Below are 57,671 nucleotides of genomic sequence, written 5' to 3'. Positions count from 1 at the left end.
TCCGATCGTGTAGTGGGGAACAACATCAGCCGTACCGGCTGGAAATAGTAATTGTGGGAAACACGCAAAGGAGAAGATAAAGATACGAATATCTTTTCTACAGCCAAAATTATTAGCAATAATTTTTGAAAATAATCAACTACCTATCATCGGTAGGAACCGCCGCCCCCCTCACAACCTATCGATCTCCCGCGCCACCCGCTGCGCACTACGCAGGCACGACTCCATCCCCCGGCTCATGTTGTCTGCATAGGTGCCCGCAAAATAGATGCGCCCCTCCGGTTGCAACACCTGCGGCCAAAACTTCCGCATCTCGCCGATGGGGAACGGCTCCATCTCGCAGGCGGGAGAGTACTTGTCTTTCGTCCAATCCACCGTCAGCGCTTGCTCGATGGTATCTTTTTTACCCGGATACACCTGCCGGAAGGCCGCCAACACCTGCTGCGGCGACAATCCGCCCGGCCCGAACGCCTTCAGAATAACCCGGTGCGTCTCCACCGCATTCGTCTCGAGCCAGATCGAATCGATATAAGGATGATCGAACTCCATGTTGATACTCGGGATCCCGTCATCCAGCCAGAACTTCGACGCCGCTTCGAAAACATAAAAAGGATGCGAGGAAAATTTGAGGTGATCGACCACATACTGCCTGGCCGGGGAAAGCGCGGGGGTGATCGGAATATTCGCGAATAACGGGAGTGGAATACAAGTCACCAGCACATCCGCCTCCATCGTGGTTTCCGCAGCTGCCGCCTCCGTCCCCGCTGCCGCCGCAGCGCCCAACCTCGCCCCTGTGGCGCCTCCCGCTCGGTCCCCCATCCCCGCCCCCTTCCTGCCCCCATACGGCCGATAGTTCACCGTCACCCCACTCGAACTGTGCCTGATAGCCGTCACCGGGTGATTCAACCTGACGCGTGGCCCCAGACTCCGGGCAAAAGCCATCGGCAGCTGCTCATTGCCGTCCTTCAGGTGAAAGGTCTCGCCCTCCGAAAGCGGGATGCCGCGCGAATACATCATCGACAGCCGCCACAACGCATACAACGCATTGGTATGCTTGCCGCCAAGGAAACGCAGCGCAGCAGGCGAAGCCCCTTCCTTCTTATATACATCGGCGATAGGGATAGTATCGTATTCATCGTATCCAACCCCAAACGGCTGATAGGGATCGGCGAACTTCCCCACATACGGCGCCAGATACAACGCCCTCAGCTCATATAGCGGATGCTCCGCCAAAAATTCCACTTCCCTGTTGCTGAAGCCAAAACCCTTCAGCACGGTGGGGTCCCTCAACTGCTGTGCGGTATAAAACTTCCCGTCTATCACCTTCAGCTTGTGCGGGTCATAGGCGTGTTCCGACCCCTCCGCGTTGGGATAAGGAATCGCGGTAAGCTTAAATTCGTCTACATACTCGAAGAATCGCTCATACCCGGGCTTCGTGATATGGTCGGCCCCGAAGTCGGCATAGAGTCCGTCCGACAACCCATCGCGACCGGTATACACATGTCCGCCATAACGTCCCGAAGCCTCCAACACCACCACGTCGTGCCCCGCTTTCATCAACTCATACCCGCAGCACAGACCAGTAATACCCGCGCCCGCCACGATCACTTTTTTGGCGGAGGGCGCGGCCACCCCTATATGCGGCGCCAACGCCAACCCCGCACCCGCCGGCAGCACCGCCAACCCCACCCCCGCCGCCAGCGTCTGTTTCAAAAAATCTCTTCGCTCCATATTACTTACAATATACGCAAAACCGCCCGATCGATGTAGAACGTCCCAAACGGGATCATACACGCGACCAGCACCTTCCACGTCGTGGTTCTAAACTTCCACCCCTGCTCCACCCCCACCCGCAGCGCACCCAACACAAACAGCAAGAACAACATCCCGTGAATGGGGCCCAGCGTCTTCACCAGCGTAGGGTCGCGCCAGACATACTTCATCGGAACGGCTACAAACACAAGCACCAACAACGAAACTCCTTCGAGATAACCGAGCAGCCGCAGCCGCCCCAGCGGAGTGGTAAGATATTTTCGCATACATTAAAAAGTTCGGAAAAGGGGCCGCTGCGCCAAGGGGCTCCAGGGCCAGGGAATAAAAAGCAGGATGATCACCAGGGCCGCCACAAACCATCGCAACATCGTCATAAACTTCTCCCGATGGCTGGTCTTGCGTTTAGCCATAGCCGAACCGATGGTCACGACCGTCACTGCGATGATCATCCCGGTGATATGGATCAGCCGGAAACGATCGGCCACCGGGTTCTTTACAAAAAGCGTCATGCCAAGCACCAACTGTATATGCGCTATCGTCGCCGTCCAGTGCCGGAGGGTGTTATCGAAAGGGGTGAAACCGGCGGCCGCCCACATGCCCCGCGCCGATCGGGCAATGGACACCAGCAGTGCGGTCAGCACCATCCAGCGCCACCAGGAATGCAATAACAATAGGGTCATCATGCCGGCAAAGTTCCCCTGGCGCCGCCGCCCGCACTAGGACGGACTCCGCCCCTTTTAGGACTTTTCAATCATCTGGGCGTTCCCCTTCGGGTCGGGCCAGGAACGGCGGCAAGCCGTTCGGCCGAAGGCCAATCATTAGACTCGCTATAGTCCCAGTCGGGCTGCCGCTCCTGTCCCTAACGCAAACCCATTTTCTTCCGATACCCCACAGGCGTCATCCCTTCATACTTTTTGAACAACCGGCTAAAATAAGAAGCATCTTCGATCCCTACCGCTGCCGCCACCTCCCCCACCGGCAACGTCGTCTGCCCCAGCAAAACCTTTGCCTCGAGCAGGATGGCCTCATCGATGAATCGCGTCGGCGACTTCCCGGTAGCGGCCTTCACCACTTTATTCAAATGATTCGCCGTCACATGCAGCAGCGCGGCATAATCCGTCACTTGCTGCTTCGTGTTATGATATTCCTGTACCAGGCGGCGAAACTCCCCCGCGAGGGCAGCACTGGCCGTTGCCGGCGACTGTGGCTGGTACATCCGCGCCATCTCGCAAAGCAACGCAAGCAGATAGGACTGCAGCAGCGCCCCATTGGCGAGGCCGTTGCGGGAATAGTCGGCGTGCAGCCGTTTGAGCAACTGTCCCGCATAGCGCGTGCCCTCCTTATCCAGCTGCAGTCGCGGCTCGCTAAAAGGTTTCAGGAACCCGAACTCCTGGACGAACGGCGCCTTCCCAAACTTGCCCGGCAGGAAAGTATCATTAAAATGGAAGAGAAATCCCCTGTTGAACTTCGTCGTGTTATATTCTTCAAAAGAAAAGATCTGTCCCGCGGCAACGATCAGCATTTCATCTTTGTGGATGGTGTAGGTTTCGCTGCCCACTTTCATAAAAAGCTTCCCCGCCGTCAGATACATAATGGTGTGGTTCGTCGCCCGCGACGGCGGCACCGGCCGGTCGACATGGCGGTGCATCTCCTCCACCCGCACAATAAAGAACCGATCGGGGTCTCCCTTCAGCATCTCGCGAATCTCCGCCGCCGGCATGAACTTCGCCGTGAAGGTGCGGGTATCGTACAACTTTATCTTGCTGTTGCCTTTCATAATCAACCGCAAAATTAATGACATCAGGATTTATTTCCGCGTCAGCGATTTCTCTACCTTTGCTGTCTTGCCACTGTCTAGCCTCGCCTAAAATTGTGATCTATGACCCTCGAGAAAGTGACCCAGCTGCTACAGCAGGGCGAAGGCATTGAAATTGAATTCAAAACCTCAAGCCATGAGATCAATAATGTTCGTTTCTATTTTGTTCAACTTCATATCTCTGTTTGCTATTTGCCAAGAGCAAAATTATAGTTTAAGACCGCATGGTACATACCTAGTGGTCATTATGAACAAATCCGGAATATGTGTAGGTGCCGACTCTAGGTCTAGTAATATGGAGCATGGAGTTGGCACACCAGTATATGCATATATCGATAGCACGGAAAAGATATTTAGATATAAAAATATTTTTTTTCAGATTGGGGGTGCATCCGATTACACACACTATACTATTTTTGGTCTCTTTGATGAGTTTAAAAAGCACAATCAGAAAGCAGTGAACGTGCATACATATTGGCCAATCTTCTGCCAATACGCTAAAACAATCATGGGTGATAGTGAGTATAATACTTTTAAAAATGGGGTAGACTGTATTATATCCGGCTATGAAAATTCGAAGCCCTATGCCTATTTCTATAGCAGAGATCACAAGGATTCGATGACTAACGAAGGCTTTATATCAAGCAATCGTTTGGAAAATAAAAAGGTCAACCTTAAAAATTTCTTAGATACCGCTCATGTTGAATCCATGATAGCACTGATAAAGAGGATCATCAATATAGAGGCTAAATCTTATAAAAATGGTATATCGCCAATTGGCGGCCCATCATCGGTTGGTTATGTTACAAGGGAAGGGAAAATTTATGAAGATTTTCAAAAGAAACATTCACATAAGACAGTTTTAGAAGGGATGAAGGCAGCATTCAATGACGAAACTGACAGGGTTTATCGTTCACCCCAAGATTCAATAATTTTTAAAAACTCTATTAAGTACCACTATTTGCATTGATCATTTTTTTTGAATGGGGCAATACTATCAATCAGTTTCATAATTGCCTTACTGCAATCAGTGGTATTTGAAGGGTCAATGGGGTCCGGATTATAGTAGGTGGTCATCTTATCGATAGGATTTTTGAGGTTAGGGGATGGAGGTTTAGGTGCAAGAGTCGTAGCCGGTGATTTACGAAGGATTGAGTTGCCTTTATTCTTTGGGGCCTTGCATCCAATGATTGCTGCTGCCAACATCAAGACCATAACATATTTGCCGGCTGTATTCCAAGTTCTTTTGCCAGACAAATTCTACCTCGAAGGTCTCCATAGCATCAGCCTGAGAGACCGCCTGTTCCGCGAGGTAGTCTGCAATCTGCTCATCCATCGGGAATTCACCAACGCCTTCCCGGCCAAGCTGATCATTCAAAAAGACCAGGTCTATACCGAAAACTGGAGCCTCCCCCACGACTGGGGCCGTATCGATCCTGTCAACTTCGCCCCTTTCCCCAAAAATCCGGTTATCGCCCACTTTTTCAAAGAAATAGGTCGCGCCGACGAACTGGGCTCCGGCGTGCGTAATGTCTTCAGGTACAGCCCCGAGTAAACGCCGGGCGCCCTGCCACAACTTATTGAGGGTGATGTGTTTAAGACGGCCATACCGATAAAGCCCATCGAATCGGTTGGTGCAGGCGCCATAGGTAGTTGGGAATATGTTCGTAAGAGGTTGGGTGAAAAGTTCGGTGATGAGTTCGGGGAAAAGCTTAGTGAAACCAAATGGGAAATCCTGGAGATAATCTGGCAGGACAATTCCATTGGAAGATCAATAGCTAATCGGCCCGCCGTCATATACTACCTTCCCACCCACCAGCGTCATCGTCACCCGCACGGCCTTTATCTCGTCGGACGCGACTGCGGTTGGGTCTTTGTCCAGAACGACGAGGTCGGCCCACTGGCCGGCGACGATGCGCCCCTTTCGGTCTTCTTCGTGGGTCGTGTAGGCCCCGCCCACTGTGTAGGCCTTTATCGCTTCCTCCACACCGATGCGTTGCCCCTCCCCGATGATTACCCCGCTGCGCGCCCGGCGGTTGACGGCCCCATCCAGCCGGTGCATCGGATCATAGTGGCTGACGGGATAGTCGGAATGCATGGCCCAAACAATTCCCATATCCTCCGCGGTGCGGGTAGGCATGACACACTCTAATGTCCGGCCGGCGGCGGGGCTTCCGGAGGCGGCGGGGAGCGCGGGTCGATACACCAGCAACTGATCGCCCAGCTCGTTGGCATAGCTATGAAATACCGGGATAACACTGTCGCGGCGCACGCGCTCAAGAATGTCGCGTGTCGTAATGCTACAATGCTCGATGCGATGACGCATCCCCGGGCGCGGGTCGGACCGCTGCGCATGTTCGAAGGCCGTCAGCACCATCTCTATCTCCCGATCGCCATTGGAATGACAGGCCACCTGCAGGCCCGCATGGTGTATCCGGGCCACCAGGCTGTCGAGGGAGGCCTGGCTGCGCGCAGGCGGGATGCCATAATAATCTTTTTTGCCCGTGGCCGGGTTCATCGTATCGTAAGGCTCATGCAGCCAGCACGTCTTGCCGCTCAATGAATTACCGTGGAAGATCTTGACACCCTCGATCCGGAGATAGTCCGTGCTCAGCCGCGGGATCGCGCCCGACAACAGCTGGTCGAGATAGTCGACACCAATATAACAGTTGATCCGCAGAGGGAAGCCCTCCGCCCGCAGCTTCTGATAGATGGAAACTTTCGCGGGCGTCGTCCAGCAGTCGCCGATGCTCGTTACGCCGTGCGCCAGCAACTCGCCAAAATAACGCTGGTATCCCGCCAGCTCCTCCGCCTCCGTGGGCTTTGGTGTCGCTACTGCCCGCTCGGTATGCAGCAGCCGGTGCGCCGACTCTTTAATAATGCCATCGGGTTCGCCGTCCGGGTCACGTTCAAGGGCGCCCCCTGGCGGATCGGCGGTATGGCGATCGATCCCACTCAGCCGCAACAGGTAGGAGTTCACCGCACATAAATGTCCGCTTAAATGAGAGATCAGTATCGGATCATCGACCGAAGCCTTGTCCAGCCACTGGCGTGTAGGCTGTCCGCCGAGCATCACTTCATTGTAGCCGCGCCCCTGTATCAACATCCCCTTTGGCATGATGGCCGCCTTTCGCTTCAACAACGCAATGAGGCTCGCCATCGAACGCACCGTATCCAGCTTCACCACGGCATAAGGCTGGTCCCAGGTGTACACCGGTGCGGGATGCTGATGCACATCATTGAAACCCGGCACCACCGTCTGGCCATGGAGATCGATGACCCGCGTCGCCGGGCCCACCAACTTCCTCACCGCCGCATCATCGCCCACCGCCACTATGGACCCGCCCGCTATCGCCACGGCCTGCGCCCTTTCCCCAGCCACCCGCAACGTAATAATGTTGCCATTGGTCAGCACTAGGTCGGCCTGCTGCGCCTGAAGACCGCCCGCCGGCGCCGTCAGCGCCATCAACAAAAGAATCCATCGCATAGCGTACTATTTCCGGCATAGTTACACCGGAAATATTACCCCAATATTAGCCAATGATTAGAGAACCCATACGTGAGATTAGAACGCATACTTGAACCCCTTATCCGGATGCGGCGGCACCTTCACCGGCGGCACCGGCTCCGCCGCAATTTGCTTCTGCAAATACTCCACCGCTGCTTCCAATTGCGCATCCTTACCTTTATACGTCGCAAAAGGCAAATTGTCCACCGTGATATCCGGGTCGACCCCATGCCCCTCGATGAGCCATTTGCCCTCGGGACCAAACACCCCCAGCTCGGCCGCACTCGCAATACCGTTATCGACAAGGCGGTTGTCCATCGACAGCCAGATCTCGCCACCCCAGGTGCGCATCCCGATCACCTTCCCCAGCCCAAGCCGGCGGAACCCCTCCGTAACGGCCTCCCCATCGGAAGCAGTCACCTGGTCGCAGAGGATCACCATATGACCGCGAAAAGCGAACGGCATATTCCAGAAAGGCCCGCCGCTGCGGCCCTGCCAGTACATCCAGGCCTTGCGTAACAGCTTCTCCAACACCCAACTGTCGATATTCCCCCCGAAGTTGTGCCGGACATCGATGATCAGCCCCTTCCGGTTGAACACAGGATAGAACTGCTTCACAAAATCATCCATATCCCCGCCACCCATCGCCCGCAGGTGCACATATCCAATGTCGTTATGTCCCAGGCTATCTGTCCGGATGCGTCGCGACAACTCCCATTCGCCATAGCGCAGGTTGTAGTCGGCCCCCGCGCCGAAAGGCCGCACCACTTCTTCATAAGGCCGCCCCGACTTATCCAGCAGGTTCAGCTTCACCGGTATATTCACCTTGTCGGCCAGCAGCACGGAGATATCCGCTACCTCGCTCAACGGAGTATTGTTGACGGCCGTAATGATATCGCCCTCCCTGATATGCAGTTCGGGACGCAGCAGCGGCGACGTCACCTCGGGATAATCCGGATCGCTTCGGTAAATATGATCGATGACCACGCCACGCCCGTCTTTCTTCAGCACCGCTCCAAGGAAACCCGTCGCTATCTGGTCGGGAGAGGTTCGTTTGTCGCCTCCGAACACAAACGTATGCAGGGCCGACAGCTCCCCCACCATCTGCGAAAGCAGGTCGTCCAGCTCATACCTATCGGTGAGCCGCGGCACCAGCGGCTCATAACGTTGCCGGGCAGCCGCCCAATCCACTTTATGCAGATCGCGGTCGTAGAAATAGTCACGCATCATCCGCCAGGCATCGGCGAACATTTCCTTCCAGTCTTCCACCGGGTCGACAATAAAGCTCCAGTTATCCAGTACCACCTTGTCCTTCTCGACATCTATCTTCTGGCCACCCGCCTCGCCCACCGCCATCGTATGGTTGTGGAAATTCACCAGCAGTTTCTTTTTGTTGGCTGACAGCATAAACTCGCCCACACCCGCGGCGATCTCTACGGGTTCATATTTCTTGTCTTCTTTTATCTTCAACGCCAGCAGCTTCGCACCATCGGGATTGCCCGCCGGCCCATGATCCAGCCAGTACAGCCAGCCGTCCGCGGCCACCAGATCGCTGAGGTTGCCACTCTTCACCGGCAATGGATACAACATCGTCTGCAGCCTGTCCCAATCATACTCCCGAACCACCGGCTGAGTCTTCTTCGCCGCACCGCCGCCACCACTCCGCCCCGTCCCGCCGCCATGCGCCGTCCCTTCATCGCCCCGCAACGCCGGGTTGAACAGCGAATCCGTCAACCAGGAATCCGTCTTCAGAAAAGGAAATTTCGCCGCGGGATCCAGCGGCATCGCATAGAAATTATCGGTCTCCGTATAATAGGGCTCCGGCTGGCGCGCCCCCCAGGGCGCCCTGACCACGGTATGCAAATTCCGCTGGGAGATGAAGAACAACCAATTACTGTCCTTCGACCAGGCCGGGCTATAACTATTCAGTCTTTCCGTCGTCACCGGGCGCATGGTCATCGTCCGGGTATCGACAAGGCATATCTGGTCATTCTGATTCTCGAGGTTCCGGTTGAAATGCAGGAAACGTCCGTCGGGGCTCCAACCCGCATCGCCAACCCCGCCATAGGCGTCGCCGTATTCATACTTCACCGCACCCGAACCCGTTTCGATGATCCGTAACACATCGTTCCTGTCGTCATAAGCGATGTACTTCCCGTCAGGGGAGACGGCAAAACTCCTGATCATCGTCTTACTCCCTTTCGTCAGCTGCTTTGCGGGCTCGCTGCCGTCGGCATTCACACTCCAGATCTCATACTCCCCGCTTTCGTCGGAGAGCAGCGCGAGACTCCTGTCGTTGATGAAATGCACGATCTTGCACCGGATGCCGCTGCGGCGGTTGATCTCTACCCAGCGATCACTCTTGGCCGGGGAGACGAAGACCCTGCCGCGGCTGATCAACGCCACATAATTTCCGTTGGGTGAGAGGACGCTGTAGGTAATGGAGTTCACCGGGCTTTTTATCCACCGGGGTTTGCGCTGGTCGAAGTCGGATTGCAGCCGGACATCGAGCATCTTCTCTGCGCCTGCCGCGGCATCGTATAGCCACAGATCGGCGCCCTTCTGATAGACAATAGTACTGGCGTAGATGGAAGGCGACTGAAGGTCCCAGCCCTTGGAGAAGGTATGCTGCTTCAGGTCTTTGCCGCTGGGGTCCATCGACCAGAGATTCATCGTCCCGTCGCGATCGGAAACAAAATAGATCCGGTTGTTATACAACATCGGCCGCGTGCTGGTCCCGTCGAAGTCGCAGGTGAGGCAAGTGGCTTCACTCTTCCCGTCGAACCGCCATATCTGCTCTATCGTTCCTCCCTTGTAGCGTTTCGTCTGGCTGCCCTGGAAAGGCCATCTTGTAAAGTACAGTACCCCCGCAGCATCATAACAACCGTCGGAACCCTCCGCCAGCGGCAGGGGTTCGCGCGTCAGCGTTGCCGGATCAAGGCGGACCAGCTGCGGCGAAGGCAACTCGTTGTATCGCTGGGTGCGATAGACCACCTTCCCATCGGGCGTAAAACAGGTGGCCCGCGAGCCGTCAAAGTCATAGGTCAGCCGCCTGGGCACCCCGCCGTCGATATCCATACAATACAACTCGAAAACACCTTCGTACTGACCCGTAAAAAAGAGCGTCTTCCCATCCGGCGAGATCAGCGGATGATCCTCCAATCCCTCGTGCGACGTCAATCGTAGCGTCATCCCCGTGGAAATGTCGTACTTCCAGAGGTCGCCTTCGGCCGTAAAAACGACGGTATTCTTGTAGATCGCCGGCGTGCGATAATACCCCTTTTGCTGGGCGGACAAAAGCCAGGGGGATAAGAGCATAACTGCGGTAAATAGTCGGGGTAGCATGGCATTGGTTTAATGTACCCGGAATATAGTCGAAATCCCGGTAATCACCGCCACCATTGGTCAAATCACCACCACCACTGGTCAAAATCCCGCCACTTTCCGCCCCAGCAACAACGGGCTCAAAAACGTCGCCGCCACCAGGATATAGAAAAAATCACTGGAAAAATAGTCGAAGGTATCCGGCAATAGTACACTATACACCAGCGAGATCGCTACATACAAGCCGCAGTTGGCAACCGCGGCCTGCAATGTCCGCCGCTTCCACTTCACGAGCCTCATAAAAAGGTAGAAGGGCACAAAATAAATGGCATAGTAGAACATAAACCTCACCATATTTATCTGCAGGGCGTCCCTCACCGCATTGCCGAGATGCCAGCTATCCACCCGCCTTGGCGGGATCAATAGTTCCCCTTCGAAGCATACGATGCAAATGATGGTCTCTATCACCATTAATAAGATGGTGTACAATATATACCGGATCACCGATAGAACAACGCTATTTTTTCTTGTCATATAACTGGTCGATCATTAGCTGACCCAATTTCACCCTATCATTATAATTGGCGAAGTTGAAGGTCTTACCATCGTTGAAATAATCGTGCATCACCTTGCGGATAGCGGATGGTGCGAGCCGGGCCCCCATCGAACCGTTTATCGAGCTTATAATGCTATTCATATTCGCATTCGGGTTATCCTTGTGATACTGCCCGATAAAATCCTGCACCTTCGTCTGCTCGAACTGAACAAGCGCATAGTCGAGGGCTTTCCCGCTCAGGCCTTTCAGCGATACCTTCGCCCCGTTGGCATCTATAAAGGTCTTGTCCAGGTTGCCCGCCATCAGCTGCCGCGCGTTGTCCATATTATGCGCGAACAGATATTTGTTCCCCTGACTCAGGAATGACGCCGCTTCATCCGTCAAAAATCCGTAGTGGACAAATTCGGCAGCGCCAACTGCATTTATTTGTGTCACCGTTGCGGCGGCATCGAACCATTTGCTCTTTCCCGACAACTGCTTGTCCGCCCATTGATAGTATTCATTTCTCTGGCTGATGTTCTCGTATGCCCAGGCATTGCCATGCGACGTATTGAAGACCGCAGCCTTCGAGAAGCTTTGGGCATCGGTGTATCCACCATTGTCCGTTATGATGAAATACCACTGACTGGGTTTCAGCTTGGGCCAACCCGAGGTGCTGCCAAAAAATCCGAACATCACCGGCACCGGCTCCCTGCCATCCGGATCACTCGCCAGCACGGGATTATTACCCATGGCGGCATACGGTGACCATTGCGGATACTTACCAGCCGACGGGTCGACACTCTCCCAGATGCTCGTCCGGGGATTATAATACCGCGCACCGTAATAGTATAGCCCCGTCTCCTCATCCAGCTCCTTGCCATTGAAAAGATACGGTATCACATCCGTATTGCTGTGCTCGTCCACAAACGTCTCGCCAAAGGCAAAATACTCCAGGTGCTGGTATACCTCCCCGCTGCCATCGGTGACGTAACTGGTACTACCCAGATGGTCGGGATGGTAAAAATACAGAAAATCTCCACCCACGCTGCCTGTGCCGCTGCCGCCATTTTTATTACGCCCGTAGGCATAGTGATTGCCGTTATTATTCGGGTTGGCATTGGCCCAGGGAGTACCACCGCTGGTCCCGCTGCCGGCCACCCCTGACGCGCCCCGCGCATTCGGGCCGGTGACACCCGACCCCGCACTGTCATTCCCCTGCAACGCCTGCTCGTCATGGACGATCGCCTGGATCATCAGCTTTTCTTTCTTGCCGTAAGGAATACTATCGCCGGCGTCCGGGGCAACGACCTGCTGGTTCCAGCCATGTTCGAGCCGGGTAGCAATGCGTTGGGTTCCGATGAAGTAGTGATTGGAGTATTCCCCGCTCTTCACCACCACGTACGGGTTGACATATACCGTGAAATTGCCTATCCCGCCCGAACTGCCGCTCAGTGCACCATTGACGTATACGGCCTGGCCGTCGCCCTTACCCTTCAGGATCCTTTCCCCGGCAGCATCATAGACATAACTGTTGAGCTGACCATTCACCGACACACTCCTTAGCCGGTTCTCTTCATCCCAGATCATTTTCTGCCGCTGGCCCGTCTTGTCATCGGTCCACCCGGTCTGGTTGCCGTCGGCGTCATACGTGTACGTCTGGTTGCCGATATGCGTGGCGGTATGCACCTGCTTTGCGTCATAAGTATAGGACCAGTCATAAGTAGTCTTCTTTTGCGGGAGCCAGTTGTTCCCATTGGGGCTCTTATCGTTGGTCTGTGTCTTGCGCGTGATGCTGCCGACCGTATTGTACTCCATCGTCAGGCTGTAACGATCCGCCTCATGCGGGCCCTTGAAGGAGCCGGCAGCCGTCGTCAGCCGGTACAGATCGTCGTACGTATAGCTGTACTCAGCCGCCCCACCCATCAGGTTGCTGGCCGGGACCGGGGCATTATTGACAAGGCTAAGCACATTGTCCATCTTGTCATAGCCATAGGTATTGTCCATCATACGCCTTCCATTGCCCGTCGTCGCCACCAGGTTCTGCAACCTCCGGCGAAGCGGTTCATACGTATAATTGGTTTGAGTGCCATTTCCATATCCCATGAATACCCGGGATTCGAACTTATCATAACCCAGCTGTTGTACATAGTTGGTCACCTGTCCTTGCCGGTTACCGGCCATCGACAGCAGCAACCCGCCCAGGTTATAGGTATAGCTCACCACTTCACTGTCCGGGTAGATGATGGAGGTAAGCCGGTTCCAGGTGTCGTAGTTCCATTGCGTTACATAGGTTTGCTGGCCATGTCCCGGGATCACGATCGTCCGGTCATCCTTGACGGTCTCACCCAACGGTCCGTAGAAAAATTCCTGCGCCCCCGCACCGTCCTCCTGGACAACTACCTTGCCCGCGCGATTGAAAGCAGCCCCCGCCGCGCCATACGTATAGTGAACATTGTTCTCGGGATGATGCGGAAAAGAAATATCCGTTACCCTGTTGAAATCATACGTGTACGTAATGGCCGTACTGTCCTGCCGGAGATTGGCGGTAACCATCTTCGTCAGATTGCCCGCAAGGTCATACGTATACTGGGTGATGCCTTCATCCGGATGTGTCTGACCTATCCGCCGGCCCAACATATCGTATTGCGTAGAGCTGGTGGCGCCAATATCATCGGTAGCGGTCAACTGCTGGTTCATGGCGTCGTAGGTGAAGCTGGTCCACACATCGCCCTTAGAGGTATAGTTCTTATGCGCCGTGATCAGCCCGCGCACATTGGTAAATTGCTCGAGGATATTTCCGTTCGCATCCTGCGTCTTGGTGCTAAACTGGGGTTGTTGCAAGCGATCGCTGCCAAATCCATAGGTATACTGGGTCGATGATGCGTCCGGCATGGTTGAGGTCAGCACGCGGTTCATCACATCGAACGTCGTCAGCGTAGGGTTGATATTGTCGAAAGCCGCATCGAATACGCTATCACTACCCTTGTCTTCTATTGTTGGATAATAAGCAGCCTGCTGCCGCCCAAGGCCATCGAATAGCAGCCGGCCGGAAACGATCATTTGTTCTTTATCGGCATTTCCCTTATTCTGGAAAATAGCCGCATCTTTCTTGGTTTGCAGCATTCGGGCCAGACCATCCATGAATGTCACCGTCTCGAGGTCGTTACCCGGATGAGCAGGGTCATAATGCGCGGTATGCGCCCACGGTACGGCCGACCCCGGGTGGTAGTCGAAACGGATGGTATAAGGCACCCCGGCAGCCAATTCATACGGACCGGTTATCTGTGTCACCCGGCCAAGGTCGTCCAGCACATAGTGCATGCTGTTATTGTTCAGATCCACCGTACTCAACGGATGCCCAAACCGGTAGTCATACGTCGACTGCGAGCTATACCCATAGCTATTGCTTGCTTTGACGATATATTGATGAACCTGGTCGTCGAAAACATAATTCTCCTGGAGGCGCTGCCCTTTGGCATTGGGCGCCCCCGTGATCGTCATCAGGTTTCCGTACTGGTCGTAGCCTATGTCATTCACCGCGACAGTGCCGTCCTGCAGATACGCCCTGATCTCCGTCACATCACCCGTCTGGGTATCGATGGTACTCTCCCGTTTCCGGTAAGTAGTGCCCCCACCCCCGCCGGTTACGACGATAGATTTCGCGGAACCGACTATATATTTATCCGTGATATTGTAATAAGTAACAGCGGCACTGATATCATCACCCGATGGGGCGTCCCCAAAATCGGTATATTGGATGACGTTGCCCTTTGTATCATACCCATACGTGAAATAGGTCGTCTTGCCCGGATTGGGCTGGCCTTCGTAAAACAGATGATCTGTCCGGCTCAGCGCTACAAAGGCCGCTCCGGCGTCATTGGTCTTATAAGAGTCCGGGAGTACGGTGCCCGAAGTGATATCATGCAATTCGTAGGTATTGTCCGTCTCCGTATACTTCTTGCCGTCACCACTCTGCAACAGCTGGGAGAGGGCCATGCCCTTTGTATAGAAGTTGTCGTTGGCAAACGTTTCCGTCGCCATCGAATAAACAGCATTGTTGTGCGCGGCGTCGTGGCTGCTGGTCTGCACCGTCCGGAATCCAAAAAAATCGCGTTCATCGCGGTCGAAATGCCCGCCCGAATAGCCAAAGGTCGTCATCAGCGTATCCGGTCCATCGCCTTTGAACCCGTCGAATACCTTGACGGAAGCGAGCGTCCATACGCTGTTGGGCATATCGAAGGTATTGCCCACCCGCTGGTAGTCCAGGGCGAATACCGCACCCATCGGGCGGTTCACGGTACGAAGCAGGTTCGTGCGACCGATGGTCGACAAGGACACCGTCAGGTTATCATCCTTGGTCGAACTGACATAATCCGGATAGCCATCACCATTTATATCCTGCATCTTGATCAGCTCCCGGGCCATTCCGTCACCGATGTTGGCGCTCGGGTTCACCGTGAATTTGAGCCCGAAGAGGGTAAAACCTACCGTGAAGGCAAGATTGCCTGATTCCGACGTGCTGCTGTTGGTACTTATCGCCGCGGCGCCCGTCCAGGTGAGCACATCCGTGCTAAACCCATTGCCGGTGTTGAGCCGCACCTGCAGCGCCTGCGATCCGCCGATGCCCGGCGCCACCGTCACCAGGTCGGGCAGGCCATCGCCGTTCATATCCTGCAACGAGAGGTTCGAGGCATTGTCGCTGCGGGAGAGACTAACCCCAACCGAGATACTGTTCTGCGCCCAATTGAATCCCAGCCCCACGCCGCCGCTGAACGAATTGCTGCTGCCCTGCTGTATCTGGTCGAAACCCCAGTCCTCCCCTGGCGCGAATCCATAGCCAAGATTGAGGGAAACCAGATGAGTCGACTGATCGACGCGGTCGGGCAAGCCGTCACCATTCATGTCCACGTAGAGGAAACCGGCTTGATTGGAACCTACATTTACTCCTGCATTGCCTGTGACACTTATCTTGCCCGAACCCGCGTTGGTCGTAGCAGTGCCGGCGTCGACCTGCTGCTCGCCATCAGGGCTGCTACGGAAAATAGACATAGGGATATAGGCCGAGCCGGTGAGCGCCACTCCATTCACCGTTGCGTCCGTCTGCTGGATGGGGCCATTCGACACCGTGCGGTTCGACAAACCGCCGCGGGCATCGGTATATTGGATCAACTGTTCGCCCACTACGTCCGGGTAGTGGTCGCCATTCATGTCCATAAAATCTGTAAGACTCTTCGAGGTGCTGCTGGAATGGCTGCCGCTTGCCCCCGCGAAGCCGACATTGGCGCTAAGCGTATATGCGGTGGTCGTTACTTTGCTTACTTTGTCAACACCCGGTGAACCCGTTCCGCCGCCGCCGGTATTAATCGTCAGCAGACTCACATCCTTGGCTCCCATCCGGCTGCTGCTCATATTGGCGCCCTTGACGAATACTTCCCGATCGTAGCCGGCCCAGCGCTGCTGATTGCCATTCGCCACGAGGATGATAAACCGATCGGCCTTGGGATCATAGGCCTGTGAAGCCGTCAGTTGGTTGCCGTCCTGCTGCGAGAGCGCTGTAGGGTCCACATTCGCCTTCTGCGCGATCTGGTCACTCGGCTTCAGCAGGGTCTCGTCGATGGGCTGCGTCGCATAGCTGCGATTGCCATTCCATGCAAACTGTCCCCAGCCGCGGTAGAAGCTGCCGAAAATAATATCTTCTTCCTTGCCGTTTTTCGGCACGCCCGACCAAAGACCCGCGGGCGCCGAACCGTTCAGATCTCCGCTCAGCGTGGCCGTAGCCGACGTAATAGCCGCAGCCAGGCCATTATCCGCCACATGATAGTCAACATACAGCTGATCTCCATTATGCACCCCTATATTCAATGCATAGTTCCCCGATTGCACGATCCCATTCTGCACCGGCATCGCCACCTCGCCAAGCAGTTTGCCCGGCTCCTTCACTGAGAAGATGATCGTCCCTGTGCCACTACCGCCCGCGAGCAGCGTCGGGTCTATCGCGAGCTGTGGCGTCACGGTGATAGTATGCAACGCCGCATCGCCAAACACTACACTATACGGCAGGCTCGGCTGCAAGCCATTGGCAAGGATGGAATAGTTGGGCACCGCAGCCGACGAGATGGTTGTCTTCGTCAGGTCGATGGTTGGATCTGCGGCGCTGGTAAAGGTCATCACCGGCTGCCAGGATACATTCGCCCAGTCGACATTGGTGGGCGATGTCACCAGGAAACTATATTGACTGCTATTGGTTACTGCAATATTATCCAGCGAGATCGTCGTATTCACCGCCTGGTCCTTCGCATAGGTCTGCTGCCAGATGGTCGTCGTGGTCCCCGAACTTGTCTGTTGGATCATCAGCGTCACGTCATCGGTGGTCACCGGTTTGACGAAGGGACCGCCGATGTGCACCGTCCCGTTGATAGGCGGCGTCAGCGTCTGCGCACTGCTCAAAACAAAATCTTTGGCCGCATCGAAATGATACAGCGTCTTGCCATTGGCATCGGCCACGCTCAGGTCCTGGCCCACATAATCGATCACCGGCGCCCAGTTGACGGAATCATAGGAGCCATTCTCGATCGACCCTACCCGGAAATAGATTCGATCACCTTTCTGCACCGAAAGGCCGCTGAGCCCCGTGGGCTGATGGACGGAATAGTCGTCCGGCCCGATGTTCTGGGTCCAGATCTCGCTGCCCCTCAACTGCACGGCTACGCGCACCCCGTCCGCCGGCGTACTCGCCCGCTCCGGATCGTTGGAAGGCAACAGCTGCACCGGCGCCGTCACATTGATGGTCCCGCTATAAGGCGCCTGCCACATCCGCACAACGTCCTGCAGGGGATTATTGTCGATAGCCTGCTGGCGATCGTTCTCTGCCTCGGTGGGATCGATGAGATTCTGGCTGATCGTCACCCCGGCAAAAATGGGGCTGGGTGTCCCCACGCTGGTTGGGGTGAAGGTGATCTGGCCGGTTGTCGTGTCGATATGATTGAAATACACCTGCCCGTCCTTGACGATATCGGGCAGCTGGTCGCCATTGGCCTCGGTAAAATAAATGGTCGTCTTATTGTTCGTCCAGGTTGCGTTGGCCCCTGCCATCAACGCCGAGAACGCCACGGCTTCCAGACCCACTGTATAGCCGGTGGATTTATCCTTCTGAAAGACATTGATGCCATTGATGGCGATCTTATCCCCGAAGGTCGTCTTTCCCGTGGTGCCCGACTGGTTCGGCCGGTAATACAGGGTATTGCTGCCACCATCCAGGAACAGCTTATCAGGCAGGCCGTCGCCGTTGATATCGACCATCGCCAGCAGGCCATTACTCTGCGACTGTGAATAGCTGAACGAGCCGCCGACGGAGTTGAGCTTGTCGGTCGGGCTGCCAAAACCTACCGAGATGGTAACGCCCCCGGTGAAGTCGGTATTGGCCGTTCCGCTGAGGGCCGAGGCTTCATCGGTAAACCCGCTGAGATGCGTCAGCATTCCCCCATGAACGTTGTCCGCGTTCGTTACCCAAGGCTGGGCCGTAGCCAGCGGCGCCAGGGTTCCGCCGGAAGCCACATCCTTATAATAATCGAACGTGTGCTGGTTGAAGAAATTCCCACTGGCATCGAATTGACTTATGCCTGCCAGCAGGGTCTTATAAAATGCTCCTTGCGTATAATTAAGTTCATAATGCCGGATATCCGTCCCATCCAGCTGGACGTCGATGCGCCGCAGCAGATCGGCCGTCACTTCCTTGAAACCGTTGAGCCCCGTGATGCCCACATCCTTGCGGGTCGTATGCCCGTCTACATCGCGATCGCGGCCGAAGAGCACACTGTAGCGGCCCTCCGTCCCATTGTACCCCGTATAGGTGATCTTGCTCAGGTACAGCTGTATGCCCATCACCGTGCTGTTGCTGACGCCCGGGTCACTCACCTTGGTATAGAAATAATGAATAAAGTTGCCGTGCAGGTCGAGCTCCTCTCTTAATGCCCAGTGGGCGATATTGCCGTTGGCGTCGCTTAGCGTGCTGGCCGCATCCACGCCTGTGGAAGGATCGCCGCCATAAAAAAATCTTGTCCCTTCCTTGTCGGTCACCTCCCACCAATAAGTCTGCGGGCTGTTGCCATGGCGGATGATCTTATCGAAGGCAGCTTCTACCCGCGGGTAGAATTGTTTTTCAGCCGATCGGGCAACGAGGTCGCCGCGGTGCGCGACGGGACTCAACTGGCCGCCACTCAGCGTATAGGTCTCGGTCTCATTTTGCGCATCGAATCTCGGTGCGCCCCAACGCGTCTCGATGCCTACGCAAGGCACGGAAAGGTCCCAGCCCATGCCCAACCAGCCGTCCCCACCCGCACTGTTATAGCTTATCGCCAGCTGTGGCTGCAACCCATGCCGTCCCGCGGGGATCTCTATCGGATAGCCCAAAGAAGCATTTCCCATGGCATTCGCCCTGGGCGGAGCGATGAGGTTGACAGCCGCACTCGGATCGGCCGCCTTTATCCCTTTCATCGAATTCGAATTATAGGCATCCACCTGGGGCGACTCGGGAACCTTGATGATCCCGTTGATCATGTCGGTAAAATGCCCGGTGCGCGACCAAACAACACCCACCCCGGCCTTAGCTCCCGCACCTGCCCGTGCCGCCGCTCCCTCCCCAGCCGCCTCCCCGGTCGCCTCCCCGGCCACCGCTGCCGCCCGTGCCGCTACACTGTCCCGGGCCAGCGCCACCCAATGGCCCTTCTTCTCATCGAAATAATAGGTTCGGATATCCTTTGCCGTATACCCATCGGGGATCAACGTCGAATCATAGTCCAGGCTCAGCCGGGCGTCATGCGCAAAAAGATGTCCATGCGGCAGGAAACGGAATCCTCCGCCGCCAGCCGTGACGTTCACCATTCCCTGATCCAGCGCCGGCAGATCGACGGTCCGCAGCGCGGTAACACTCACCGTCGCGGCGGCCTGCAACGCGTTTTTGGGAATACTGATACTCGCGCCACCCACAGCCAGCACCGCTGCCTGGCCCGCGCCAACCCATCGATGCGTACTTACTACAGCGCCCGCGATATCATATTGATAATCCGCCTTCTCCTCCCCCGCGAACCGCACCACCCGCTGCTCCTTTCTTCCATCGGGATATTCCACTTCGATGGTCGACTGCCAACCCCCGGCCGAATCGGCCGGCAGCCAACCTCCCGCCGAACCGCCTGGCCTCAAACTCCCGCCCAAGCCGGCCGGCCGCTGCACTATCGCCTCGAAAGCCCCTTTCCATACCCGCGCAGCCTTCCCGTCGATGGTCACTTTCGCCATCTGCCTGCCTGCGCCCGTAACAAACCCTTCGACATATCCCTTGTCCGCATACCGCGGCAGCGACCCCTGCTGCATCGCCCCCCGCGACAGTCCCCCCCGCGACAATGCCCCCTGCGACAGCACTACCGCCTCCGCGGCGCCCGGCGCCGCCACTTCGATGGCGAGGTTCTTCACTTTATAACCATAAGCCGCACCCGCAGGCAGGCCGAATCGGATGACGTTGTCCCCCTGGCGTAGCCAGGAAGCACTGACCCGTTCGCGCTGATGCTCCCAGCCACTCCGCTTGCGCACAAAATAGCCGCCGGCAGCTAACTGGTCGTTGATGCTCCGGCTCACGGCCGTATAATCCTGAACGCCGTCAAGGTCATAGGACAGCCACACCCGTTCGTTGCCCTTCAACGGCGCAGCCAAATACACATGAAAAAGATTGTCCGCCGGGTTGTCCGCCTCACCGGTGACGCCGACGCCGATGACACCCGCCTGCTGCGGAGAAGAATGAATTCGCGTCGCCGGGTCATGCCGCCGGTTCTTGCCGCTATACGCCTTATCACCCGGTGCCTTGGCATATACATGGAGACAAATGGAAAGAATAAGAAAGAGGACTGTACCTTTTGTAAAAGTCGTTCTCATGGGATATGGATTGGGGTTAAAGGATAAGCAACTTGTGGGATTCGACGCCCTTCGGAGTTTTTACGTTTATCATATATACACCCGGCGTGGCGATATGCCCGGTGAACCGGTATTCGGTATTTTGGTGACCGGCCATCTCCTGCACTCTGTTGCCGTTGACATCATAGATGCCCGCGGAGACCTCGCCCGCCTTTGGCAGCGAAATGCTGATGGTGAAATTGCCGTCGACGGAAGGCGAAGGATAGACGGCGACATATTGCCCGGCGTTGCCCAAAACATCTACGCTGTCGTGGAAGACGCACCCGGCCGTACTCGTCACCACCACGGAATATTTTCCCGGTTCGCTCACCGCGATCACCGGTGTGGTAGCATGGAAGCCGTTGTCGCCCGTCCATTGATACGCCTCTGCGGCGCCTGCCGCAACATAGCGGGAAGCATCGAAGTACAGCTGCCCGCCTGCAGGCAAGACCTGGTCGCCCCCGAGGCCAATATTTAAGTATTGAGACTGTGGCACCACCATCGTAAGCGTGCGCAGCGACTGATGGCCCTGTACATCGGTGAGTAAGAGAGAATATTTACCCATGGAGAGGTTGGTGACGGAAGCGCCCGAGTCGACAAAGCTGCCGGAAGAGATCACCTGCCCGGCGGAATTCATCACCCGATAAAAATAAGGGCTCTGACCCCCAACCGCCGACAGCATCACTTTCCCCAGCATCGGGTTGGCGCAGGTCGGGCTATCGAGCACCCGCAGCTTCAAGAGCAGATCGCGTGCCTGGGCCAGCCCGAACAGATCTTTTCCCGAGCCATCGGGGTCCCATCGAACGCGACGATAATATACCAGCGTGTCACCGGAAGTCGAGTCCGGCAAATGATAGATAAGACTGTCGACGGGATATCCGGGGTATCCGCCCGGGTTCACCACCAGCCAGTAGCCGTTGGGGCTGGAAGGGAGGTTCTTTTTACTCACCCTGATCGTCGTTGCCATGGTATGGGCGCCGGCGCCGCTCACATTCATCAGCCAGCTGCGGTTCATCAGCTGAAGCTGACTATCGGGTGTCGCAGCAAGGGTCAGGGCCTTGTTGTTATCGCCCCACACCAGGTAGTTACCGTTTGCCAGGGTGTCGGCATTTGCCGCATTGGACGACTGCGGATCCCCATTGCTCACCACCAGCAGGCTGTCCGCATCGATGGCGCTGACGGCTTGTTTCTGGTGCAGCGAAAAGTAGTCCTCACGGCCCAGGCCCGTCACGCGCCAGGCGTAATTTTTATTCTTGTCCGCTTTCCAAAGCACCGTCTGCCCCGCACTCACATAATTGCCCTGGGTCAGCGGTATACCATATTTAATAGCTAAATAAGTTTCGTACTGCACCTGCGTCAGCACATCGAGGCTCCGGTCGAAGACCAGCAGTTCGGCCAGGGCGCCTTTGAAGGGAAGGACGCTGCTCGCCCCGCCGCCCGTGCCTCCCGCCCCGCCGCTCGACGTGACGCCCGAAACCCCCGCCTGACCCGCCGCACCAAACAACAGGCAGGCCGTCGGGCTGGGGAGGAGGCTGTCGTTGCGCATCCAGCTCTGTAGTACCGTGCTCATCACCGCTATTTTACCGGAGGTGATCACCGTGTCAGCAGTGCTATCGGGGCCGTTCACGCGATGCGTTGTCATCCACGTATTGCGCAAGAACGCACCAGATGTTCCCCACACCGCCGCTTCGCTTGTATCCGCCGGTACGAACACGGCGATATACGTCATCTCCGTAAGACTATCGAGATTGTAGGGGATGCGCACTGAATCATCGGCCCCATTGAACCAGATGGCGGGATTATAATTGAGCAGCACATGCTGGCGCGGGCCCACACCGAAAAAAGTTCCGTCGTAGCCGTGGCCCGTCACATCCTTCCAGGCCGAGTCGGGTGTCTTGTCCGCCCTGAGCCACAGCACGGGAAGATCGGTGCTATCCATGGTCTGGGCCAGGGAAGGGATGCTACATAGTAATAATAATAAGGAGAGGAGAAAGGAGGAGGTCCGGTTCAGACAACGGCGCAAGAATGCCGGTGCCAGGCATAGGTAAGCGTGGTTCATAAGGGAAAGGATTTAGTAGGGTCTAATAAATAGGATAGTGGTTAACGATAGCGAATATAGTAGTCATAATCTAAAAATGCAAGTGTTTCCCCTAAGTTGTCATCAAATTACTTTTAAGTGATACACCTTTTGTATCAAAACAGAACACTCATTCCAGCTTTCCCAAAAACAATCTGCTGGTTGTCAGATCATATGAAATCAGGCATTGTCTTGGCGGGAAAATTTCCATATTCTGCACGCCATGGTAAAAAAACTACCGACGATACCCTGGTGGATCTATGCGTCGGCCGGCATTGAGGAGTGAGTAGGGCGTTCCCCGCCGCCGCAAACCAAAGCGAAGCGGCGGGTCGGGCTCTCCGCTGTAGTCCTCACCCTCGAGAACTTCGTCGGACCTGCTTCACCACGGCCCTCCTCGTTCGTACCCTTCGCTATCGCTCGGGTATAGCTCGGGCTCCGGGCTGCCGCTGCGATCCCTAACGCGCACCCTACAGCGCCGCGAACAGATCGCTGATCTCCGCCCGCGAATGAAAATACTGCCCCGGCGTCGCCCCCACCCACTGGTTGAAGGCCCTGATCAGGTGGGACTGATCATAATACCCCGCCTCATACACGCATTCGGTGAGCGTCTTCGCGGGGAAACGATTCTTATAACGGATAAAACTGTTCAGCTGCAAAATAGAGCTGAGACATTTCGGCGTAATACCCACGTATCGTTTGAATAGCTCGTCATAATGCTTCGCCGTGACGCCGCTCTTCCCCACCAGCGTCTTTATGGAAGCCGGTCCGCCACCGGCCAGCATCCGCCGAACGGAATGATCGACATACGCATACCCCGGCTGCTCCATGGCTTTCCCGCGCAGCAGCCCCGCAGACTGCCCCATGGCCCGCTCACTCAGCAAACCCAACAGCCGGTGTTCCAATCGCCGGAAGCTCGCGGTCACATCTTCGTCTATACAGGCGGCTAACCCGTCACCTTTTAGCAGATCGTCCATCGGCATCATGGCCGAGCCGAGCAGATGCAGCGGCACGCCCAGCAGCGGATAGAGCGTGTGCGGATAGAACCGGATGCCGTATAACTTCGATCCCGCGGACATCCTTAACCGATGACTCTGCAGCGTTTGGCTCGCGATGAGCGCACCGGGTTCGTCGATCCAGGCGCCGTTGCCGATGCGGTGCTGGCTGCGGCCGTCGAGATAAAAGATCAGCTCGTGGTGCCCGTCCGGGACGATCTCTTCCTCGTACCCTTCCCCGCCGCCGGCGTGCTCCATATACCACATGGATTTCACCAGGTGGCCCGTCTTCGTTGGGATATATTGCCGGAAGGTAAACATAGCATCTAAGGTACCTCTTTCGATCGCATCAGGCCACTTCATTTTTTTACAATTTTTCGCGCACCGCAACTCCTAGCTTCGCGGAAAAGATCTATGAAGAACATCCTTCTCTTCTCGCTGCTCTTCGCCTCCACCGCGAGCGCGCAACATAATCTCGCCGCCTTCTCCATCTGGAAACCAAAGGAAGGGCAGGCCGCGCGCTTCGAAGCCGGTTATAAAAAACATCTGCAGTGGCACATCGGCGCGGGTGACAAATGGAATTGGTATGGCTGGTTCATCATCTCCGGAGACCGCGCAGGCCAGTTCGTCGATGCCACCTTCGGTCATGAGTGGCGCGATCTCGACCATCGCGTAGACCCGGCCGGCGACGGCGCCGACAACGATCTCCATACCGATCCCTTCGCCGACTACCTAACGGGCTACAAACTACAGCGGCTGCCCTTCTCCGACGCCGAAGACAGCATCACCCTTGGCGCGAGATACCTGCGTATGCTCACCATCGATGTCACTAATCCGCATGCCGCCGCTGCGCTCGTGGAGAGCCTTGCCACCGGCCTCCGGCAACAATCCCACCCCTTTCTCGCCTACGAAATGGCAGACGGCGGCCGGCTTGGTCAACTCATCCTCCTCATCGGCGCACGCGACTTCGCAGACTATGGACTAATCGCCGCCTGGCAGGGCCAGTTGCTCGACCTCGACCATCGCAGTGCCAAGCCCGTCATCACCGCCATCACTGCGGAGACCCTGGTATTCCGGCGGGATATGAGCATTAACCTGTAAATCCCTCGCCGCGAAATCTGCGAATTCTTAGTAGCTTAGGGCCGGGGCGCAACAACCGCCCTCATCCTCTTGCTATGCCAAAACTCCTTCCCCTCCCCATCGCTCTCCCGATCCTTGCCCGGACGCCAGCCCCGACGCCGACCCTTGCCCGGCCGGCAGTCCAGGCGCTCTTCGTCTCCCTGGCCCTCTTCGCCTGCCCGGCAGCCCGGGCCCAGTCCCCCACCCCTGCCGGCGCCCAACACGCCATTCCCATCATCTTCGACACCGACATGGGCCCCGACTATGATGATGTAGGCGCTATTGCCCTGCTTCATGCCTTCGCCGACAGCGGCAAATGCACTATCCTTGCGACGATGGCAAGCAACCGGTACGAAGGCGTCGCCGCCGTGCTCAACGTCTTCAACACCTACTTCCACCGGCCCGACATCCCCATCGGCGTCCCCGGCGGCAACGCACCCGATATCCGCGACAAACAACATTGGACGGATAGCCTCCTTGCGAATTACCCTCACGCGATAAACCAGAACACTGACGCCAATTACGCGGTTACACTTTACCGGAAGGTCCTGGCAAAGCAGCCCGATCATAGCGTAGTCATCGTCACGGTAGGATTTCTCACCAACCTGGCCGATCTGCTCGAGACCAACCCCGACGACATCTCTCCCCTGGACGGGCTGGAATTGGCAAAGAAAAAAGTAAGGCTGCTGGTTTCTATGGCGGGCGCTTTCCCGCGGGGCAAGGAATTCAATATCAACCGGGATGTCTCGGCGGCGCTTGCCGTCTCCAAAGACTGGCCCTCGCCCATCATCTATAGTGGATTCGAGATCGGCAAGCGAATAAAATGCGGGCTCCCGCTGGTGAACAACAACACCATCCAACACGACCCCGTGAAGGATGTGTTTCGCATCAGCATCCCTCAGTCGCCGGAAGACGCGCAAGGCCGCAGCAGCTGGGATGAAACCGCCGTGCTCGTCGCCATCAACGGCTATGCACCCTGGTATAGCCTGCGGCATGGGCACATCGTCATCGACACCTTTGGCAGCAACACCTGGGAAGACTCCATGGACGAAAAGCAATCCCATCTCGTCGAAGCGCTACCCGCAACAACGGTGCAACACCTCATCGACCATTTAATGATGCATCAGCCGCAGTAACGGCCCCCCGGCCGCACGACCTCGCAGCAGCCATCAGCCGCCGCCACCCAGCCCTAAGGCGGCCGCCCCAGCTCCGGCCTGGCCCGTGACCCTAAGCCGTAGCCGGCTTGTTCATCAGCTTTTGCAACAATCCCGGGAGAGCACCCGCAATGGCGCCCGTAGCAGCAGCCGGAAGTCCGAATTTGCTCGTCAGGCTGGCCACCAGGCCGCCTTCAACGGCCGAAGCAATGGGATTACCCGATGAGATGGCAGCTTCCACTTTTCCGAACAGCCCACTCAGTAAGCCACCACCCGAAGCGGCTCCCCCGCCACCCGTTTCACCTGAAGCAGGCATGTTGTTGGCGACATGCGTAGCGATCTCGTTGTGGATGGCCTCCTGCTGATCGGCAGGAATGTGCTGCGCGATTTCCGGATTCTCGGCAAAGTGCTGTTTTACGGTGTTTAAAATTTCTTCAAACATACGCGTACAATTTTAGCAGTGAGAAATGAAAGGTGAAGAGAAGGACTGGGAAGGTAGGACAATTTAGTTGGAAAACAGTAGTATTTTAGGGCTGCTAATCGAACTATCTCATGGCAACCCGCTTCTTCCGACGGTATAAATATGCCCTGCTCTACGGCGTGGCTCTGGCCATGCTGCTCTTTCTGTTGAAATGGCTCGAATGGCGGTTTATCATTTTCGATCATGCCCTTGAAGTCTATAGCGGCGCCCTTGCCATCCTGTTTACGGGGCTGGGCATCTGGCTGGCCCTGCGGCTTTCCCGGCCGAAAGTATCTACCGTCATCATCGAAAAGGAAGTCCCCGCACCCGCACCGGAAGTCCCGGCAGTCGCACCCGCCGCTTCGGATACTGCACCGGCAACTCCCATCCCTGACGAAAAGCAGATCGCCTTGCTCGGCCTCAGCGCGCGGGAGATCGAGGTCTTGCAAGGGATGGCCGAAGGCCTCAGCAACCAGGAGATCGCCGACCGGCTCTTCGTCTCGCTCAATACGATCAAGACGCATACCTCCCGCATCTTTGAAAAACTGGACGTCCGCCGCCGCACCCAGGCCGTCGAAAAAGCTAAGCGGTTGCGGATCATTGTATAAAGCGCGTCGCTTCCGGGTCGGCAGCGTCATCGCCGGGTTCAATCGCGTCATCGCCGGGTTCAGCCGCCTCACCCAAAATGGTGAATTTGACTGTCGCCGGCCAAAATCACCCGAAAGTATGACCCGTAAGAAGATCAGGCGCTGCATTTTTGGACAACAAAACTTTTTATAAAATGAAACGGAACATCTTCATCTTCGGGTCCATCGCCGGACTGATCCTCGGCCTTTTCATCTTCGTCAGCACGCTTTTGACAGGCAAAAGCGGGGACTTCCCCGGCGGCGCGCTCGCCGGATACGCCTCCATGGTCATCGCCTTCTCGTTCATCTATGTCGGCATTCGCAATTTCCGGGAAAAATACAACCAGGGCGTCATCAGCTATGGCAAGGCGCTTCGTGTCGGCCTGGGCATCGCCCTTATAGGCAGCACGTTCTATGTAGCCGTTTGGCTCATCGATTACTATGTCTTTATACCCGATTTCATGGAGAAATACTCCGCTCACATGATAGCCGAAGCACGTAGCAGCGGCCTCAGTCCCGCCGCACTCGACCAGAAAATCAACGAGATCAACCGGCTTAATGCTATGTACAAGAATCCCTTCTTTGTGATCCTGATGACCTATCTCGAAGTGCTGCCCGTGGGTGTCGTCATCGCCCTCATCACCGCCCTCATCCTTCGTCGTCGTAAGCCCCGCGGCGCGGCTATCCCGGTAGCGGGCTAAACGCCGGTCCCCGGCGCCCCCCACCAGGACGTCCCACCAAATGCAGTCCACCATCAGCCAAAGCTCCATGATCACGGCGGAAACCAGCAGCACCAGCCGCGCCCCTGTCTTTATGATTATCTTTTCCATGCCTGCGCGTTTACCCTAATGACAACCGGGCGGAGTCAAATTGGACATAATCCACCAACTATCTTGTTCTGTCGTGGCAACCTTGTGGCCGGGTAACCCCGTGCCGCGGCCTGCTTGAACCTCGCTTTCGTTGGGAATCCGTGTTTTTACGGTAGGCGGGATTGGCAAAAACTCCTATCCTTGCATACACAAATGAAAGCTTATGCCTATTAAAGATTATGGCGTCGTACAGGGAAGGGTCTTCGATCGGGTCCTGGCCACTAAGAGAAATGAACATTATCACATCCTCGTCAATCGTGGCGACAACCCGCAGCGGGTGGCCATCAATACGTTGTCCAACGAAGCGCCAAGCCAGGTGTTGTTTTATGCCGATCTGGATTTTCAACATCCGATCACCGATGCTATTCTCCAGGCCACCTTGCCGTCGGGCTATACGGCACTTCCTTCCAAACCGGGTGGTCTTGCCCTCGATTTCATTAGGATGAACCTGTTTCCGATCGCTCAACTAAAACCACTGCCTCCTACGTCGGCAGGCAATAGCAACGATCTCAACGATCAGTTGGATCTCACGGTACAGCAGGCCCTCAGCGACCCCGATGCCGTGCTGTATGCCTTTGGCCAGCATTGGGCGGATACCAGTGGCGCCGACAAGGTCTTTCCGGAGATAGCCCCCAGCACGGGCATCCATGATATTCATATGAACCAGGGTAATCCCAAGAGCAGCAGCTTCTTCAAGGACAATGGCGTCTACCAGGATGGCGGGCTTATCTTTCATTTTCCGTCGCGCAACCGGTGGGCCGCCATCTTCACGGCTTTTCAATCGGAGTCATTTCATACCGACGATCAAACCGGCGATCCGCTCGTCGCTTCGTCCCCAGTGGGCGCCGGTTCCGCGCAGCAGCCCGAGAACCTTACCCCGGTGCGGATTGCCGCGGCCCTCGTCAACCCCGCGGGCGGCGACCCCGGCAAGGAATATGTGCTGTTATTGAATAAGAGCAGCAAGCCCGTCGACCTTTCCGGCTGGAAGATCGCCGATGCGCACAAGAACAAGGACACCATCGGCAGCCAGACGATGCAGGCCGGTGACACCCTCAAGGTCCATCTCAGCGGCCATGGCGCCCAGCTCTCTAATAAAGGCGGGATCATCACGCTGCTCAACGCCCAGGGCTTGAAAGTGGATGGAGTTACTTATACGCGGAAGGATGTGGAGAAGGAAGGGGAGTTGGTAAATTTTTGAGTCAAGACGGATGAAGGGTGCGAAGTCGTTTTTTGGCATTCCTTTCGCTGGCGCCTTTTGAAGGAGGGCTCACCGGTGAGATCAATTCGTATGGCTTATTGAAAAGCTCTTGCGAGACCTTAAACCGGATGGCAAGCTTGCGGATAACGGCTCTGGAAAATCCGCGCCGGTAGTGAAGGACATCCGATAGAAGGCTTTTACCGACCCCTAATTCACCCGCCAGGTCTACAGCTTTTATTTTGTTCTCTTTCATTAAAAAGGCAAGCAATTGCACCGGATCTGCCTCGGGAAAAGTAGTATGCTCTTCATCCCATTTTTCAATGAGTAGGGTCAACAGGTCAATCACGTCCTGTTGTTGCTGAGTCTTCCTTTTGACCATGACCAGATCTTCAAGCTCAATACAATATTCTTTGTATTGCTTTAAAGATTTTATGACTTTGTAAAACAGAGGTTCCATATTTTTAATAAATGCTTATTTTATATTGCTTTCGGGCATTGCATAATTTGGTATACTCCGCGTGAGTACCGATCCAGCAAACAAACAAATGCACCTGATTATCTCCGATCACATAATGACAGATCATTCTATAGCTGTTTCCCCCAATATCAAATACTACCCTATTACATCCATTGCCCAACAGGTCCGCCGACCCAAACGTCTCCAAAATATCTTCTGGCTCCGCCCAGTCCGCGCTGCCCAGGATTTGTAGCCACAATTTAAACGAGGGCCTGCTACGGGCATTTTCCTTTGCAAATTGTTCAATCGTTTGTCTTTTAATGAGGTGAACTTTCATAAGGTAAGGCAATGTAAAAATACAAAAAAGTTCTCGAAATGCGTACTTTTTGAAAAATTTCGATATTCGATCACCGGACGCCGCACCGCCGCCCCATCGATGTTCGATCGCCAGCCCCGGCCAACTGCTCATACCCACCCGCCGGTTACAGCGCCAAACCGCCAACTGCTCGATACCCCTGCAGCCCTATTGCCGCACCGCATAAATTTACCCTTTCAAACCGCCACACCGTGGCTGGTTTTGAATGGTATAACTTTCGGGGCTCTTTTCCAAGAGCTCCTTTTGTTTTGGTGACCCCGTGCGCACTCAGTCCGGATCACCTGCCTACTTCATCCAATTCGCATCCACGTCCCCGACGATCCCCGGGATAGCCGCATGCCAGTCATATTGCCAGACGGCCCAATCCGTCCAGCCCAAAGGCAGCGCGGGTGAAGTCCGACCCGGACCGGCAACCCAAAGGGGAAACCGCGAACCCAGGGTATGACCGGGGGCGAGGTTGGCCGTCAGGAAATCCGGCTGACCGTAGATGAGGATCACGGATTCAGCAAGCGCGACGGATCCCGTCCCGGCCGGGCCCGCGATCAGCGATGCTCCGCCGAAATATCCGGTGAAGGTCTGCAGGAATTCTTCCACCCAGGCAAGATAAGCAGCGGGCATCAGCCCGTTGTTCTCTTCCAGATCCAACGCAAATGGATAGTTGAAGGTCGGTGCGATGCCGATGGCGGCATACGCATTGTAGAAGTTGGCTGCTTCGGCAGCGGCGGCATTTACTCCCGGCCGGGCGAAGTGATAATACCCGAATAAAATGCCCGCACCGCCTGCTCCCTGCGCATTAGCCGCAGCAGCCGCGTCGCGGAAATCGGCCCCTTCGGATATCTTTATAATAGCGAACTGTGGGGGAATAGCCGGCGACGTAATGGCCGCCACCCGCTGCCAGTCGATGGGTGTGTGCCCGGGGTCGTCGCTGTTATGATGAGAAATATCTATACCTCTGGTCATATATAGCAATTTAACAAAAAGCAACGGCCCCGCTTACGCGGGGCCGTACTATAATATCCACATAGGGCTATTCATTCATCACTAACACCGTCTGATGCGCCGTATGTACTCCATCGCTCCAGAGCAGCTTATATACCCCCTTGATGAGACCGTTTAAGCCGATCCTCACCGTGGTGGCATTGGGCTGCACGAATACCGTCCTCACTACCTTGCCGCTGATAGCCGACAGGATGAGCTTCGATCGCGTCGTCGTATGGGGCACAAGGACGAACAGCGATCCCACGGCCGGGTTAGGATAACTCTTCAGCATCAGCGAAGCGCCCACAGGCAGCGCAGAAGTCGAGTCCGATGTCGAATCCACAAAGACAAATCCCGCCACCGAATCACTGCCAGTTGGATTGGCGACGGCGACAAAGCCCGTAGCACCATTGCCCACGGTAGCGTCGATGGTGGAGTCGGAGACTACGGTGAAGGATGCCGCCGGCGTCCCGCCAAAGCTCACCGATGTCGCTCCGGTAAAACCGGTACCGCTGATAGTCACTACCGTTCCGGTCCTCGCGGTGTCAGGGGTAAAGGACAGAATGTGCGGCGTGTCGGTGACGGGGGGAATATAGGTGAAGCCCGCAAGGGAATCCGTCCCGTTGGAACCCGAGACTACCACCGATCCGCTCGCGCCACTACCCACGACAGCCAATATCAAGGTGTCTGCGGCAACAGTAAACGACTGTGCGCTCACGCCGCCAAAACTAACAAAGGTGGTGCCTGTGAACGAGCTGCCGAAGATATCCACTGTAGTACCTGTCGTACCCCTGACGGGGGCGAACCGGCTAATATGGGTCGGCGCCGCAGAGGGGATAAAGACAAAGCCGGCCACCGAATCACTGCCATTTGGATTGGCGACGGCGACAAAGCCCGTAGCACCATTGCCCACGGTAGCGTGGATGATGGAGTCGGAGACCACGGTGAAGGATGCCGCCGGCGTCCCGCCAAACCTTACCGATGTCACACCGGTAAAATGCTTTCCGTTGATACTCACCACCGATCGTGCCCTCGCGCTGTCGGGGGTGAAGGAAAGGATGTGCGGCGTGTCGGCCACCGGGGGGATATAGGTAAACCCGGCAAGGGAGTCCGTCCCGTTGGAGCCCGACACTACTACCGATCCGCTCGCGCCACTGCCCACGACTGCCAGGATCAGGGTATCTGCGGCGACAGTAAACGATCGTGCGCTCACGCCGCCAAAACTAACAAAGCTGGTACCGGTAAAAGAGCTGCCGAAAATATCCACCGTCGCACCGGTCGCAGCGCTGGTGGGAGTGAAATGGCTAATATGCGTCGGCCCCGCGGCGGGGATATAGGTAAAACCAGCTGCGGATGTGCTACCAACAGGAGTGGTGACGGTGATGGAGCCGGAGGACCCAAAGCCCACAGTAGCCCGGATGCTGGAGTCGGAGGCTATGGTGAAGGAAGCGGCTGCCGTCGAGCCAAATCGAACGGCTGTTGTCCCGGTAAAATGCTTTCCGCTGATGGTCACTACCGTGCCCGCCGACCCGCTGTCGGGAGAGAAGCCTGAGATATGCGGGGTGTCGGTGGGCCTGACATAGATAAATCCGGCGAGGGAATCCACTCCCTTTGGTCCACTCACCAGCACATAACCACTGGCGCCATTTCCGACTCTGGCTGATATGAGGGTATCCCCAAGAACAATAAAGTTCTGTGCGGGCAACCCGCCAAAGCCGACGAAGGTGGTACCGGTAAACGCGCTACCATGTATCAGCACTCTCGTGCCTCTGGTGCCGCTGGTGGGAGTGAAAGAGCTGATATGTGTGTGCTGAGCAAAAAGACTGTTGGCCAGGAAGCAGAATAGAAGAATAAGATAGGCCATAGAAGTCCTGCTCCCCGCCTTTGGGTAAAGATGAGTCATAGAAAAGGTTTTTAGAATGTGCTCGGTCGAACCGCTTCCAGCGGTTCCTTTAATGAATGGAAGTTAAAAAGAAGCGGTGGGAAATGAAAAACTAAAAACTATCACTCATCCATAAACGAAAACTACTAACCGCGCACATGCGCGCGAACTGATCACACACTTGCGCGCATCCGGCAGCCGGACAAGCGGTACGAGCTCATTAAACCCATGCTGAACGAAGGGAAGATCCAACTGTTCCAGGACATTTTCCAGTATCAGAAGAAGACTGTGGTCGCCAGAGACCTCGGCAAACGTGGTCCCCGCTTTAACTATCTTATCAATCCGGTAGCCTGCCGGGAACCCACTTTTAAAAGACCTACTCGCAAGCCGTCTCATCAAGAGGCGGTTTTTTTATGCCAAATCACCCGGGATTTGCTATTTTTAGCCGCAATCAACATAGGAAAATGGCTAAATACTGCCTTACATACGACGCAAAAGACGCCCTCGCCTGGGATCCGGAAGAATTGAAGACCGAACTATCCAGGATCCTCCTGGAAAATGGCGGCGACTACCTGGAGAGCCCGATAGCCAGCACCATCCTTTTCGAAGACAGCAAGGACAGGTCCGAACTGCCATTCTGGAATAACGTGCTCTTAAAAACCTTCAAGGAAGACATATATTACTATCTCTGCGTAGTCGCCCGCACAAAAGAAGGAGACTATTTCGACCGCAATGAAGGCAACCCCGATCTGAATGATGACTATCAGCAGCTGCTGGAAGACCTCAGCGACGAATAGCTCTCAAGCAAGCCAGATCACCGCACCAACACCCTGTACGAACTTCCGTCCACCAGGCTGAAGATATAGAACCCCTTGGGTAAGCGGCTCACATCCACCGTCTGCAGCTGCGTCGTGAGCATCACTTCGGCATGCAATCTGCCCGCAACATCGAAGATGCGCAAGGGGGAGTTTAGCAGGCTGTTATCCGGCAATTGCAGGTTGACATAGCTGACGGCCGGGTTGGGGAAGAGGGAAATGGTTGCCTGAGCTTCCCGGTGGAGAAATAGAACATTACTGTAGAGTTCGTTGCCATTCTCCCACATCATCCGGATGCGGTAATAGGAATTCCCTGCCACTGGTTCAGCGTCGCTAAAGGCATAGCTGTTATCACCGCTGCCGATGGCGGCAACCTCGCCGATGGTAGTAAAGCTGTTGCCGTCGGTGCTTTTCTCCACTTCGAAGCGGAAGGAATTTATCTCCCCGATGGTTGTCCATTCCAGCATGTTGCTGCTATTCTCAGAACGGCCATTGAGCCGCACCTTTACGTCCGGAAGGGTGATGAGAGATTGTAATTCCCACAGATCGTTGAATTGATTGCCGTTGACGTCCTGTCCACCCAGGACCCAAACATTGGAGGCCGCGTCCAGCCAGGCGCTTTGGTAGCCCCGGCCGCCGGGCTTATTCGTGGTCGAGGGGATCGCCTTTGTCCCGTAGACGCCAGCGGTGTTGGCGGTATTGTCGTCCCATTTCCAGGTCCAGAGACCGGTGGTGGGATTATACATCCAAAGATCGTTGAGGACCCCCGAATTGTTGCTGCCGTCGATACCGTTGCCGCCGAAGATCCAGAAATTACCGGAGGCATCGACCCATCCGTTGTGACCATACCGGGCGCCGGGTACGTTCGCAGCAGCAGCCGTATTCTTGGTACCATACACTCCCTGGTTGTTCTGGGTGTTGCTGCCGCTGACCCAGGTCCACAAGCCGGTACCCGGAGCGTATTTCCAAAGATCGCTATAATAATTACCGTTGTAATCCCAGCCGCCGAAGAACCAGAAATTGCCGGAGGCATCCGTCCATTCGACCTGGCTGTCACGGTTGCCGGGCTTGTTAGTAGCTGCCGCGGTACCCTTTGTTCCATACACGGCCGTATTGTTCCGGGTTTTGTCTCCGCTGACCCAGGTCCATTGACCGGTAGCGGTGTTATATTTCCAAAGATCGTCGAGGTCGCCCGTCCTGCCGGCGCCGTCATTTCCCCAGCCTGCGAACAGCCAGAAGTTGCCGGCCGCGTCCTTCCAGCCGCTTTGGCCATAACGCCCGCCGGGTTTATTAGCAGCGGCAGGCGTACCCATAGTGCCGTATACACCAGTGCTGTTACGCGTATTGTCCCCACTGACCCAGGTCCATTGCAGCGTCGTCGGGTTGAATTTCCAGAGGTCGTTGAGGTAGCCCTGATTGTTACTGCCGTCGACGCCATAGCCGCCCCAGACCCAGAAATTCCCGCTTGCATCTACCCAGCCGCTGCTGCCATATCTTGCGCCGGGGACATTGCTTGCTGCCGCGGTGCCCTTAGTGCCATAGACACCCTGGTTATTGGTTGAATTCGAGCCGCTGACCCACATCCATTGGCTGGTGAGTGGATTAAACTTCCACAGATCATTATATATGTTGCCGTTGAAGTCATAGCCGCCGAAAGCCCATAAATTGCCCGAGGCATCGATCCAGTTAGCCAATTGGATGCGATTGCCGGGTGTATTGGCGGCCGCGGCAGTGCCTTTGGTACCATATGTGCCGTTCTGATTAGTCGTATTACTACCGTTGACCCAGACCCAGTCTGCTGTCTGGGCTTTTACATGTGAAAAGGCGATCACGGCGACCATGATGGTCAGTACAACCTGTCTGTTTTTGCGGAGAATCGCGATAGCTGCTTTGTAGGGTTTCATAGAGTGGATTGCTAATTCGTTATAGCAGTGTAACCATGTACGTGCCAATTTGTAAACACCTGAAAAGCAACATCTTCTACGATCCCCCCTTCAAGAAAGCTTCCCTATTTGGGATTAATTCCGTTTTCCGGGATTGAGCAGAAAATCGGGATACCCTTCTTGTTTACGGAATTTACGGTCAGGAAGGGAATTTACGATCGGTTGCCGCGGGAATTTCCCATTGGAAGATGATCGCCCAACAATTCTGCAAATAGCAAATATTTTATATAAATAATTCTTTTAACTTTGTCTTAAGACCAAGACCACACATCAGACCAATCCCTTCTCACTCCTCCTTAACTCACCTTCCTACCTCCGCACCCCACCTAAACGGGCCGCACCATTCCGCACCATCCCACTTATCCGCCGCAATCGCAATCTGCGCCTTATCCCCTTATCTTCAAAGCAATCTGCGCCCCAACACCTCATCCGCACCACCTTCATCCGCCATCTGCACCCCAAAAGATCCCTACCCACTCAGACCTCCATCCGGAATTTAGCACCGCGCTAATCGCGCCATCCTACATTTTGTTTTAAGCCTGCAAAGACGAGCAAACAAATGCGCGTCATTTTATTATTCTAACCAAAACGTTTGCACATGAGAAACTTGACAGCCCTCCTGTTGGCCTTCTCCCTCATTGCTATCTCTGCATCCGCCCAATTACGAGAATTTAAGGGCCGGGTCGTCGACAAGAACGGAGCGCCGGTTCCGTTCGCTTCCCTCAAATCTGAGAACGGTAAATTTGGTGTCAGCGCCGACGAAAACGGCTACTTCACCATCAGGGCCAAAGTAGGAGACAAAATCACCGCTTCCGGCGTAGACTTCGCACCCAAAACTTTCACCATCACCGAAACCAACGAAACGGTAAACATCGTCATCGACAAATTAGCCTCCAGCCTCGAACAGGTCGTCGTAACCACCGCCCTCGGTATCAAACGCCAGGCTAAGGAATTAGGCTATTCCACGACCAGGATCAACGCCGAAGAGCTCAACCAGGCCAAGGTCACCAACATCGCCACCGGCCTGGCGGCAAAGGTCTCCGGCCTCCAGATCAACCTCGTCAACAACGGGGTCAAACCCGACGTCCGCATCACCCTCAGGGGCAACCGCTCCATTCTCGGCAACAACCAGGCCCTGCTCGTGGTGGACGATATCCCGCTGCCCATCAGTTCCCTCGCCTCCCTCGCCGCCGATGACATCGAAAGCGTCAACATCCTCAAAGGCGCCTCGGCATCCGCGTTGTATGGTTCGCAGGCATCCAACGGCGTCGTCATCGTCACCACCAAAAAAGGCCGCGCCGGCAAACCGCAGGTCGCGCTCAACACCTCCATGCAGGTGGAATCCATCGCCTATACGGCTAACTTCCAAAACCAGTTCGGCCAATACGGCGGCGAATCGCCAACGGCGCCCGGCCTGGTCTTCCTCCCCAGCAACCCCTATATTCCTTATGTGCCGTACGAGAACCAGAACTACGGACCCCGCTTTAATGGGCAATTGATCCCCATCGGCGCACCCATCCGCATCTACCGGCCCGACGGAAGCTTCTACATCAAACAGGATTCCATCCGGTATTCCGCCGTCCCCAATGCGAAGAAGGGCTTCTTCGACAACGGCATCACCTGGATCAACGCCATCTCCTATGGCGCAGGTGATGAAAAAAGCAAATTCTTCCTCTCCGTCGAGAACCTGGACAGGAAAGGCATCATCCCCAAGGACCACGACCAGCGCACCACCATCCGCCTCAACGGCTCCCGCACCAGCGGCATCTTCCGCGCGGACTATACCCTTGGCTATACCCTGGATCATACCAGCCGGACTCCGGGCTCAGGCGTGCCCTTCACTTGGGGCACGACAGGCATCCCCGGCGGGTATTCCGGCGGTGGCTCCTACTTCCAGAACAGGCCGCTTTACTGGACCATCATCAACTCCCCCGCCGATGTCGATCTGCGCCGCTACCGCAACTGGCAGACCGACCCCTTCGCCAGCCCCGACGGCTACTTCAACGCCTATTACGGCAACCCCTGGTGGCAGATAGACCAGACCCGGCTGGATGAAAAAAGCACGGACATCATCGCCAACATCAGCCTCGGCCTCCAGCCCTGGAAATGGCTCAATCTGCAATACCGGGCCGGCATCGCCCGCAACGACTATAACAATAAGTACACCCAGGCAGGCTACACCTTCGCACCATGGGCCATCGCCGACACCCTGCAGTCGGGCAACATCCCGAGCTCAGTAAAGGTCTACTCCCCCTCGGAAGGCGACGCCATCAGCTACAACCAGCGGCTCACCAGTGACTTCCTCGCATCCGTACACCAGGCGTACGGAAGCTTCGACTTCAAGTTCATCGCCGGAACCAGCCTCATCGACAACACCCTCCGGCTGGTGAGCGAGTCCGCCGGCACCCTGGTGGTACCCAACTTCTACAACATCAGCAACCGCGTAGGCATCCCCGTAGTAGGCGAATACAAGGAAGAGACCCGGCTGCTGGGCGTGTTCGGCGACCTCACCGTCGGCTATAACAACTACGCCTTCCTTCACGGATCGCTGCGCAACGACTGGACATCACTGCTCGCCAGCTCCAACCGATCATACCTCTACCCGGCAGTCGACGCCTCCTTTGTATTCACCGAAGCCCTGCCCATCCTGCGGAACAACCGCACTCTCAGCTTCGGTAAGGTAAGCGCCGCCTACAGCCGGACGGCCCAGGTGAGCATCGGCGCCTATTCGCTGCAAAACACCTTCAACTCCGGCGGCGGCTTCCCCTTCGGCAACGTGGCCGGATACACCGTCAACGGCGCATTCGCCAACCCCAACATCAAGCCCGAGTTCAGCACGGATTATGAAGCAAGAATGGAATTAGGCTTCCTTCGCAATCGCATCAACTTCATCGCAGCCTACTATCATACGCTCACCAATAACCAGACCATCCCCATCACCATCTCTCCGACTACGGGTTTCACCTCCGCCTTCGTGAATTCAGGGGAAATGGTCAACCAGGGCGTAGAGTTCGACCTGAGAGCCAGGGTGCTGGATAACGTGGCCGGGTGGACCGTCGAATTAACCGGCAACTATTCTTATAACAAGAATACCGTCAAAAGCCTTGGCTATGGCCTCACCGATGTCAACGTCGGCTCCAACTCCTTCGCATCCGTCGGCGACCCCTACCCCATCATCAAGACCAGTGACTGGACACGCGACCCCAGCGGACATATCGTAGTCGACGCTACCACAGGCTATCCCACGCTCGATCCCAACCAGAAGAAGTTCGGCACCACCAACCCGCCCCACCGGGTAGGGCTAACCGCCTCCGTCAACTATAAAGGCTTCCGCCTGGCAGCTGTCGCCGACGGTCGGTTCGGCGCCGTCATCTTCAACTCCCTGGGCAGCAGCCTGGACTTCACCGGCGTATCGGGCTATTCCGTCTCCTCCGGCCGCCAACCCTTCATCATCCCCAATTCGGTTATCCAGACAGCCCCCGGCAAATACGTCCCCAATACCAACGTCAATACACAGGACGGCAACCTCCTGTTCTGGGCCAACGTCTGGAACACTGCCGGCAGCACGTATGTCAACAGCGCCGATTTCTGGAAGCTGAGAGAAGTCACCCTCACCTACACCTTCCCCCGGAGCATCATCGACCACCTGAAGATCGTCAACGGCATCAACGTGTCCGTCTTCGGAAGGAACCTGCTCACCTGGAGGGCGAAGGACAACGTCTGGTCTGACCCCGAGTTCAGCAACACCACCGGCAACGGCATCGGTACCACCGATATCAACCAGCTGCCGCCGACCAAGATCATCGGGTTCAACCTTAATGTTATATTCTGATAGACCGTTCCGTAAACCTAAATTATTCAACAATGAAACAGCGAATTCAATTATATATGGCCGCCGCGCTACTCCTGCTCAGTGCCGGCTGCTCCAAAGATTTCTTCGACATCAATAACAACCCCAATTCCGCTACCAGCACCACGCCCGAACTGGTGCTGCCCAACGCCCTCAAAGTGACGGTGGGCACCGAGCTCACAGGGTTCACCTATCTCTGCGGCTGGATGTGCTACTGGGCGCCAAGCGGCAGCTATGCTATCAGCGCCAGCGACGTAGCGTCCTACCACCAGACCAATGACACCTACTCCGGCAGTTGGACTACCTACTACCGCAACCTGGAAGATTACAATTATATAGAAGCTGCTGCCAAGCTGCAGAACAAACCCTTTTTTATAGGTGCGGCCAAGATCATGAAGGCCTTCGTCTTTCAACAGCTGGTCGATCTGTATAACGATGTCCCCTACACCCAGGCCTTGCAAGGAACATCTGTCATCACACCCAAATTCGATGCAGCGCAGTCGGTGTACGAAGCCATTGCCACCCAACTGGACTCCGCCGTCACCTATATGCAGAATCCCAGCGCCACGGCAACAGCCAACAGCGATATCATGTTCGGCGGCAGCACATCCAACTGGATCGCCTTCGCCAACACCCTCAAGCTCCGCATCCTCATGCGCCAGACGCAAATGAGCGGGCGAGCCTCCTACATCCAGGCGCAGATCGCGAAGATCACGGCCAATGGCGGCGGCTTCCTCACCACGGATGCACTGGTCAATCCCGGTTATGCCGCTTCTTCGGGTCAGCAGAATCCGACTTACGGATATTTCGTCACCCTCACCGGTCTTCCCACCAGCGGCGGACAGGCCGACTACTGGCGGGCAGCACAATACTCCATTGCTTTCATGATGAACAATAACGACATCCGCTACAAGTATATCTATTCCCCTTCCTCGGGTGGAACTTACGTCGGCGACGTCCTGGGTTCGCTGAACAATATCCCGGGTTCGGGGTCATCCTCCATGGGTCCGGGCATCCTCAAATCGAATGGCCAGTCAGCCGTCATGATCAGCCTGGCAGAGAGCTATTTCCTACAGGCCGAAGCCAACCTGAGAGGCTGGCTGGGCGCCGCCGGTGCCGACGCTACTAACTTTAACAATGGCGTCACCGCTTCATTCGCTTATCTCGGCGCCAGCGCCGGGGCCGCAGATACCCTGGAGACCCAAAGCGGCAATAAGCAAACCAATTACAGCGCCTGCACCACCTTTGATGAAAAGCTCGCCTGCATCATCCGGCAAAAATGGGTGGCCATGAATTCCATCACCCCCTTCGAAGCCTGGAGCGACTACCGGCGACTTGGCTTGCCTGCCGACATCCCCATATCTCTTTCTCCCTATCGGGATGGACCCAACATCCCCGTGAGGGTACTCTATCCCACCCTCGAATACACCACCAACGCAACCAACGTTGGCGCGGAGGGCACGATCAACGGACATACCTCAAAAATTTTCTGGATGCCGTAGACCGTCGCCGGCAATAGCAAGTAATAACCAAAAAAAAGAATCATGAAAACTACATATAAAGCACTAATTCTCCTGTTCACCGGCCTGGCGGCTCTGCTCTCCCTCGATTCCTGCGTCAAAAACAGGGACGGGGAGACCGATTTCGGCGGCCTCAAACCTATCGTCCAGATCCCGGAAGGCGGGATGGCGAATTTTGGAAACGCTGCCCTCACCTTTCCCGGCTCCGACGCCTCCGACACGGCCTGGTTCCACCTCAATTACGCAGCCACCAATGTCGCCAGCAAGGATGTCACCGTCACCATCGGCTATGATGCCAGCGCCCTCGCGGCCGTCAACTCCGGCCTCGACCCCACCAGCCAATACGCCAAATTCCCGGACAGCACGTATAAGTTCACGACTACCAGTGTCACGGTGAAGGCGGGACAGAGCTACTCGGCCGCGGTTCCCTTCATCGTATTTCCGGTGAAGATAGACCCGACCAAGAGTTACATGTTCCCCATCTCGATCACGGCCGGCGGCGGGGCTACCGTCAGCGGTAATTTCGGGACGATCTACTATCATGTCATCGGCAACCCCATTGCCGGCACCTATTCCTGGGACTGGACACGGTGGAACAACAGCACCGGAACGGGGACGCCGACCAGCTCTTCCTTCACCGGCGGCTCCAATGTTTTCTCCCCCGATAATCCCACGCAGATCGAAGTGACCAGCGGCTACTTCCAGGGCGCCCGGTATGTATTATCTTTCACCAACAACGCCGGCGTGCTGAGCAATTTCCAGGTGATCCTCAACCCAAGCGACGTCTCCAGCCAGCTCACGGCCAACGGCATCACGGTGACGGAAGGCCCTACCATTCTCACGGCCGACCCTATCAACCACGTCTATAAATTCCATTATTCCGTATTCAACGGTTCAGCCTACCGTTACCTCATCGACAAATATTATAGATAGCGTCCGCGTTAGCCGCGCGCGCCCGCCCACCGTCTTGTGAAGTATGTGTTAGTCTCATGTGTGACTCTCCTGCCCTGTGGGACCAGTGAGGACCGAAAGGTCCTCATTGTTTTTGGGCGTTTCCCGCCGCCGCAAATCAAAGCGGCGGCGGGTCGGGCTCTCCATTACAAGTCCTCGCCGGCCACCGCTGCAACCGCACTCCGACCCCACCGGCCGGCTCCGGGCTTTCCATTGCGATCCCTAACGCAGCAGGCCACCATTACGCCAAATCAAATCGATCGAGATTCATCACCTTATCCCACACACTCACAAAATCCTTTACGAACTTCTCCTTCGCATCCTCACACGCATACACCTCGGCAAGGGCCCGAAGCTCGGAATTGCTGCCGAAGATAAGATCGGCCCGTGTGGCGCTCCATTTGCGCGCGCCCGTCGCCCGATCGCTGCCTTCGAACACCTGCTGCGCATCGGAAACAGCGCTCCAGGTTGTGCCCATATCGAGCAGGTTCACGAAAAAGTCATTGGTCAGCGCTTCGGGAGTCTTGGTAAAAACGCCATTGGCAGACCCATCGAAATTGGTATTCAGTACGCGCATTCCACCGACGAGCACCGTCATCTCCGGCGCAGTCAGCGTCAGGAGTTGCGCCTTATCAACCAGCATCTCCTCTGCCGTCGTCGATCCACCGCTTTGCCGGTAGTTGCGGAAACCGTCAGCAACCGGCTCTAACACGGCGAAGGACTCTACATCCGTTTGCTCCTGCGATGCATCGGCCCTACCGGGTGCAAACGGCACGGTCACGCTATAACCGGCATTCTTCGCCGCTTGCTCCACACCTGCGCATCCGGCCAGCACGATCAGGTCGGCAAGCGACACTTTCTTCCCACCAGACTGTCCTTTATTGAAGGCCGTCTGTATACCTTCCAGCGCGGCCAGCACTTTGGCCAGTTGCGCCGGATTGTTTACCTCCCAATCCTTCTGGGGAGCCAGCCGGATCCGTGCACCGTTGGCGCCACCCCGCTTGTCCGATCCGCGGAAAGTCGAAGCCGAAGCCCAGGCCGTGGACACCAGTTGCGACACAGAAAGTCCGCTTGCCAATATGATATTCTTCAATGCAGCGATGTCCTTCTCGTTGATCAATATATGTGTCACCGCCGGAATCGGGTCTTGCCAGAGCAGTTCTTCGGCAGGCACTTCCGGACCCAGATAACGCGATCGCGGTCCCATATCCCGATGAACCAACTTATACCATGCCCGCGCAAAAGCATCGGCCAACTCATCCGGATGCTCATAGAAATGGCGGGAGACCTTCTCATAAGCCGCATCGACTCGCAGCGCAAGGTCGGTAGTCAGCATCGTCGGTGCGTGCCGCTTCGAAGCGTCGAACGCATCCGGAACGGTTCCTGCACCCGCACCATCCTTCGGCTGCCATTGATACGCCCCGGCAGGGCTCTTCGTAAGCTCCCATTCGTAGCCGAAGAGATTCTCGAAGAAACCGTTGCTCCATTTTGTTGGCGTCGAGGTCCATACCCCTTCGAGACCGCTGGTGATCGTGTCGGCCCCATTGCCTTTACCATAGGTGTTCTTCCAGCCAAGGCCCTGCTCTTCGATGCTTGCCCCCGCGGGTTCGCGACCGACATATTTTTTGGCATCGGCCGCGCCATGGGTCTTACCAAAAGTATGGCCACCGGCTATCAGCGCAACCGTTTCGTAATCGTTCATCGCCATGCGGCCAAAGGTCTCGCGGATGTCTCGGGCCGCCGCCAGGGGGTCGGGCTTCCCGTTGGGGCCCTCTGGATTGACATAGATAAGACCCATCTGCACGGCTCCAAGTGGATTCTCCAGTACCCGGTCGCCGCTATAGCGCTTGTCCCCAAGCCACTCCGTCTCCGAACCCCAATAGACGTCCTCTTCGGGTTCCCAGACATCCTCCCGTCCGCCGGCGTAACCAAACGTCTTGAGACCCATCGATTCGAGCGCGCAGTTGCCCGCTAGCACTATCAGGTCGGCCCAGGAGATAGTCGCCCCATACTTCTTCTTTACCGGCCACAACAGAAAGCGGGCCTTATCGAGATTCTGATTGTCGGGCCAGCTGTTCAGCGGTGCAAAGCGTTGCGATCCGCCGCCTGCGCCGCCACGGCCGTCGTGGATGCGATAGGTTCCCGCGCTATGCCAGGCCATCCGGATGAAGAGGGGACCATAATGACCGTAGTCAGCCGGCCACCAGGGCTGGGATGTTGTCATCAGCGCGAAAATGTCTTTCTTCACAGCCTTCAGATCGAGACTCTTGAATGCCTCGGCATAATTAAATTTGCCATCCATCGGGTTGGAGAGCGAAGAGTGTTGACGGAGAATATTCAATCGAAGTTGATTAGGCCACCAGTCGCGGTTCCTTGTGCCGCCCCCTGCTTCATGCTTCGGTGCACTACCATGGAATGGGCACTTGCTTGCGGATGTCGGTGTTTCCATATATTTTTTTCTGCAAGCTACCGGGGTTCAGACACATGACCAAATTGATAATTTTTATAATCATATCGAATTTGTCTATAAAATGGCTTCCTCGTATTAAATTTCAAAATATTGCGTCGTTTAGCTAAGTTTGACAACTTCATCGCGAAATGTACAGAACAACATCAATTGAACACCTCTGGCGACTTAATAATTTTCAGCCAAACGACAACCAACGTGCGGCTATCTTAGATACCAACGGCCCTCTATTCCTAACCGCCGGTCCCGGATCCGGTAAAACAAGGGTATTGCTTTGGCGAACGCTGAACCTTTTAGTCTTTCACGGAATCAAACCGGAAGAAATTTTTTTATCCACCTTTACGGAAAAAGCAGCGCTACAGCTAAAAGACGGTTTACGTATGCTTTTAGGGCTCGTCACCCATGAGACAGGCAGATCCTTCGACATCTCAAAGATGGCGTTGGGCACCACTCACTCGATTTGCCGGTCCATTCTTACAGATAGAAGGTTCTCAGACGGAGGCGCCCGAAAGCATCCACCCGTCCTTATGGATGGCCTCTCCCAGTATTTCAAACTGTATCATAAATCTTTTTGGGCAAATATTTGGCTTTCCGGAGGGTTCCCGGATGAAGCCAGCGCAAATGCAGTGATAAACGACTACTTCCTCGCAATTAAAAGCGAATCAAGACACAATGCTGTTTCAAGTATAATAAGCCTGTTCAACAGGTTTTCCGAAGAGAATGTAGACCCTCTAAGCTGTCAAACCAGCGACAAGACGCTTTCTAAAATGCTCAAGATGTACAGCGCATACTTGACCGATCTGACTAGTCATCCCTTGATCAAACAAGTCGACTTTTCGCTCCTTCAAAAAATGGCATATGACCAGATCAGCACATTGCCGGAAGCAGCGTCCGTATTCAAGCACATCATCATCGATGAGTACCAGGACACGAATGCCATCCAGGAAAAGATATTTTTCGGCCTCGCCAAAGGCAGCAAGAACATCTGCGTAGTAGGCGACGACGATCAGTCCCTGTATCGATTCAGGGGCGCGACCGTTGAAAACTTGGTGGAATTCGAAGATCGCTGTTTAAATGCCATTGGCGCAAAGCCAAGGCGTATCGATCTCAATACGAACTACCGGTCACGAAAGAACATCGTTGAAACTTATACCAATTTCATAAATATCATCGACTGGCAGAAGCAAAAACCTCTTCAAGGGCACTATCGCATCCAAAACAAACAGATAACAGCCTTCTCAACGGATGAAAGCCCTTCCGTAATAACCACCTCCCATGCAAGAGCAGACACCGTCTACAGGGAAATAGCAGAGTTTGTCTACCGTCTGAAGTTAAATGGAAAGATCGGCGATTATTCACAATGCGCATTTCTGTTTCCATCATTGAAGAACAATGTCCGGGTCGAGGGATACCGGCAGGCTTTTCAGGGGGTTAATGAAGACTTTGGCCTCACTGGGACAGCCGATGAGCTGAAAGTTTATGCTCCCCGTGCCGGCCGCTTTTTAGAAGTGGAAGAAGCCATGGCGATCTGGGGCTTACTCCTCTTAATATTTGGGAGGCCTCATTATGGAGATACACAAAACCAAAGCCTGAAGGAATTCAGACAGTGGATGCTTGACTGCATCACTCAAGCCAGTTTTTTGTGTGCGCAAGACCCATTACTCGAACAATATATAGAAGATAGAAAGGCAGACCTCGCTTTGATCAAAAAGGATTTCGAGATACTGCTGAAAGTGGCATCGAAACACAAACTGGATTTAAAACATCCGTTTAAATATTCATTTATAAGATTGTTCACCGGCGCCTCCGGCCTCTCTCCAAAAGCCAAACAAAATCTCTCTAATAAGTTCTTCACGGATTTTATCCGAAAAAGAGAATCAGAGGGCAACCCTTTCTCTATCGAGTATATCATCAACCGCACTACGTCCGTCGATTGGACGATCCTCGACCTGTTCTATCAACTCAATGGATTTAAGCATTTCCGTGAAATGTACGCCTTGGCTCAACGAGGTCTCGATGAAGGGCCAGTCTGCAACTTAGGACTCATCACCCGCTATCTTTCCCGATTCATGGAAGAATATTCGGTGGTCATCACCGCCGGCTATCTAAGCGAGGATAAGTTCGCTCATACATTATTTTCCTCATATACCTATGCACTCTACCGGCTGGGCGAGTCTGAATACGAGGATGCCGAGGATCCCTTCCCAAAAGGCCGCATCCCGTTTCTGACGGTTCACCAGTCAAAGGGCCTCGAGTTTCCAGTCGTCGTCCTGGGAAGCATAGACAAAAGAGAAAGGCCCCCGGACCCTAAAGAACTCATTGTGAGAGAACTGCTTAACAAGGACGGTGAGCCATTGCATAAAATTGTCAAATTCGACACCATCAGGATGTTCTATGTAGCGCTAAGCAGGGCAAAAAATCTCCTGGTGCTGCCCAGGATCACAACAACACGGAGTGAAACCACTCAACCGCGCCAGGACCAACTGTTTGCTACAGAAGAATTCAAATTCCTGCTTTCGGCGAATAATTTCCCTACCGTTCAGCAATTTGACATTACTACCTTGCCGGTTGTAGCGCTTCAAAACGAAGACTTGGGAAAATCCTATTCCTATACAGCAGATTACTTAAGCTATATAAGATGCCCACGCCAATATATGATCATGCGCAAATATGATTTTGTGCCTATTCGCTCTCAAACAATGCTTTTTGGCAGTCTCGTACACCGAACCATTGAAGACCTGCATCATCTTTTAATAAACGAACGAACCCGACCCAACTCAAAATGACCCCTGAAGAGATCGAGAACCGAATAAAGAGCATTTTCGAGCAAAACTATGAAATGCTCAAATTGGAAGGCGGTCACGCATTGACAGCCGATTCCCTTCAGGCAGCTTTGAACCAGGTGCTGTACTATTACCGGAAATTACGGCCCATCGCCGAAAGCGTATCGGAAACAGAGGTAAAACTCACCCTACCCGAGCAATTTACACCCGAAGGGAGAAAATTTACCATAGAAGGCGTCGTAGACATTGTCGAGGAAGGAGATGATGTTTGGATGTATGATATAAAGACCCACGACCCGGATTACATCAGAGCCAATACACAGCTTTATGAAAGCCAATTGAATGTCTATTCATATATATACCAAAATCTTCGCGGAAATAAGCTCGATCACACCGCCATTATTTCTACTGCCCTTCCCTCTATCTTGAGAACAGCCATAGCCTCCGGAGACGAAAATGTCATCGCTACCGAGTTATCCAAATGGGATCCCCTCATCGAGATTCCATTTGATCAGAACAATGTACAAGCGACAATAAATGACTTTGCCCTCGTTGTCGACAAGATCGAAACAAATTGCTTTGAGCCACCGCCCGCGGAAGTCCTAAGCACGAAGATAGAGGGCACCAATGTCTTGTTTGCAACCCGCGTCTGCCGCAACTGTGATGCCAGATTTTCTTGTGAAGCATTCAGGGAATATAGTTTGAAAGTAGGAACCAGGACCCAAACCAGCTTTAAAAAATATTTTGAAGATTTTGGCAACAATGCAGAACAAGAACAAATGTTGATTGCAAACATGGATGTAGATAAGCTCAATACCCAACCAGAAATACCCAAATAAATATGTCCACTCAAAGAATAACACCAAATTACAAGTTCAACGACGAACAAATAAGGCAACTCAGGCTCATCGCACCAGAAGTTTTCAAAGACAATATTCTGGATATTGTCACGCTCTATGAAGCACTGGGAGACTTTATAGATGATGATATTTTGCAAAACGAGCATTATGGCATCTCCTGGCCCGGAAAGCAAAATGCAAAAAAGGGCGCAGCTACACCCGTACATGGCACTTTAATCCCCGTCCAGGACAAAAGCTGTTTGGCATCGGGCACGGCAAATATTTTTATTGAAGGGGAAAATTTGACGGTTCTGAAAATAATCAAAAAATCATATGCGAATTCGATAAAGGCCATTTATATAGATCCTCCATATAATACAGGCAATGACCTCATCTATGAGGATGATTTCTCCGAGTCTGCAGAAGATTTTTTGACACGCATCGGATCGATTGATGCAACCGGCAAGAGACTGACAACTAATTCAAAAGCAGATGGGCGATTTCACTCGAAATGGCTATCCATGATGTATCCCAGGCTAAAACTAGCCCATCAACTCTTGAAAGAGGAAGGAGTCATCTGCATAAGTATTGATGACAACGAACTCAACAATCTTCGATTGATCATGAATGAGATATTCGGTGAAGAGAATTTTGTTGGCAACTTCATAGTCCAGAGCAATCCACGAGCATCGCAGTCCTCCGGGGATATCGGCATCGTGCACGAGTATGTTTTGGTATATACCAGAAACATTACGAAGAACGCAGCCCTCGCCCAGCGCTTGGACGACAGGATGTTAACCGAATATAAATACACGGCAAAGGACGGAAGGAAATATCGGGAGCTTGGGTTAAGGCTAAGGGGAGGTGCCTGGAGAAGATCGCAACGACAAAACTTGTATTTTCCGATATACGTCGATCCGGTGACAGGTCGCGTTTCCCTTGAACAAAAAGACGGCTACACCGAGGAAGCGCTGCCAATAAAGCCTACGACAGGCGAAGAGGGTACTTGGAGATGGAGTAAGGAAAAAATTAAGAAAGACGCTGATGACCTCTTTGGGAAACAAATAAAGCGGGGGGAAAATTATATCTGGGATGTCTATCAGATGGATTATCTGACGAAAAAAGATAATGACGAAAAATCAACCAAGCCAAAGTCGATCTGGAATGAGCCTGAAATGAACTATCAAAATGCAGGGGAAGAGATCAAAGAGCTTTTTGGCCATTCCGATGTATTTGATTTTCCAAAGCCCGTCTACCTGATAAAAAAGGTATTGAATCTTATCGATTGCGATGGGGAAATAGTCATGGACTTCTTTGCCGGGTCGGGCACCACGGGGGAGGCGATATATGAATTAAACTCCGAAGGAAGAAACATCAGATTCATTCTCGTCCAACTTGATTATAAGATCGCTGAGACCAAACGAGCCCATAAATTAGGATACAATACCATTGCAGACGTTACCAGCAAAAGGCTGGAGCTGGCGTCGGAGAAATATCAAAAGGCCGAATTTGAAGGTTCTGATAATTTGTTGGGTTTCAAATATTTCAAACTAGGTCCTTCCAACTATAAAGTTTGGAAGAATTATTCAGGAACCGACATTAGTAATCTATTGACTCTCTTTAACGAGCAGCAAAGCTTGTTGATCGATGATTGGGACCCTCAGAGTTTACTGACCGAGATCATCCTGATCGAAGGCTTTCCTTTGGATAGCACAATAGTGGAGGAGGAGTCGATTAAAGTGAATAAAGTATATAAAATCAGCTCGGATTCATGTGAACATTCACTTTTTATTTGCCTCGACAAAAGGGTGGAAGAGTCTGCCATCCACCTGCTGCCATTAGACTCGTCCGATATTTTCATCTGTCTTGATGCTGCAGTTACAGATCAAAACAAAATTCGCCTGGAGGATAGGGGCATTCTCAAAACAATTTAAACACACGATGAGAGAGTCTTTAAAATTTAAGTTTGATGCTGATCAGCAACATCAGATTGAGGCAATAGATAGTGTTTTGGGTCTCTTCAAGGGTTTTTCACAAGATATTGCAGGGTTTCAACTCGAAAATGACGTCATCCCCAACATTCAGGATTTTTATGATTTTGATGAGGAATGGCTTTATAGCAATTACCATGAGGTAGTAACCACAAATAATAAACAAAAGGAATCTATTGGATTTCAGGCCGGCCTTCCGATGAATCCATCTCTTGATTACGATAATGGCTTCATGTTAGCCGGAGTCGACGATCGATCTGTACGATACCCGATCTTCACAGTAGAAATGGAAACCGGCACCGGGAAAACATATACCTATTTTCGTACCATTCACGAACTCAATCAACAATACGGATTCCGGAAATTCATCATAGTCGTTCCAAGTATAGCCATATATGAAGGAACATTAAAAGCATTCAAACAAACCAAAGAGCATTTTAAGACCCTATATGGGAATCCGAATGTTCACCTCACCGAATACGATGGACGACAGATCAGTAGAGTGAGGAGTTTCGCGACTTCTTCCTTCACCGAAATTATGCTTCTCACCATCGACAGCTTCAATAAGAACAGTAATATTATCTTCAAACCATCTGAAAAACTACAAGGAGAATGGCTTCCTTTCCAATATATCCAAGCCACGAGGCCCATCCTCATCTTAGACGAAAGCCAAAATTACCGAAGTGACCTATCCAGGGAAGCGCTGCGTACACTAAACCCTCTTTTTGCGCTAAACTATAGCGCAACTCCCATCGATAAATACAACCTTATTTACAGGCTTTCCCCGGTGGACGCTTTCCGGCATGGCCTGGTCAAGAAAATAAGAGTACTTGGTGTGACCCAACAACATAATCTAAATGACGATGAATCATCACTCCTGATTGAAAGTATTGAGAATGAAAAGGGGTTACCAACGGCAAATCTTCAAGCGCATGTGATTGTTAATGGGATCAAATCAAGTGCCGCAATCAAGATAAAAAAAGGGGATGCCCTTTTCCCAAAGACCCATAATCCGGAATTCAGTGAGCTTATCGTCGAGGAAATCAATGCGATCAACAACCAGGTCATTTTTACAAATCAGTTCGTTTTACATGGCAACTCGTCGGATACGATTACGCTTTCAAAGAAGGAGATTTTTAGGGTACAGATAGAAGAGACTATTAAATACCACTTCGAAATGCAAAAAGCCCTGAAAGCGAAGGGCATCAAAGTATTATCACTTTTCTTTATAGATAAGGTAGCTAATTACAAAGGCGATGACCCATTTATTAAAAAGACTTTTGAGGCCACCTTCAATAAGCTAAAAGCTACCAACGAGCACTTTAAAGACCTGGATGCGGCATATGTTCACAAGGGATACTTTGCTCAGAAGAAAGGTGATTCCGGATTTCTGGATATTCTCGACTTAACCGGGGCTTCTTCGGCAGAAAAAAAGAAGCTACAAGAAGCTGAGCAAGAAGCATTTCATCTTATTATGCAAGATAAAGAAAAGCTCCTGAGCTTCTCAGAGAAGACGGCATTCATTTTTGCGCATTCTGCCCTTCGGGAGGGATGGGATAATCCAAATGTATTCTGTATTTGCACGCTCAACACCACAAAGTCCGAACATCGAAAGCGTCAGGAGATCGGACGCGGACTTCGTTTGGCCAGAAATACCAACGGTGAACAAATTAAGGACGACAGCGTAAATGTTCTCACTGTCATCGCAAACGAATCCTACGAATCGTATGTTACCTCTTTGCAAAGTGAATACCTTGAATCGGGCGATGTCCCACCACCCTCTCCGACGAGTGCGAAACGTGACAAAGCAAAGCGGAACGACCAGATTTACAAAAGTGCAGAGTTCAGGTCATTTTGGAATAACCTTGCACGGCAAACCGAATACACCATTAATATCGACACTCCACAATTAATCGATCAATGTGCTGCAAGACTCAACAGTGCCAATGTAGTTTTCCCATCTCCGCAAATCGTTATAAGCAGGGGAGAATTCGTCATCTGTGACTACTCTCTCACACTACTTGAAACCAAATTAGGATATGCAAAGCTCAAATTAAATATCACTGATATCAAAGGCAGGAATGATCTCATCGAACAATGGTACGCGTTTGGATACGATCTCGGTAGAAAGAGTAAAGACAAAAATCTGTTAGGGTATAAGATCGTACAAATTGTCGAACATCCCAATGACCCTATGGTTTATTTCGGCAATGGAGCAATCCTCTATAAAGGGCAACCTTATCTCTTCAGCGGAAATCCTGACGTACTGCAACACCAAAGATCTCTTCAGCAGGCACAAGAGGCTTATCCTGTTTTTAACCTCATCGAAAGGGCTTCGAAATCTACCGGGCTGACTCGACCAACTCTAATTTCGATATTTAAAGCGATCAGACCCTCTAAACAAGAAAAGATCTTTGAGAATCCAGAAGGTTTTTCGTCCGTCTTCATCAAGGAGATCAGAGAACAACTGGCTAACCATATTTCAGAAAAGATCGAATACACGTTAACGAACCGTATCGAGCAATTCGATCTGAATGCTCTCTTCCCCTCTGAAAAAGATTTCCCGCAAAGAGAATTGATACCTGGATCAAGCAATAGCCTGTATGACCAGATACAAACAGATTCCGATGTCGAACGGAATTTTATCCAACAACGAGTTCAGGTAGACGACAATGACGGGAATATAGTTTGCTATTTTAAATTCCCCGCGACATTCAAAATTCGCATTCCCAAACTAATCGGCAATTACAATCCCGATTGGGGTATCATCAGATATGGCAATGATGGTAAAACCCAGGTTCAACTGGTCCGTGAAACCAAAGGCAGCATGAATGCAAATCTTTTGCAATTTCCCAACGAGAAAAGGAAGATCGATTGCGCAACGAAACACTTCAAAGCCATAGAAATAAAGTATAGGCAAGTCAACGATAAGATACCTAACTACTGGCTCGACGAGTGATCGATATAGGTTAAAACTCCCCCTGCTTAACCCGATGCCCGGGAAAGTCACCTCACGTCAGGCAAAATCACCTCACATCAGGGAAAGTCACCTGCCGCAGCACCGTACTACCCATGGGCCGCAACGGAACCCGGCTTTCTTTTTTCTCCGCCGTGTCAACAAGCATCACTTCGAACCGGATGCCCCCGAATTGCCCGATCGCCCCCTCGCCAATACGCCCGATCGCCCCGTCGCCAATACGCCCGATCGCCCCCTCGCCAAAACGCTCGATCGCCCCGTCGCCGGATTGCCCCACCGGCCCGCCTTTATAACCATAGACCACCAGGCTGTCCGGCTGGTATTGATAATCATAGAACCCGGGCAGCGGGTAATGTTTTGTCGCATGGCCCGTCGCAGCAATAGCGTGCGCAAGCACCAGTGGACCGTAGGTGAACCAGGCCGCATGATGAAGGTCCCTGTGAACCGCTACGGAGGGGTAGAGGCGGAAGTGTACCGTTTCACCCGGCTGCCAGGTTCGCGTAATGAGGAAATAGCCGTCTTTCTCCGTATATGCATCGCTGATAGTTGCCCGTGTCGCCCATGAAGGTTTGCGGATGGCCAGCGTAAAGCGGACGGGGCGGCTCGCGTTCACCTCGAAATCGAAAGAGAAGTCATAGGGATAGCCGGTCTTTTCCCTGATGGTCAGGGCCGTCCCCTTCCATGTGGTGGTCACCCTGCAAGGACCCAGCAGCGTCGCTACCAGCCCGGAAGGGCAAAGCATCCACATCCGATCGGTGAAATACGGCGCGATCCGCCCCGCATTCGGAACGCAACAAACAGCAACATCCTGATGAACGGGTGAATACTTATACCTCGTCTGCCTCGGATTACCACTATCCCCGTTGAGCCCTCCCGTCATATAATAGGAGTTGTCCGTTTTTAGATAGGCGATGCAGGAAGCACCGGGATCACGGGCGCCCTGGGCAGCGTTGAAGAACAGCTGTTCAACCTTGTCGCCAAAGCCGGCCGAGCCGGTCTTACCCAGCAGATCGGCATAACCGTCCATCAGTTCGTGCAGCGAACAATATTCATAGCCGGTTGTCGTCGCATCACCAGGTCTTCCGCCGATCCATTCATCGCCTGCGGGCGCCCCCGAAGGCGTTATCTCTCCTTCTATTTTGCGCAGGTAGTCATCGAGCGCTGTCTGCAGCGCAGGGTTGCCCGAAGCGTAAGCAGCCGCAGCCACCGCCCGGAGGTGCTCGTAGGTGTGTACGCCGTGGCCGCGCAACCGGTAAGCCGGGTCTATTATCTTATCATATTGCGCGTCCTCATACAGACTGGCCGCAGAAAAATCTTTGTACAGAAACAACGCATAGTCCAGGTAAACCTGCCGGCCCGTGAGGCGGAACAGCGACTCCAGGATGTCGGTGAACATCAGCCCATGTGACAACCCGCCTACGTAGGGAGTCTTTGAATAGAAGGGATGCGAGGTGCCGGCGGGATAATGCCGCATGACATCGTCCACCGCCCTTTCGACGGCCGTCAGGACGCTGCTATCGTGGCTATAGTCATACCAGGCCAGCAGGCCTCTGAACAACGTCGTCTTCGACCATAGCTCACCGTTCTCCCCGTCAAATCGATAGCGCAGGTCACGGTCATAGATCCCGAGGTAACCGTCAGCATCCTGGGTGGCGAGCATGCGACGGACATAAGCCCGGGCACGCGCCAGCATCGTCGCGTCACCGGTGAGGATAGCCGATCGGATGAAGCCGTCGCGCCAGTTGCCCTGGGTCTCGCTATTCCACCAGAGGTACTGTATCTCGGCGGCGGAGTCGCCTCCGGCCAATGCGCCGACGTCTTTCTTTTTGATGTCTTTAGTGAGTCTATCTCTGCCGTAGATATCGTCCCTGATGATGAGGTTGGGAGCCAGACTGTCGAGATGGCCGGTGAACCCCCTGAGGTTACTGCGCATCTGCGCCTCCAGCCAGCCTTCTGGCCGGATCGCGCCAAAGGGCAGGGGCTCGAAGACTTCAGGCCGGCGGGCGACTGGCGTGAAGGGCGAATCACCACAAGGCGCCGCCGCCGCCATCACCAGAATTAAAAATATCAACCACTTCATTCCTTCTCAAATAATATGGGGTTTCTTGCGGTTTGGATCACTTCGCCTACTTTGGCGCCCGGGCACCAGGTGTTCCAGTCATTCACCTGGTTGGGGTTTTCCGGCGCCTTCAGCACCATGTCCTTGTCCATATAGATCATGGTCATCACCTTTCGCATCTGGTCGGTATGGTTGGCGCCTGCGCGGTGATACAACCAGCCGTTGTGGTAGCTCACATCGCCCAGGCTGAAGGGCTCGACGACATGCGTATAGCCCTCATCGCGCAGCGCCCGGTGGAGCACCTCCTGGCTTTCATCGCCGATCTTGAGATCTCTCCCTGTAGAAAGATGGTTACTCCCCGCGCTGAATTCAAGCGGTCCCATGGGCAAAGGAGTCTCCTGCAAGGGTATCCACACCGTCACCGTACGGTCTGTGGCGAGGGGCCAGTAATATTGATCTGCATGCCAGGGCGTTTGGCCACCGCCGGGTTCCTTGTACAGGGCCTGGTCGTGGTAGAGCCGTACACCACTGACTTCCAGCAGCTCGGCCGCGATCCTGGCAAGGCTTTCGCTGAACACGATCTCGCGCGCCGGGAGGGAATAGACCCAGATATTCATTATCTGCAGGAATGCTTTCCCATACGTGTCGCGTTGATCCATCGGCAGGTGTTGGGTGTTGAGTCGGTGTACTTCCCTGGTGATCGTCTCATCCATATACCGGATGGTGTCGGGGGACAAAACGTGTCGCAGCTTGATATAACCGTTCTCCCGGAAGAAGGCGATTTGAGCCGCCGTCAGCGGATAGGGCTGTGCCAATTCATTTTTGATCGTGGTTGTCATTTATCGGGGTTATCAGCGATTATCGGGGTCATCAGCGATGTAAACCTACCGAACGCGAAGTCCACATTTCCGCACTAAACAACCATAAACCAACACTATATTGACAAAAATTCCGTACTTTCCTTTCCAATACACAGATTTTGTGCAATGAAGGCAGTTTTTGAGGATATCGTTAGCAAGCGGGGAGCCGATTCGTATCTGGCCTATCGGTATGACACCGCTTTTTTCCCTTTCCTCTGGCACTATCACCCCGAGTATGAACTTACGCTGATCCTGCAGGGTTCGGGCGAGCGGATGGTGGGGGACAGCCACGAATATTTTGCCCCGGGCGACCTTGTGCTCATCGGTCCAGACTTGCCGCACACCTGGGTGAGCGAGTCGTCATCTGCTGCGGTGGTGATACAATTCTCCGAAGCCTTCATCGCCCCGCTGGTGCAATACCCCGAGTGCGAACGGATCAGGCAGCTGCTGGCGCAGTCATCGCAGGGGTTGTTCTTTCCAACGCAGGGTTTGGGTATGGGCAGCTTGCTGAATGCCATCGAACGCCTGCCCATGTCCACCGCAGTGGGTCGCATCACGAGTCTGCTGGACGTGCTGCAGACGCTGGCGGCTGCCTCTCCGCAGCCCTTGACCTCTCCCTATTTTCAACCCGCCGTGAGCAAAAAGACCGAAGGCCGCATCGCCAAGGTCTTCCAATATATCCACCGGCACAGCGCCGAGCCGATAGCATTGAAGGAGATGGCAGCGCTGATCAATTTGTCGGAGAGTGCCTTCTGCAAATTCTTCAAACGGACAACGGGAAAGACATTCTCCGACTATCTGGCTGATATCCGCATCGGCCATGCCTGCCATTTGCTTAGCGAATCCGATGATACCATTTCGACCATTGCCTGGCGCTGCGGATTCGACAGCCTCACCTATTTCAACCGCATCTTCCTGCGAAAAAAGGGTGTGCGGCCCCGGGAGTTCAGGAAGGGCATCGGCGGCTAACCTTGCTCGCGGGCTAACCACGTAACATGCACGATCCGGCCAAACGGCACGCACGATCGCACCAAACCGCACGATCGCACCGAATAACATGCACGATCGCACCAAAAAAATGCACGATCCAAACAAGCCCGCCGAACCAGCCCCCATAACTTTAGTCCGCTAAAACACAGCCATTATGAAATTACAAACGATTGTTTGCCTCCTGGCCATCTCCGGCCTGGGCGCATGTATGAAGACCACCCCAGTCCAATCCACCACCACTTCCAGCACTCCCGCGTCCTCAAAAGTCACCACGGCCACCACGACCACAACAACCGCCGCGGCTTCGTCCTCCTTCGCTTATGGATCGGATGTCAGTTGGCTCACCCAGATGGAATCCTCGGGTTATAAGTTCTACAACAACAGTGGCGTACAGCAAGACCTCTTTACTATCCTGGCCGGCAAAGGCATCAACGCCATCCGGCTGCGGCTATGGGTCAACCCTTCCGGCGGATGGTGCAACCTCAATGATGTCGTGGCAAAGGCGAAGCGGGCAAAGGCTGCCGGGATGAACATCATGAT

General features: G+C 54.2%; 37 protein-coding genes (1 of these 37 only partly in view). 17 read left to right on the top strand and 20 right to left on the bottom strand.

Annotation, left to right across the window (positions count from 1 at the left end):
- Nucleotides 1–171: 171 nt before the first annotated feature.
- From IEY39_RS28600 to IEY39_RS28585, 4 genes are all read right to left on the bottom strand, one after another.
- Nucleotides 172–1,731, bottom strand: a complete 1,560-nt coding sequence (locus IEY39_RS28600; RefSeq protein WP_188938077.1) for an FAD-dependent oxidoreductase — start codon at nucleotides 1,729–1,731, stop codon at nucleotides 172–174.
- A 5-nt stretch (nucleotides 1,732–1,736) separates the two neighbouring features.
- Nucleotides 1,737–2,039, bottom strand: a complete 303-nt coding sequence (locus IEY39_RS28595; protein WP_188938075.1) for a DUF3817 domain-containing protein — start codon at nucleotides 2,037–2,039, stop codon at nucleotides 1,737–1,739.
- Between the two features lie 3 nt (nucleotides 2,040–2,042).
- Complete coding sequence (locus tag IEY39_RS28590) at nucleotides 2,043–2,456, bottom strand: hypothetical protein (RefSeq protein ID WP_188938073.1); 414 nt, start codon at nucleotides 2,454–2,456, stop codon at nucleotides 2,043–2,045.
- A gap of 176 nt (nucleotides 2,457–2,632) precedes the next feature.
- Complete coding sequence (locus IEY39_RS28585) at nucleotides 2,633–3,574, bottom strand: helix-turn-helix domain-containing protein (RefSeq protein WP_188938070.1); 942 nt, start codon at nucleotides 3,572–3,574, stop codon at nucleotides 2,633–2,635.
- Nucleotides 3,575–3,725: 151 nt separating this feature from the next.
- Here IEY39_RS28585 and IEY39_RS28580 point away from each other — a divergent pair, with 151 nt between their 5' ends.
- A complete protein-coding gene (locus IEY39_RS28580; protein ID WP_188938069.1) occupies nucleotides 3,726–4,559 on the top strand; it encodes a hypothetical protein in 834 nt (277 codons plus the stop codon).
- A 276-nt stretch (nucleotides 4,560–4,835) separates the two neighbouring features.
- The gene (locus IEY39_RS28575) at nucleotides 4,836–5,144 is read left to right on the top strand and encodes a putative DNA binding domain-containing protein (protein WP_188938067.1); all 309 of its coding nucleotides are present in this window, start codon (nucleotides 4,836–4,838) and stop codon (nucleotides 5,142–5,144) included.
- Nucleotides 5,145–5,360: 216 nt separating this feature from the next.
- Here the strand turns inward: IEY39_RS28575 and IEY39_RS28570 are convergent, their stop codons facing one another.
- From IEY39_RS28570 to IEY39_RS28545, 6 genes are all read right to left on the bottom strand, one after another.
- Entirely contained in the window at nucleotides 5,361–7,076 is a 1,716-nt protein-coding gene (locus tag IEY39_RS28570) for an amidohydrolase (RefSeq protein ID WP_188938066.1), read from the bottom strand.
- Nucleotides 7,077–7,154: 78 nt separating this feature from the next.
- Entirely contained in the window at nucleotides 7,155–10,442 is a 3,288-nt protein-coding gene (locus IEY39_RS28565) for a S41 family peptidase (RefSeq protein ID WP_188938064.1), read from the bottom strand.
- 81 nt (nucleotides 10,443–10,523) lie between these two features.
- The gene (locus IEY39_RS28560) at nucleotides 10,524–10,955 is read right to left on the bottom strand and encodes a hypothetical protein (protein ID WP_188938062.1); all 432 of its coding nucleotides are present in this window, start codon (nucleotides 10,953–10,955) and stop codon (nucleotides 10,524–10,526) included.
- Nucleotides 10,939–20,880 (bottom strand): SpvB/TcaC N-terminal domain-containing protein, encoded by a 9,942-nt coding sequence (locus IEY39_RS28555; RefSeq protein WP_188938061.1) that lies wholly within the window; start codon nucleotides 20,878–20,880, stop codon nucleotides 10,939–10,941. Before IEY39_RS28555 ends, IEY39_RS28560 begins: the two co-directional genes overlap by 17 nt.
- Nucleotides 20,881–20,896: 16 nt before the next feature.
- The gene (locus IEY39_RS28550; protein ID WP_188938059.1) at nucleotides 20,897–22,957 is read right to left on the bottom strand and encodes a T9SS type A sorting domain-containing protein; all 2,061 of its coding nucleotides are present in this window, start codon (nucleotides 22,955–22,957) and stop codon (nucleotides 20,897–20,899) included.
- A gap of 485 nt (nucleotides 22,958–23,442) precedes the next feature.
- Complete coding sequence (locus IEY39_RS28545; protein ID WP_188938057.1) at nucleotides 23,443–24,330, bottom strand: AraC family transcriptional regulator; 888 nt, start codon at nucleotides 24,328–24,330, stop codon at nucleotides 23,443–23,445.
- A 51-nt stretch (nucleotides 24,331–24,381) separates the two neighbouring features.
- On the opposite strand from IEY39_RS28545, the gene IEY39_RS28540 reads away from it, so the two are divergent.
- The gene (locus IEY39_RS28540) at nucleotides 24,382–25,068 is read left to right on the top strand and encodes a hypothetical protein (RefSeq protein WP_188938055.1); all 687 of its coding nucleotides are present in this window, start codon (nucleotides 24,382–24,384) and stop codon (nucleotides 25,066–25,068) included.
- A gap of 74 nt (nucleotides 25,069–25,142) precedes the next feature.
- Entirely contained in the window at nucleotides 25,143–26,222 is a 1,080-nt protein-coding gene (locus IEY39_RS28535) for a nucleoside hydrolase (RefSeq protein WP_188938054.1), read from the top strand.
- Nucleotides 26,223–26,313: 91 nt separating this feature from the next.
- Here the strand turns inward: IEY39_RS28535 and IEY39_RS28530 are convergent, their stop codons facing one another.
- A complete protein-coding gene (locus tag IEY39_RS28530; RefSeq protein ID WP_188938052.1) occupies nucleotides 26,314–26,682 on the bottom strand; it encodes a hypothetical protein in 369 nt (122 codons plus the stop codon).
- 110 nt (nucleotides 26,683–26,792) lie between these two features.
- On the opposite strand from IEY39_RS28530, the gene IEY39_RS30115 reads away from it, so the two are divergent.
- The 3 genes from IEY39_RS30115 to IEY39_RS28515 all read left to right on the top strand — a co-directional run bounded on the left by IEY39_RS30115 (nucleotide 26,793) and on the right by IEY39_RS28515 (nucleotide 29,393).
- Entirely contained in the window at nucleotides 26,793–27,308 is a 516-nt protein-coding gene (locus IEY39_RS30115) for a helix-turn-helix transcriptional regulator (protein ID WP_188938050.1), read from the top strand.
- Between the two features lie 173 nt (nucleotides 27,309–27,481).
- The gene (locus IEY39_RS28520) at nucleotides 27,482–28,027 is read left to right on the top strand and encodes a DUF4199 domain-containing protein (protein WP_188938049.1); all 546 of its coding nucleotides are present in this window, start codon (nucleotides 27,482–27,484) and stop codon (nucleotides 28,025–28,027) included.
- Between the two features lie 331 nt (nucleotides 28,028–28,358).
- The gene (locus IEY39_RS28515; RefSeq protein ID WP_188938047.1) at nucleotides 28,359–29,393 is read left to right on the top strand and encodes a DUF2278 family protein; all 1,035 of its coding nucleotides are present in this window, start codon (nucleotides 28,359–28,361) and stop codon (nucleotides 29,391–29,393) included.
- A 1-nt stretch (nucleotide 29,394) separates the two neighbouring features.
- Here IEY39_RS28515 and IEY39_RS28510 read toward each other — a convergent pair whose 3' ends face one another.
- The 5 genes from IEY39_RS28510 to IEY39_RS28490 all read right to left on the bottom strand — a co-directional run bounded on the left by IEY39_RS28510 (nucleotide 29,395) and on the right by IEY39_RS28490 (nucleotide 33,482).
- Complete coding sequence (locus IEY39_RS28510) at nucleotides 29,395–29,850, bottom strand: helix-turn-helix domain-containing protein (protein WP_188938046.1); 456 nt, start codon at nucleotides 29,848–29,850, stop codon at nucleotides 29,395–29,397.
- 4 nt (nucleotides 29,851–29,854) lie between these two features.
- Nucleotides 29,855–30,319 carry a type II toxin-antitoxin system HigB family toxin gene (locus IEY39_RS28505; protein ID WP_229689135.1) on the bottom strand — a complete coding sequence of 155 codons (465 nt, stop codon included), beginning with the start codon at nucleotides 30,317–30,319 and terminating at the stop codon, nucleotides 29,855–29,857.
- A gap of 192 nt (nucleotides 30,320–30,511) precedes the next feature.
- The gene (locus IEY39_RS28500) at nucleotides 30,512–31,186 is read right to left on the bottom strand and encodes a glycoside hydrolase family 25 protein (protein WP_188938044.1); all 675 of its coding nucleotides are present in this window, start codon (nucleotides 31,184–31,186) and stop codon (nucleotides 30,512–30,514) included.
- A 67-nt stretch (nucleotides 31,187–31,253) separates the two neighbouring features.
- Nucleotides 31,254–33,107 carry a T9SS type A sorting domain-containing protein gene (locus IEY39_RS28495; protein ID WP_188938042.1) on the bottom strand — a complete coding sequence of 618 codons (1,854 nt, stop codon included), beginning with the start codon at nucleotides 33,105–33,107 and terminating at the stop codon, nucleotides 31,254–31,256.
- A gap of 105 nt (nucleotides 33,108–33,212) precedes the next feature.
- Nucleotides 33,213–33,482 (bottom strand): hypothetical protein, encoded by a 270-nt coding sequence (locus tag IEY39_RS28490; RefSeq protein ID WP_188938041.1) that lies wholly within the window; start codon nucleotides 33,480–33,482, stop codon nucleotides 33,213–33,215.
- A gap of 68 nt (nucleotides 33,483–33,550) precedes the next feature.
- On the opposite strand from IEY39_RS28490, the gene IEY39_RS28485 reads away from it, so the two are divergent.
- Complete coding sequence (locus IEY39_RS28485; protein ID WP_188938039.1) at nucleotides 33,551–33,883, top strand: hypothetical protein; 333 nt, start codon at nucleotides 33,551–33,553, stop codon at nucleotides 33,881–33,883.
- Between the two features lie 17 nt (nucleotides 33,884–33,900).
- On the opposite strand, the gene IEY39_RS28480 is transcribed toward IEY39_RS28485, so the two are convergent.
- Nucleotides 33,901–35,805, bottom strand: coding sequence for a T9SS type A sorting domain-containing protein (locus IEY39_RS28480; protein WP_188938038.1), 1,905 nt, complete (start codon nucleotides 35,803–35,805; stop codon nucleotides 33,901–33,903).
- A gap of 637 nt (nucleotides 35,806–36,442) precedes the next feature.
- Here IEY39_RS28480 and IEY39_RS28475 point away from each other — a divergent pair.
- From IEY39_RS28475 to IEY39_RS28465, 3 genes are read left to right on the top strand one after another with little or no spacing between them, the layout of a single operon-like run.
- Nucleotides 36,443–39,676, top strand: coding sequence for a SusC/RagA family TonB-linked outer membrane protein (locus tag IEY39_RS28475; RefSeq protein ID WP_188938037.1), 3,234 nt, complete (start codon nucleotides 36,443–36,445; stop codon nucleotides 39,674–39,676).
- Between the two features lie 32 nt (nucleotides 39,677–39,708).
- Nucleotides 39,709–41,196 carry a SusD/RagB family nutrient-binding outer membrane lipoprotein gene (locus IEY39_RS28470; protein WP_188938035.1) on the top strand — a complete coding sequence of 496 codons (1,488 nt, stop codon included), beginning with the start codon at nucleotides 39,709–39,711 and terminating at the stop codon, nucleotides 41,194–41,196.
- A gap of 42 nt (nucleotides 41,197–41,238) precedes the next feature.
- Entirely contained in the window at nucleotides 41,239–42,147 is a 909-nt protein-coding gene (locus IEY39_RS28465; RefSeq protein ID WP_188938033.1) for a DUF1735 domain-containing protein, read from the top strand.
- 259 nt (nucleotides 42,148–42,406) lie between these two features.
- On the opposite strand, the gene katG is transcribed toward IEY39_RS28465, so the two are convergent.
- Nucleotides 42,407–44,614 (bottom strand): catalase/peroxidase HPI, encoded by a 2,208-nt coding sequence (gene katG, locus IEY39_RS28460; protein WP_188938031.1) that lies wholly within the window; start codon nucleotides 44,612–44,614, stop codon nucleotides 42,407–42,409.
- A gap of 149 nt (nucleotides 44,615–44,763) precedes the next feature.
- On the opposite strand from katG, the gene IEY39_RS28455 reads away from it, so the two are divergent.
- From IEY39_RS28455 to IEY39_RS28440, 4 genes are read left to right on the top strand one after another with little or no spacing between them, the layout of a single operon-like run.
- A complete protein-coding gene (locus IEY39_RS28455) occupies nucleotides 44,764–47,418 on the top strand; it encodes an ATP-dependent helicase (RefSeq protein WP_188938030.1) in 2,655 nt (884 codons plus the stop codon).
- A complete protein-coding gene (locus IEY39_RS28450) occupies nucleotides 47,415–48,254 on the top strand; it encodes a PD-(D/E)XK nuclease family protein (protein ID WP_188938028.1) in 840 nt (279 codons plus the stop codon). Before IEY39_RS28455 ends, IEY39_RS28450 begins: the two co-directional genes overlap by 4 nt.
- Nucleotides 48,255–48,256: 2 nt before the next feature.
- Nucleotides 48,257–50,188 carry a site-specific DNA-methyltransferase gene (locus IEY39_RS28445; RefSeq protein WP_188938027.1) on the top strand — a complete coding sequence of 644 codons (1,932 nt, stop codon included), beginning with the start codon at nucleotides 48,257–48,259 and terminating at the stop codon, nucleotides 50,186–50,188.
- A 7-nt stretch (nucleotides 50,189–50,195) separates the two neighbouring features.
- Nucleotides 50,196–53,204: a restriction endonuclease gene (locus IEY39_RS28440; RefSeq protein ID WP_188938025.1), complete on the top strand. Its 3,009-nt coding sequence runs from the start codon at nucleotides 50,196–50,198 to the stop codon at nucleotides 53,202–53,204.
- Nucleotides 53,205–53,271: 67 nt separating this feature from the next.
- Here IEY39_RS28440 and IEY39_RS28435 read toward each other — a convergent pair whose 3' ends face one another.
- Complete coding sequence (locus tag IEY39_RS28435) at nucleotides 53,272–55,302, bottom strand: beta-L-arabinofuranosidase domain-containing protein (RefSeq protein WP_188938023.1); 2,031 nt, start codon at nucleotides 55,300–55,302, stop codon at nucleotides 53,272–53,274.
- Nucleotides 55,299–56,120, bottom strand: a complete 822-nt coding sequence (locus IEY39_RS28430; RefSeq protein ID WP_188938021.1) for a phytanoyl-CoA dioxygenase family protein — start codon at nucleotides 56,118–56,120, stop codon at nucleotides 55,299–55,301. Before IEY39_RS28430 ends, IEY39_RS28435 begins: the two co-directional genes overlap by 4 nt.
- A 147-nt stretch (nucleotides 56,121–56,267) precedes the next feature.
- Here IEY39_RS28430 and IEY39_RS28425 point away from each other — a divergent pair, with 147 nt between their 5' ends.
- Together IEY39_RS28425 and IEY39_RS28420 are read left to right on the top strand one after the other, a co-directional pair.
- Nucleotides 56,268–57,110 carry an AraC family transcriptional regulator gene (locus IEY39_RS28425; protein ID WP_188938019.1) on the top strand — a complete coding sequence of 281 codons (843 nt, stop codon included), beginning with the start codon at nucleotides 56,268–56,270 and terminating at the stop codon, nucleotides 57,108–57,110.
- A gap of 175 nt (nucleotides 57,111–57,285) precedes the next feature.
- Nucleotides 57,286–57,671 carry the beginning of a glycoside hydrolase family 53 protein gene (locus IEY39_RS28420; protein ID WP_229689134.1) on the top strand. 685 nt of this gene lie beyond the right edge of the window, so the window shows 386 of its 1,071 coding nt (coding positions 1–386); it begins with the start codon at nucleotides 57,286–57,288; its stop codon lies beyond the right edge, outside the window.

Origin of the sequence: Puia dinghuensis (assembly GCF_014642875.1) — a bacterium.
Taxonomy (GTDB): Bacteria; Bacteroidota; Bacteroidia; order Chitinophagales; family Chitinophagaceae; genus Puia; species Puia dinghuensis.
Note: the sequence above shows the minus strand (reverse complement) of the source record. Positions and strands in the feature narration are given on the sequence as shown.

Excerpts from the sequence above, each read along its gene's own strand:
- IEY39_RS28600 (WP_188938077.1), bottom strand. The coding sequence starts at position 1,731 with ATGGAGCGAAGAGATTTTTTGAAACAGACGCTGGCGGCGGGGGTGGGG.
- IEY39_RS28595 (WP_188938075.1), bottom strand. The coding sequence starts at position 2,039 with ATGCGAAAATATCTTACCACTCCGCTGGGGCGGCTGCGGCTGCTCGGT.
- IEY39_RS28590 (WP_188938073.1), bottom strand. The coding sequence starts at position 2,456 with ATGATGACCCTATTGTTATTGCATTCCTGGTGGCGCTGGATGGTGCTG.
- IEY39_RS28585 (WP_188938070.1), bottom strand. The coding sequence starts at position 3,574 with ATGTCATTAATTTTGCGGTTGATTATGAAAGGCAACAGCAAGATAAAG.
- IEY39_RS28580 (WP_188938069.1), top strand. The coding sequence starts at position 3,726 with ATGAGATCAATAATGTTCGTTTCTATTTTGTTCAACTTCATATCTCTG.
- IEY39_RS28570 (WP_188938066.1), bottom strand. The coding sequence starts at position 7,076 with ATGCGATGGATTCTTTTGTTGATGGCGCTGACGGCGCCGGCGGGCGGT.
- IEY39_RS28565 (WP_188938064.1), bottom strand. The coding sequence starts at position 10,442 with ATGCTACCCCGACTATTTACCGCAGTTATGCTCTTATCCCCCTGGCTT.
- IEY39_RS28560 (WP_188938062.1), bottom strand. The coding sequence starts at position 10,955 with ATGACAAGAAAAAATAGCGTTGTTCTATCGGTGATCCGGTATATATTG.
- IEY39_RS28555 (WP_188938061.1), bottom strand. The coding sequence starts at position 20,880 with ATGAGAACGACTTTTACAAAAGGTACAGTCCTCTTTCTTATTCTTTCC.
- IEY39_RS28550 (WP_188938059.1), bottom strand. The coding sequence starts at position 22,957 with ATGAACCACGCTTACCTATGCCTGGCACCGGCATTCTTGCGCCGTTGT.
- IEY39_RS28545 (WP_188938057.1), bottom strand. The coding sequence starts at position 24,330 with ATGAAGTGGCCTGATGCGATCGAAAGAGGTACCTTAGATGCTATGTTT.
- IEY39_RS28540 (WP_188938055.1), top strand. The coding sequence starts at position 24,382 with ATGAAGAACATCCTTCTCTTCTCGCTGCTCTTCGCCTCCACCGCGAGC.
- IEY39_RS28535 (WP_188938054.1), top strand. The coding sequence starts at position 25,143 with ATGCCAAAACTCCTTCCCCTCCCCATCGCTCTCCCGATCCTTGCCCGG.
- IEY39_RS28530 (WP_188938052.1), bottom strand. The coding sequence starts at position 26,682 with ATGTTTGAAGAAATTTTAAACACCGTAAAACAGCACTTTGCCGAGAAT.
- IEY39_RS30115 (WP_188938050.1), top strand. The coding sequence starts at position 26,793 with ATGGCAACCCGCTTCTTCCGACGGTATAAATATGCCCTGCTCTACGGC.
- IEY39_RS28520 (WP_188938049.1), top strand. The coding sequence starts at position 27,482 with ATGAAACGGAACATCTTCATCTTCGGGTCCATCGCCGGACTGATCCTC.
- IEY39_RS28515 (WP_188938047.1), top strand. The coding sequence starts at position 28,359 with ATGCCTATTAAAGATTATGGCGTCGTACAGGGAAGGGTCTTCGATCGG.
- IEY39_RS28510 (WP_188938046.1), bottom strand. The coding sequence starts at position 29,850 with ATGGAACCTCTGTTTTACAAAGTCATAAAATCTTTAAAGCAATACAAA.
- IEY39_RS28505 (WP_229689135.1), bottom strand. The coding sequence starts at position 30,319 with ATGAGCAGTTGGCCGGGGCTGGCGATCGAACATCGATGGGGCGGCGGT.
- IEY39_RS28500 (WP_188938044.1), bottom strand. The coding sequence starts at position 31,186 with ATGACCAGAGGTATAGATATTTCTCATCATAACAGCGACGACCCCGGG.
- IEY39_RS28495 (WP_188938042.1), bottom strand. The coding sequence starts at position 33,107 with ATGACTCATCTTTACCCAAAGGCGGGGAGCAGGACTTCTATGGCCTAT.
- IEY39_RS28490 (WP_188938041.1), bottom strand. The coding sequence starts at position 33,482 with ATGAGACGGCTTGCGAGTAGGTCTTTTAAAAGTGGGTTCCCGGCAGGC.
- IEY39_RS28485 (WP_188938039.1), top strand. The coding sequence starts at position 33,551 with ATGGCTAAATACTGCCTTACATACGACGCAAAAGACGCCCTCGCCTGG.
- IEY39_RS28480 (WP_188938038.1), bottom strand. The coding sequence starts at position 35,805 with ATGAAACCCTACAAAGCAGCTATCGCGATTCTCCGCAAAAACAGACAG.
- IEY39_RS28475 (WP_188938037.1), top strand. The coding sequence starts at position 36,443 with ATGAGAAACTTGACAGCCCTCCTGTTGGCCTTCTCCCTCATTGCTATC.
- IEY39_RS28470 (WP_188938035.1), top strand. The coding sequence starts at position 39,709 with ATGAAACAGCGAATTCAATTATATATGGCCGCCGCGCTACTCCTGCTC.
- IEY39_RS28465 (WP_188938033.1), top strand. The coding sequence starts at position 41,239 with ATGAAAACTACATATAAAGCACTAATTCTCCTGTTCACCGGCCTGGCG.
- katG (WP_188938031.1), bottom strand. The coding sequence starts at position 44,614 with ATGGAAACACCGACATCCGCAAGCAAGTGCCCATTCCATGGTAGTGCA.
- IEY39_RS28455 (WP_188938030.1), top strand. The coding sequence starts at position 44,764 with ATGTACAGAACAACATCAATTGAACACCTCTGGCGACTTAATAATTTT.
- IEY39_RS28450 (WP_188938028.1), top strand. The coding sequence starts at position 47,415 with ATGACCCCTGAAGAGATCGAGAACCGAATAAAGAGCATTTTCGAGCAA.
- IEY39_RS28445 (WP_188938027.1), top strand. The coding sequence starts at position 48,257 with ATGTCCACTCAAAGAATAACACCAAATTACAAGTTCAACGACGAACAA.
- IEY39_RS28440 (WP_188938025.1), top strand. The coding sequence starts at position 50,196 with ATGAGAGAGTCTTTAAAATTTAAGTTTGATGCTGATCAGCAACATCAG.
- IEY39_RS28435 (WP_188938023.1), bottom strand. The coding sequence starts at position 55,302 with ATGAAGTGGTTGATATTTTTAATTCTGGTGATGGCGGCGGCGGCGCCT.
- IEY39_RS28430 (WP_188938021.1), bottom strand. The coding sequence starts at position 56,120 with ATGACAACCACGATCAAAAATGAATTGGCACAGCCCTATCCGCTGACG.
- IEY39_RS28425 (WP_188938019.1), top strand. The coding sequence starts at position 56,268 with ATGAAGGCAGTTTTTGAGGATATCGTTAGCAAGCGGGGAGCCGATTCG.